Origin of the sequence: Enterococcus sp. ZJ1622, assembly GCF_011038845.1 — a bacterium.
In the GTDB taxonomy this organism is placed as follows: Bacteria; Bacillota; Bacilli; order Lactobacillales; family Enterococcaceae; genus Enterococcus_B.
In genome coordinates this window covers 115,344-173,014 of record NZ_JAAKDW010000008.1, presented here as the reverse complement: position 1 = coordinate 173,014, position 57,671 = coordinate 115,344, and the positions used below count along the sequence as shown (strand labels likewise).

At 41.8% G+C, this 57,671-nt stretch carries 54 protein-coding genes, 1 other RNA gene, 1 pseudogene and 1 riboswitch (2 of these 57 cut by a window edge); of the genes and pseudogenes, 15 read left to right on the top strand and 41 right to left on the bottom strand.

Annotated elements, in window-relative coordinates; all coding sequences use genetic code 11:
* On the top strand, nt 1-982 hold the 3' portion of the coding sequence (locus G7Y42_RS09540; RefSeq protein ID WP_165005618.1) for an NAD(P)/FAD-dependent oxidoreductase. Its footprint begins 17 nt before the window's first position; 982 of the gene's 999 nt are visible here — the last part of the coding sequence; the start codon falls outside the window, past its left edge; the stop codon is at nt 980-982.
* A gap of 140 nt (nt 983-1,122) precedes the next feature.
* Nucleotides 1,123-1,632: a phosphatidylglycerophosphatase A gene (locus G7Y42_RS09535; protein WP_165005617.1), complete on the top strand. Its 510-nt coding sequence runs from the start codon at nt 1,123-1,125 to the stop codon at nt 1,630-1,632.
* A gap of 63 nt (nt 1,633-1,695) precedes the next feature.
* Here G7Y42_RS09535 and G7Y42_RS09530 read toward each other — a convergent pair whose 3' ends face one another.
* The 6 genes from G7Y42_RS09530 to tadA all read right to left on the bottom strand — a co-directional run bounded on the left by G7Y42_RS09530 (nt 1,696) and on the right by tadA (nt 6,060).
* Nucleotides 1,696-2,346: a TIGR01906 family membrane protein gene (locus tag G7Y42_RS09530; RefSeq protein ID WP_165005616.1), complete on the bottom strand. Its 651-nt coding sequence runs from the start codon at nt 2,344-2,346 to the stop codon at nt 1,696-1,698.
* Nucleotide 2,347: 1 nt separating this feature from the next.
* Nucleotides 2,348-3,112: a TIGR01457 family HAD-type hydrolase gene (locus G7Y42_RS09525; protein ID WP_165005615.1), complete on the bottom strand. Its 765-nt coding sequence runs from the start codon at nt 3,110-3,112 to the stop codon at nt 2,348-2,350.
* 7 nt (nt 3,113-3,119) lie between these two features.
* Nucleotides 3,120-3,794, bottom strand: coding sequence for a YutD family protein (locus G7Y42_RS09520; protein ID WP_165005614.1), 675 nt, complete (start codon nt 3,792-3,794; stop codon nt 3,120-3,122).
* A gap of 36 nt (nt 3,795-3,830) precedes the next feature.
* Nucleotides 3,831-5,216, bottom strand: coding sequence for a bifunctional metallophosphatase/5'-nucleotidase (locus tag G7Y42_RS09515; RefSeq protein WP_165005613.1), 1,386 nt, complete (start codon nt 5,214-5,216; stop codon nt 3,831-3,833).
* A 221-nt stretch (nt 5,217-5,437) separates the two neighbouring features.
* Nucleotides 5,438-5,522, bottom strand: an RNA gene (ffs, locus tag G7Y42_RS09510) — signal recognition particle sRNA small type.
* A gap of 40 nt (nt 5,523-5,562) precedes the next feature.
* The gene (tadA, locus tag G7Y42_RS09505) at nt 5,563-6,060 is read right to left on the bottom strand and encodes a tRNA adenosine(34) deaminase TadA (protein WP_277424429.1); all 498 of its coding nucleotides are present in this window, start codon (nt 6,058-6,060) and stop codon (nt 5,563-5,565) included.
* Nucleotides 6,061-6,163: 103 nt separating this feature from the next.
* Between tadA and G7Y42_RS09500 the strand changes: the two genes are divergently transcribed.
* Nucleotides 6,164-7,015: a helix-turn-helix domain-containing protein gene (locus G7Y42_RS09500; RefSeq protein ID WP_165005611.1), complete on the top strand. Its 852-nt coding sequence runs from the start codon at nt 6,164-6,166 to the stop codon at nt 7,013-7,015.
* 101 nt (nt 7,016-7,116) lie between these two features.
* Here the strand turns inward: G7Y42_RS09500 and G7Y42_RS09495 are convergent, their stop codons facing one another.
* From G7Y42_RS09495 to G7Y42_RS09485, 3 genes are all read right to left on the bottom strand, one after another.
* Nucleotides 7,117-7,452 (bottom strand): hypothetical protein, encoded by a 336-nt coding sequence (locus G7Y42_RS09495; RefSeq protein WP_165005610.1) that lies wholly within the window; start codon nt 7,450-7,452, stop codon nt 7,117-7,119.
* A 75-nt stretch (nt 7,453-7,527) separates the two neighbouring features.
* On the bottom strand, nt 7,528-8,913 hold the full coding sequence (locus G7Y42_RS09490; protein WP_165005609.1) for an RsmB/NOP family class I SAM-dependent RNA methyltransferase: 1,386 nt from the start codon (nt 8,911-8,913) through the stop codon (nt 7,528-7,530).
* Between the two features lie 64 nt (nt 8,914-8,977).
* Nucleotides 8,978-9,523, bottom strand: coding sequence for a TetR/AcrR family transcriptional regulator (locus G7Y42_RS09485; RefSeq protein ID WP_165005608.1), 546 nt, complete (start codon nt 9,521-9,523; stop codon nt 8,978-8,980).
* A gap of 461 nt (nt 9,524-9,984) precedes the next feature.
* Here G7Y42_RS09485 and G7Y42_RS09480 point away from each other — a divergent pair, with 461 nt between their 5' ends.
* Complete coding sequence (locus G7Y42_RS09480; protein ID WP_165005607.1) at nt 9,985-10,803, top strand: helix-turn-helix domain-containing protein; 819 nt, start codon at nt 9,985-9,987, stop codon at nt 10,801-10,803.
* Between the two features lie 158 nt (nt 10,804-10,961).
* Nucleotides 10,962-11,453 (top strand): hypothetical protein, encoded by a 492-nt coding sequence (locus tag G7Y42_RS09475; protein ID WP_165005606.1) that lies wholly within the window; start codon nt 10,962-10,964, stop codon nt 11,451-11,453.
* A gap of 380 nt (nt 11,454-11,833) precedes the next feature.
* Here the strand turns inward: G7Y42_RS09475 and G7Y42_RS09470 are convergent, their stop codons facing one another.
* The 7 genes from G7Y42_RS09470 to G7Y42_RS09440 all read right to left on the bottom strand — a co-directional run bounded on the left by G7Y42_RS09470 (nt 11,834) and on the right by G7Y42_RS09440 (nt 18,660).
* Nucleotides 11,834-12,541, bottom strand: coding sequence for a zinc metallopeptidase (locus tag G7Y42_RS09470; RefSeq protein WP_165038180.1), 708 nt, complete (start codon nt 12,539-12,541; stop codon nt 11,834-11,836).
* Between the two features lie 80 nt (nt 12,542-12,621).
* Nucleotides 12,622-12,957: a zinc ribbon domain-containing protein YjdM gene (locus G7Y42_RS09465; protein ID WP_165005604.1), complete on the bottom strand. Its 336-nt coding sequence runs from the start codon at nt 12,955-12,957 to the stop codon at nt 12,622-12,624.
* Between the two features lie 134 nt (nt 12,958-13,091).
* Nucleotides 13,092-14,042, bottom strand: a complete 951-nt coding sequence (locus G7Y42_RS09460) for a bifunctional oligoribonuclease/PAP phosphatase NrnA (RefSeq protein WP_165005603.1) — start codon at nt 14,040-14,042, stop codon at nt 13,092-13,094.
* Nucleotides 14,043-14,075: 33 nt separating this feature from the next.
* Complete coding sequence (locus tag G7Y42_RS09455) at nt 14,076-15,407, bottom strand: DRTGG domain-containing protein (protein ID WP_165005602.1); 1,332 nt, start codon at nt 15,405-15,407, stop codon at nt 14,076-14,078.
* A 7-nt stretch (nt 15,408-15,414) separates the two neighbouring features.
* Nucleotides 15,415-16,095 (bottom strand): metal-dependent hydrolase, encoded by a 681-nt coding sequence (locus tag G7Y42_RS09450; protein ID WP_165005601.1) that lies wholly within the window; start codon nt 16,093-16,095, stop codon nt 15,415-15,417.
* Between the two features lie 215 nt (nt 16,096-16,310).
* Nucleotides 16,311-16,796, bottom strand: a complete 486-nt coding sequence (locus G7Y42_RS09445) for a YbaK/EbsC family protein (protein WP_165005600.1) — start codon at nt 16,794-16,796, stop codon at nt 16,311-16,313.
* A gap of 184 nt (nt 16,797-16,980) precedes the next feature.
* Nucleotides 16,981-18,660: a ribonuclease J gene (locus G7Y42_RS09440; RefSeq protein ID WP_165005599.1), complete on the bottom strand. Its 1,680-nt coding sequence runs from the start codon at nt 18,658-18,660 to the stop codon at nt 16,981-16,983.
* Nucleotides 18,661-19,169: 509 nt separating this feature from the next.
* Here G7Y42_RS09440 and G7Y42_RS09435 point away from each other — a divergent pair.
* On the top strand, nt 19,170-20,681 hold the full coding sequence (locus G7Y42_RS09435) for an ABC transporter permease (RefSeq protein ID WP_165005598.1): 1,512 nt from the start codon (nt 19,170-19,172) through the stop codon (nt 20,679-20,681).
* Between the two features lie 12 nt (nt 20,682-20,693).
* Nucleotides 20,694-21,356: an ABC transporter ATP-binding protein gene (locus G7Y42_RS09430; RefSeq protein ID WP_165005597.1), complete on the top strand. Its 663-nt coding sequence runs from the start codon at nt 20,694-20,696 to the stop codon at nt 21,354-21,356.
* Nucleotides 21,357-21,398: 42 nt separating this feature from the next.
* Here G7Y42_RS09430 and G7Y42_RS09425 read toward each other — a convergent pair whose 3' ends face one another.
* The 8 genes from G7Y42_RS09425 to G7Y42_RS09390 form a co-directional block, all read right to left on the bottom strand.
* Nucleotides 21,399-21,623, bottom strand: coding sequence for a CsbD family protein (locus tag G7Y42_RS09425; RefSeq protein WP_165005596.1), 225 nt, complete (start codon nt 21,621-21,623; stop codon nt 21,399-21,401).
* 97 nt (nt 21,624-21,720) lie between these two features.
* Complete coding sequence (gene iadA / locus G7Y42_RS09420) at nt 21,721-22,905, bottom strand: beta-aspartyl-peptidase (RefSeq protein ID WP_165005594.1); 1,185 nt, start codon at nt 22,903-22,905, stop codon at nt 21,721-21,723.
* 92 nt (nt 22,906-22,997) lie between these two features.
* Nucleotides 22,998-24,737, bottom strand: a complete 1,740-nt coding sequence (gene yfcC, locus G7Y42_RS09415; protein ID WP_165005592.1) for a putative basic amino acid antiporter YfcC — start codon at nt 24,735-24,737, stop codon at nt 22,998-23,000.
* A gap of 791 nt (nt 24,738-25,528) precedes the next feature.
* Nucleotides 25,529-26,128 (bottom strand): SIS domain-containing protein, encoded by a 600-nt coding sequence (locus tag G7Y42_RS09410; protein WP_165005590.1) that lies wholly within the window; start codon nt 26,126-26,128, stop codon nt 25,529-25,531.
* Nucleotides 26,129-26,810: 682 nt separating this feature from the next.
* Nucleotides 26,811-27,182 (bottom strand): hypothetical protein, encoded by a 372-nt coding sequence (locus tag G7Y42_RS09405; RefSeq protein ID WP_165005589.1) that lies wholly within the window; start codon nt 27,180-27,182, stop codon nt 26,811-26,813.
* 496 nt (nt 27,183-27,678) lie between these two features.
* Complete coding sequence (gene galU / locus G7Y42_RS09400) at nt 27,679-28,572, bottom strand: UTP--glucose-1-phosphate uridylyltransferase GalU (protein ID WP_165005587.1); 894 nt, start codon at nt 28,570-28,572, stop codon at nt 27,679-27,681.
* Nucleotides 28,573-28,607: 35 nt separating this feature from the next.
* Entirely contained in the window at nt 28,608-29,627 is a 1,020-nt protein-coding gene (locus tag G7Y42_RS09395) for an NAD(P)H-dependent glycerol-3-phosphate dehydrogenase (RefSeq protein WP_165005585.1), read from the bottom strand.
* A gap of 516 nt (nt 29,628-30,143) precedes the next feature.
* Nucleotides 30,144-31,877, bottom strand: a complete 1,734-nt coding sequence (locus G7Y42_RS09390; RefSeq protein ID WP_165005583.1) for a glycosyl hydrolase family 18 protein — start codon at nt 31,875-31,877, stop codon at nt 30,144-30,146.
* Between the two features lie 205 nt (nt 31,878-32,082).
* Between G7Y42_RS09390 and G7Y42_RS09385 the strand changes: the two genes are divergently transcribed.
* Nucleotides 32,083-32,961 carry a helix-turn-helix domain-containing protein gene (locus G7Y42_RS09385; RefSeq protein ID WP_165005582.1) on the top strand — a complete coding sequence of 293 codons (879 nt, stop codon included), beginning with the start codon at nt 32,083-32,085 and terminating at the stop codon, nt 32,959-32,961.
* A gap of 128 nt (nt 32,962-33,089) precedes the next feature.
* Complete coding sequence (locus G7Y42_RS09380) at nt 33,090-33,734, top strand: lytic polysaccharide monooxygenase (RefSeq protein WP_165005581.1); 645 nt, start codon at nt 33,090-33,092, stop codon at nt 33,732-33,734.
* A 197-nt stretch (nt 33,735-33,931) separates the two neighbouring features.
* On the opposite strand, the gene G7Y42_RS09375 is transcribed toward G7Y42_RS09380, so the two are convergent.
* The 7 genes from G7Y42_RS09375 to G7Y42_RS09345 all read right to left on the bottom strand — a co-directional run bounded on the left by G7Y42_RS09375 (nt 33,932) and on the right by G7Y42_RS09345 (nt 41,379).
* A complete protein-coding gene (locus tag G7Y42_RS09375; protein ID WP_165005580.1) occupies nt 33,932-34,936 on the bottom strand; it encodes an SIS domain-containing protein in 1,005 nt (334 codons plus the stop codon).
* 12 nt (nt 34,937-34,948) lie between these two features.
* Complete coding sequence (locus G7Y42_RS09370) at nt 34,949-36,010, bottom strand: SIS domain-containing protein (protein WP_165005579.1); 1,062 nt, start codon at nt 36,008-36,010, stop codon at nt 34,949-34,951.
* An 18-nt stretch (nt 36,011-36,028) separates the two neighbouring features.
* Nucleotides 36,029-36,850 carry a PTS system mannose/fructose/sorbose family transporter subunit IID gene (locus tag G7Y42_RS09365; RefSeq protein ID WP_165005578.1) on the bottom strand — a complete coding sequence of 274 codons (822 nt, stop codon included), beginning with the start codon at nt 36,848-36,850 and terminating at the stop codon, nt 36,029-36,031.
* Nucleotides 36,837-37,616, bottom strand: a complete 780-nt coding sequence (locus G7Y42_RS09360; protein ID WP_165005577.1) for a PTS mannose/fructose/sorbose/N-acetylgalactosamine transporter subunit IIC — start codon at nt 37,614-37,616, stop codon at nt 36,837-36,839. Before G7Y42_RS09360 ends, G7Y42_RS09365 begins: the two co-directional genes overlap by 14 nt.
* A gap of 16 nt (nt 37,617-37,632) precedes the next feature.
* The gene (locus G7Y42_RS09355; protein WP_165005576.1) at nt 37,633-38,103 is read right to left on the bottom strand and encodes a PTS sugar transporter subunit IIB; all 471 of its coding nucleotides are present in this window, start codon (nt 38,101-38,103) and stop codon (nt 37,633-37,635) included.
* 11 nt (nt 38,104-38,114) lie between these two features.
* The gene (locus G7Y42_RS09350) at nt 38,115-38,534 is read right to left on the bottom strand and encodes a PTS sugar transporter subunit IIA (protein WP_165005575.1); all 420 of its coding nucleotides are present in this window, start codon (nt 38,532-38,534) and stop codon (nt 38,115-38,117) included.
* 76 nt (nt 38,535-38,610) lie between these two features.
* Nucleotides 38,611-41,379, bottom strand: coding sequence for a sigma-54-dependent transcriptional regulator (locus tag G7Y42_RS09345; protein ID WP_165005574.1), 2,769 nt, complete (start codon nt 41,377-41,379; stop codon nt 38,611-38,613).
* 194 nt (nt 41,380-41,573) lie between these two features.
* Here G7Y42_RS09345 and G7Y42_RS09340 point away from each other — a divergent pair, with 194 nt between their 5' ends.
* Complete coding sequence (locus G7Y42_RS09340) at nt 41,574-41,792, top strand: hypothetical protein (RefSeq protein WP_165005573.1); 219 nt, start codon at nt 41,574-41,576, stop codon at nt 41,790-41,792.
* Between the two features lie 715 nt (nt 41,793-42,507).
* On the opposite strand, the pseudogene G7Y42_RS09335 reads toward G7Y42_RS09340, so the two are convergent.
* A pseudogene (locus G7Y42_RS09335) lies at nt 42,508-42,798 on the bottom strand (hypothetical protein); the annotation flags it as partial.
* A gap of 576 nt (nt 42,799-43,374) precedes the next feature.
* Between G7Y42_RS09335 and G7Y42_RS09330 the strand changes: the two are divergent.
* Both G7Y42_RS09330 and G7Y42_RS09325 read left to right on the top strand, forming a co-directional pair.
* The gene (locus tag G7Y42_RS09330; protein WP_165005572.1) at nt 43,375-45,093 is read left to right on the top strand and encodes an ABC transporter ATP-binding protein; all 1,719 of its coding nucleotides are present in this window, start codon (nt 43,375-43,377) and stop codon (nt 45,091-45,093) included.
* Nucleotides 45,090-46,853: an ABC transporter ATP-binding protein gene (locus G7Y42_RS09325; protein WP_165005571.1), complete on the top strand. Its 1,764-nt coding sequence runs from the start codon at nt 45,090-45,092 to the stop codon at nt 46,851-46,853. Before G7Y42_RS09330 ends, G7Y42_RS09325 begins: the two co-directional genes overlap by 4 nt.
* A gap of 39 nt (nt 46,854-46,892) precedes the next feature.
* Here the strand turns inward: G7Y42_RS09325 and G7Y42_RS09320 are convergent, their stop codons facing one another.
* Both G7Y42_RS09320 and mgsA read right to left on the bottom strand, forming a co-directional pair.
* The gene (locus G7Y42_RS09320; protein ID WP_165005570.1) at nt 46,893-47,429 is read right to left on the bottom strand and encodes a folate family ECF transporter S component; all 537 of its coding nucleotides are present in this window, start codon (nt 47,427-47,429) and stop codon (nt 46,893-46,895) included.
* Nucleotides 47,430-47,465: 36 nt separating this feature from the next.
* Nucleotides 47,466-47,564: riboswitch (THF riboswitch) on the bottom strand.
* Between the two features lie 178 nt (nt 47,565-47,742).
* The gene (gene mgsA / locus G7Y42_RS09315; protein ID WP_165005569.1) at nt 47,743-48,165 is read right to left on the bottom strand and encodes a methylglyoxal synthase; all 423 of its coding nucleotides are present in this window, start codon (nt 48,163-48,165) and stop codon (nt 47,743-47,745) included.
* Nucleotides 48,166-48,372: 207 nt separating this feature from the next.
* Between mgsA and ugpC the strand changes: the two genes are divergently transcribed.
* Nucleotides 48,373-49,482, top strand: coding sequence for a sn-glycerol-3-phosphate ABC transporter ATP-binding protein UgpC (gene ugpC, locus G7Y42_RS09310; protein ID WP_165005568.1), 1,110 nt, complete (start codon nt 48,373-48,375; stop codon nt 49,480-49,482).
* Nucleotides 49,483-49,920: 438 nt separating this feature from the next.
* Here ugpC and G7Y42_RS09305 read toward each other — a convergent pair whose 3' ends face one another.
* The 5 genes from G7Y42_RS09305 to G7Y42_RS09285 all read right to left on the bottom strand — a co-directional run bounded on the left by G7Y42_RS09305 (nt 49,921) and on the right by G7Y42_RS09285 (nt 54,390).
* A complete protein-coding gene (locus G7Y42_RS09305) occupies nt 49,921-50,550 on the bottom strand; it encodes a hypothetical protein (RefSeq protein WP_165005567.1) in 630 nt (209 codons plus the stop codon).
* 146 nt (nt 50,551-50,696) lie between these two features.
* Entirely contained in the window at nt 50,697-51,581 is an 885-nt protein-coding gene (gene rsmA / locus G7Y42_RS09300) for a 16S rRNA (adenine(1518)-N(6)/adenine(1519)-N(6))-dimethyltransferase RsmA (protein WP_165005566.1), read from the bottom strand.
* A complete protein-coding gene (gene rnmV / locus G7Y42_RS09295; RefSeq protein ID WP_165005565.1) occupies nt 51,574-52,143 on the bottom strand; it encodes a ribonuclease M5 in 570 nt (189 codons plus the stop codon). Before rnmV ends, rsmA begins: the two co-directional genes overlap by 8 nt.
* On the bottom strand, nt 52,136-52,912 hold the full coding sequence (locus G7Y42_RS09290; RefSeq protein WP_165005564.1) for a TatD family hydrolase: 777 nt from the start codon (nt 52,910-52,912) through the stop codon (nt 52,136-52,138). Before G7Y42_RS09290 ends, rnmV begins: the two co-directional genes overlap by 8 nt.
* Before the next feature lie 152 nt (nt 52,913-53,064).
* Nucleotides 53,065-54,390, bottom strand: coding sequence for an amino acid permease (locus tag G7Y42_RS09285; protein ID WP_165005563.1), 1,326 nt, complete (start codon nt 54,388-54,390; stop codon nt 53,065-53,067).
* Nucleotides 54,391-54,565: 175 nt separating this feature from the next.
* Between G7Y42_RS09285 and G7Y42_RS09280 the strand changes: the two genes are divergently transcribed.
* Nucleotides 54,566-55,153 (top strand): hypothetical protein, encoded by a 588-nt coding sequence (locus G7Y42_RS09280; protein ID WP_165005562.1) that lies wholly within the window; start codon nt 54,566-54,568, stop codon nt 55,151-55,153.
* A 64-nt stretch (nt 55,154-55,217) separates the two neighbouring features.
* Here G7Y42_RS09280 and G7Y42_RS09275 read toward each other — a convergent pair whose 3' ends face one another.
* Nucleotides 55,218-55,715 (bottom strand): helix-turn-helix transcriptional regulator, encoded by a 498-nt coding sequence (locus tag G7Y42_RS09275; protein WP_165005561.1) that lies wholly within the window; start codon nt 55,713-55,715, stop codon nt 55,218-55,220.
* A 252-nt stretch (nt 55,716-55,967) separates the two neighbouring features.
* Between G7Y42_RS09275 and G7Y42_RS09270 the strand changes: the two genes are divergently transcribed.
* Complete coding sequence (locus tag G7Y42_RS09270) at nt 55,968-56,573, top strand: glycine zipper family protein (RefSeq protein WP_165005560.1); 606 nt, start codon at nt 55,968-55,970, stop codon at nt 56,571-56,573.
* Between the two features lie 486 nt (nt 56,574-57,059).
* Here G7Y42_RS09270 and metG read toward each other — a convergent pair whose 3' ends face one another.
* On the bottom strand, nt 57,060-57,671 hold the 3' end of the coding sequence (gene metG, locus G7Y42_RS09265) for a methionine--tRNA ligase (RefSeq protein ID WP_165038178.1). 1,398 nt of this gene lie beyond the right edge of the window; the window shows 612 of its 2,010 coding nt (coding positions 1,399-2,010); its start codon lies off the right edge, out of view — the gene reads right to left on this strand; it ends in the stop codon at nt 57,060-57,062.

The following is a 57,671-nucleotide window of genomic DNA, read 5'->3' as shown; positions in this document are numbered from 1 at the left end:
TACCATTATCGGAGCAGGACCAGTTGGCATGTTTTCCGCATTTTATGCAGGAATGCGTCAAGCAAAAACAAAGATCATCGACAGTTTGCCTCAGCTTGGCGGCCAGTTGACCACCTTGTATCCTGAAAAATATATTTATGATATTCCCGGCTATCCAGCAATCAAAGCAGGCGAGTTAGTCGATAATCTAGAAAAACAACTGACCACTTTCAATCATACCTTCCATTTAGAAGAAGAGGTTCTTTCTATCTCTAGAGAAGACGAAATGATCGAAATCACTACTACTAAAGGGATCCATTATTCAAAAGCCGTGATCTTGGCTTTAGGGAATGGCTCCTTCCAGCCTAGAAAACTGAAACTGGAAAATGCTGAGATGTTTGAAAATCGAGGGTTGGACTATTTTGTCAACGACCTGATGAAATATGCCGGCAAAAAAGTAGCAATTGCTGGTGGAGGCGATTCAGCTATCGACTGGGCTCTGATGCTCGAACCGATTGCCAGCGAAGTCTATCTGATCCACCGCCGTTCAGAGTTTCGTGCACATGAACACAGCGTGAGCCAATTGAAGGAATCCTCTGTCAATCTATTGACTCCTTACCTCATTGATGGTTTATCAGGAGAACATGGCGAATTGACGGATATCCGGCTGAAAAAAGTGAAAAGCGAGGAAACGATCGATCTGATGATTGACCAGTTGATCGTCAATTATGGCTTCACCTCAAATTTGGAACACCTGTCTTCTTGGGGACTGGAAAGTTCTCGGAATGCGATCATCGTAAATTCGGACATGTCAACCTCGATCCCTGGTGTTTATGCAGCTGGAGATATCTGTTCTTATGATGGTAAGGTCAAACTGATCGCAACAGGCTTTGGCGAAGCGCCGACAGCCGTGAACAATGCGTTACATTACATCAACCCTAAAGAACGTACGCAGCCGGGGCATAGTACAAGTTTGCATGACAAAAACATACGCTCAAATTGAGCACTCTGAAATATCGTCTGTCTGCGGTTGCTTCTTTCGCCGATACAGATGATATTTTTTGTTCGTAAGAGCTGTTTCTTGCTTTTTCTCCAGGTTCCGTTAACATAAAAGACAAATGAATGATTTCAAGGAGGAAAAGAATGGTTATCAAAAATGAAACTTTAGAAGAAAAAGCCCGTGAACTACTGAAAGAACGTGGTGTGACAGTCAAAGACATCGCCGAATTAGTCATGTTTTTACAACAAGATTACATCTCTGACTTGACCCTTGCTGACTGTACAGAAAGTGTCAACAGCGTGTTGACGAAGCGAGAAGTACATAACGCGATCATTACCGGCATCCAGTTAGATATGTTAGCAGAAGAAAAAAAATTGATGGATCCCTTACAGCATATTATTGAAGATGACGAAGGGCTATACGGAATTGATGAGATTCTGGCATTGTCGATCGTCAATGTTTACGGAACGATTGGTTTCACAAACTACGGTTATATCGATAAGCTGAAACCAGGTATCCTGAAAAAACTAAATAGCCATGATGGAACAAACGTACACACCTTTTTGGATGATATCGTAGGGGCTATCGCGGCATCTGCTGCTAGTCGCTTAGCACACAAAGAACCAGAAAAAAGAAGTCGGTTGACACAGTAGAGAAGTGATGTAAAGCGTTGCTACGTCTCGAATAGAAAACAAGAGCTAGGACTCAATGTGGCCCTAGCTCTTGTTTGTTTTTTTGAAGCCTTTTTTCCCCAAAAAAAGAAAAAAGGCAAAAAATAATTCGATGATGACAAAGAAAAAGATAAAACTGTGCATAAAAAACTCTTCTGGCAGTACGTTGATGATCGGATCAGTCACAGGATCGAACAACCAATCATCATTGTTGAAAAACGTTTCATGGAAAAGGATGAAAAAACGGTCGAACCCCATCAGCATAAAGAAACCAAAAACGACAGGGATCAGCATTCCCCATTGAAAAGGTCGGATCAGCCGCCAGAAACGATTGTTTTTCCATAAATGGCGAATGAATAGAATGCTAGGTAACACTGTAAGGATAAAAACCGCATAATTTACTAGAAACAGAATCTTCACTTCATAGAAATGATGTGCGCCGCTTGCGGATACTGGAAAATCAGGCAAACTAAGGACTGTCTGAAAAGGATTGTTCAAATAACCCATCAATTGACTGAAGTTCTCCAATAATGTTTTCTGATCCAGATCGGTATAATCCAAAATCCCTAAATGACCGATATCAAATACATACAACGGCCGAAAGTTGATCGTGATCCCGATTGCCAAACTGATCAATGTCAAAAACAGACTGAGAAACCCCGCATATTCCAGCCACTGCCACGTTTTTTTATGCATATCAGAATCCCCATTCATCAAGTGAATGACTCACAAATGTTGGAGCTGTCGGCAAATGAGGAACATCCTCTTCTTTTGTGAAACCGGACAACACCAACAACGTATCGATGCCATTACGGATCCCTGCTTGGATATCCGTTTCATAATTATCACCGACCATGATCACTTCTTCTTTATCTAAGCCTAGTAGCTCGACTGCTTTGTCCATAATGATCGCTTCAGGCTTGCCGATATAGATCGGAGGTGTCTGTGTCGCTGTTTCGACAAATGAAATAACGGAGCCCGCACCTGGAAGCAAACCACGTTCTGTCGGGATATTCTTGTCAGGGTTCGTACCGATGAATGTTGCTCCTTTTTGGATCGCTAATGTTGCTTTGACCACTTTTTCGTAAGTCAGATAATTGTCTAAGCCTACCACTACATAGTCAGGATTTTCTTCTTCCCATTCGAATCCGGCTTCTAAAATCAGGTCGATCAGCCCGCCTTCACCTATGACGAACACTTTGTTCCCCTTTGCATCCGACTTCATGAAGTCGATCGTGGCAAGCGTTGCTGTATAAACAGTTTCAGGGCCTACATGAATATCGAACTCATTGGCCAGACGTGCGGCTACAGTTTCCGGACTTTTTGTCGTATTGTTCGTAACGAACAGGAATGGAAGGTTTCTTTTCTGCAGTTCTTCAACAAATCGTTTTCCTGCAGGTATAGGCGCTGTGCCGAGATAAATCGTTCCATCTAAATCAATCAGGTATCCTTTATAACTCATATATCCACTACTCTTCCCTTTGTCTTATCGTAAAATTCGTTTTTGATTTTTGCGTTTTCTTGTCTGCATGCTTTTCTGTTGGTTTTTCTGCTTTTTGCTGAGCAGGTTTGCGGTTTTTGATTATTGGTTTTTTACGATTCGAAGAGACTGGTGCTTTTTTCTCTTCGATGTACGCACGATTCTGATTTTTCTTCTTTCGTCTACGCTGGGCTGTTTTTTCTTTTTTCCCGCCAATGCGCTCGATCACAAAATATGCACAACCAAAATTACAATATTCGTAAAGATAATCTTCTAAAGAATCAATTCGCTGATCCGGATGGGCACGTCTATTCTCTGCACTGAAAAATCCTTTCAGGCGAAGCTGCTCATATCCCCAGTCGCCAACGATGTAATCATATCGAGCTAATACGTCGCTGTATCTTTCACCGAGCTTCTCTGCATCAAAGCCTTCCCGGTGATCAGCTACTAACCGATACTGTCGTTCGCCGATCAAAAAATTACTGTCATCCAACGGCGTTACCAATTCTCCCTTGACCTTCTCTGCTTTCGGTTCATCGATGATCTCTTCCAATGCAGCCGTCAATTCTTCTGTAACTGTTGGCTGGGCTGTTTTTTCCGGCTGTTTTTTTACGATGTCTTTCTCTTTGTCGACACCATGCTTCTCTTTTTGTTTCGTAGACATGCTTTCACCACCTATCTTTTTCATTATACCTTGTTTTTATTTGATTGGGTAGTGAGCTTTTAAGTAATCTCCTACCACGCTTCGAATAAATTCGGGAAACAAGAATTCATTTGTTCCGGCAATTTCAATGGTCGGGAAAAACGGTACGAACATGAAATGGTCGACCGTTGTCAATGTGTACACTCGTTCAGGATCGACGGGCTTGTTCTGCCAAAGGACATGATGGTTGACTGGGTCATAAACGATCCCGCTGTAAATGATCTGTCCGAATATTTTCCCCCGAAATCCCATCCCCTTCATAGGGTAATTACGCAAAAAATTCTTGTTTTTTTCTATTTCCAAAACCAAACGGACAAGATCAGTCCCTTTTAATGATACATTCAGTAAATGCATCGGGTGCGGCAAAGCTGTGTGCAGCTGATCCTGATTGACAATCCCTTCAGGAATCCCTGACAAAAACAAGCCGCTGTTCAAGATCGCCGCTTCAGTCTTCCCACGTTCTTTGACCGCTTCGAGCGCTTCTCGAATAAATGAATGTTCATCAAAGACATCGAGAGTCAGCTCATAAGGAAGTTTCGCTACTCGTTTTTCCTGCAGAAGCTGATGCCCTTTTTCCAGATAGCCGTTGACTTCCTGCTCGTCTTCTGAGAATGCAGTCATGTTTTCTGTAGGGATCGCTTTGGCTGAGTGTTTGATGATGTTCTTCTTGTCATCTAATGTCAAATGGACTTCACCGACATACCGCCCATATTTGCCAGCTGCAGCAAGCTGTACCTGATTCACCACACGCCCTTCCTCAAACAGATGATGAGTATGTGAGCCTAAAATCACATCGATTGCCGGAAGCTCTTTGGCGATCTGTATGTCATCTTGGATACCTAAATGACTCATCAAAACTAGAACATCTACTTTTTGGCGAAGTTCTTCGACCAGTTCCGGCAAGATGTCATAAGGATTTCGGATATCCCAGCCATTCGGACTGTAGGTAAGCGGAAAAGGTGCTGTGAATGCGATCAGTCCGATCTTTGTCTGCTGAGCGGTCTCTATGATTTTATAAGGCTTGGTCCAAGTAGGCGGCTGCAAGGTGTTCTTGTCAAAAAGATTGTCAAGAAGCACATCAAAAGACGCATGGTCATACAGATGATTCAGGTCATCTTTGGAGTTCCCTACTCCCTCATTGTTTCCGATGGTTGCAGCATCATAGCCGACTTCATTCATCAGTTCGATGTTCGCCTGTCCGTTCGTTGCTTCTGATAGAGGGTGCCATCGGTCGACGAAATCCCCGAGATCTACTGTGATCGTCGTAGTATTGGCTTTCTTTTCGTTTTCTCGTTTTCGCTGATCCAAAAACCGTCTGATCCTTGGCCAGTTTTCTAAATGTGAATGCAGATCATTCGTATGTAATAAAACAATTTTTTCCATAGGTTCTCGCCTCTCTTTTTTCCTATCATACCATAGCCTGCGTCATCTTCCAGAAAACAGGCTTTTTTATCGGTCAGTGATCAAAAAAAAGAAACTAGGCTGAATCTTTTCTTATATTTTAAGGTCTGAGAAACTGCTGCAGCTTGCGGCGTTTCTTTGTTTGTTCCTAGAAAAAAATAAAAAAAGCAGGCTCGAGAGCCTGCTGACGGTCATTTTTATTCTTTTAATCAGACACATGACGGATCCTGCTTAGTGCTGCTTCCTTCCGGATCTGACACGCTTCACAAGCCCGCCATTGTCCTAGCCTTTCGGCAAAGAATAGTATACCGCATTTTTTGTTTTTTGACTAGCCTTTTTTTAATTTCTTTTTTCTTTCACGTAATTGCCGGAAAAAAGCGGATAATATCTCTCCACACTCTGCTTCCAGTATGCCGCCTTCAACAAATGCCTGATGATTGAAGCGCTCATCTTCCAGTAGATTCATCAAAGTGCCTGCTGTTCCTCCTTTTGGATCGTAAGCGCCGAAATAGACTTCTTTTACACGAGATAAAATCATCGCACCACTACACATCGGACATGGTTCTAAAGTCACAAAGAGCTGAGCCTCTTCCAATCGCCAACTGCCAACTGCTTCGCACGCTTGCTGGATGGCGATCATTTCTGCATGGGTCGTAGCATCTTGAGAGGTCTCACGTAGATTGAATCCTCTCCCAATGATTTCATCATTCAAGACGACGATCGCACCGATTGGGACTTCTTCCAATGCTTCTGCTTTTTTTGCTTCCGCGATGGCGACTCGCATCCATTTTTCTTTTTCATCCAGCGATTGTGTTTTATTTTCCAATTGATCTCCCTGCCTTTGAATTTTCTGGTTTAACTTTAGCATAAGCAAAAAAGGTTGTAACTAACTTTTTTATCTATGGTAAAATAATCAAGAGGTGAATCAAATGAGAATGAATCAATTGCTCGAGCTCTATCCAACAGCAGAAAAAAAAGAGTTCCCATCTTCAGATGACGATATTTTATCATTAGCCGTAGAAGATCATTTTTTATGGATACATAAATCTGTCTTGTCTTCGCAAGAATCGGCGCTTTTGAAAGCGTTATTCTCCGAAACGAACAATCAGCAGCAGCATCCATGGTACGGTCACTTATTCGATCATTCTTCCTGTATAATGGATGAAAGTTATCGCATGATCCAGCTGCACATCGAGTCAAAAGGCGAGTTTTTGAAAAACGAGTGGCAAAAAACGATGCTGGAAATCTTTCCAGATGCTGCCGATTTTTTCTTTTACACGAAAAATGATGCCCTTTTAGTCGAACAGCAAAGCAGCAGTTTCCTCGATTCAAAAGAATTGAGTGGTATTTTCTTGTCTTTGGATGCAGATTTCGATACGACTACTCAGGCATTTGTCGGTTCGTTTCATTCACCAGGTCAAGACCTCACTACCTTATTCGCAGAAGAACGGAAAATTTTTCTAGCAGAGCAACAAAATATGTATACCCATGGACGGACTTTCTCCATGACAGAGATCGCATTACACTACTATACAAAAGAAAGCATAAAAGAAAATGCATTGATTTCCAGTTACCAGGAACGATTGGCAGACGCAGAAATGGATGAAATCATTCTTGAGCTATGGAAAAATCTGGGGAATATCAGCTCCACAGCAAAAACATTGTTTCTCCACCGGAACACGTTGAAATATCGCATCGAGAAATTCCAGGAACAAACAGGACTCAATTTAAAACAAGCAGATGATCTGTTGTTCTGCTATCTTCTCCTACTCCATCGTTGACTAAAAAAAGCGAAAAAGCTCTCTCACTAAGAGCCTTCTCGCTTTTTTTTGCATATATACGATCGACTACGCGCTTAAACGCTTCTGGTTGCTTCGTGTGCTTACACCATTTTTTCCACTAAGTGCATCAAGCGTTCCCGTACATCTTCGGTCGATCCTTTCAAGGAATCGCCATAAACGGAAATCTTCTTTTTGCCAGATTTGATTTTTGCCAAGATACCCATCAATGAATCCAAATCGCTATCAGATAAATGATCGACCACATCCAGTAATTTTTCGTTCCCGTCAAATTTATCGTTCACGAATTTTTTTACTTTTGTACGATTCGTCATGTGATGGATCTTTTCGATCACTTTTCCAGAAACAACCACTGCAGTAGCGACACTGGCTGCTGCTGCTACACTTAATCCGATTGTCACTTTTGTTGATGTTTTCATAAGTATCAGCTCCTTTTCATCTATCTCAATCATAGCATAGACAAAAAAATAAACGAACTATTACACTCTCAAGGTTCAATGGAACCGCAAACCTTTGGGGAAGAAATTCTTCACGACTCCCTGCACCTGTTTGCCGAACCCTACTGGTATCTGGTCTCTCATAAGCAATACCCATCCGGCATTGCCTTTTGCCTGAAAGGTTTCGCCTGCGACATACGCCCGCCACTCTGCCTCGCTGATCTGCAAAGAAGGGATATTCTCAGTGTTTTTCATCGCAAGTGCTAAAGCATAGCTGGGTTCGAATCGATTCTTCTTAAATACACCTAGATGCAGTCCTTCCCGCAATATTTTCAAACCGGATAAAGAAGGTGCATTTGCTGGCAACTCCCAGAGATGATCGTGGAACACCCGCAACTCGCCAGATGTTTCGTACTGAAAATCAGCAGCGAATGCTTGCCAGATCGACTGCTGCTCTTTCGTCAATCGTGTCTTATCCTGCTGCTTTCGTTGTTTTTTTGCCGGTTTCTTTTCACTTGGAGATTCTGTTTCTCCGTGAAACACTAACTTAGCCACAAAATGTCCTTCTCCCTGCCCTTTATGAGGCCATAAACGGACCGTTTTTTCCAATCCATCCACGCTTCCCCATTCTGGACGTCCGTGACTGACACGCGCCATGTCGATTCCTTCGATAGACACTGGATAGTTTTCCACGAGCCAACTGATGATCTGTTCATTTTCTTCCGGTGCAAATGTACAAGTCGAATAAATCAATGTGCCATTTGTCTTGATCATCTTCATCGCTGATTGAAGGATATCTTTTTGGCGTTCTTGGCATTGCAGAGGTGTTTCTTCTGTCCATTCTGCGATGGCTTTAGGATCTTTCCGGAACATCCCTTCCCCGGAACAAGGTGCATCAACAACGATCTTATCAAAGAACCCATTGAAATGAGGCACTAACTCAACAGGTGCCTGGTTGGTTACGACTGCATTCGTTATTCCCCAACGTTCAACATTTTCAGATAAGATTTTTGCCCGCTTTGGGAAAATCTCATTAGATACTAATAGACCTTTTCCTTGCATCTGTGCAGCTAGTTGCGTCGTTTTCCCACCAGGCGCTGCGCATAGATCCAAGATCCTTTCTCCTGGTCTCGGATCTGCGACAGCTGCTGGGAGCATGGCACTAGGTTCTTGGCTATACACGTACCCAGCTTGATGCAACGGTGTTTTTCCATCTACAGGACTCAAAAAACCTTCTTTGCTGTATGGTGCTGGCTGACTCTTTTCTTCATGATATTTGCGGACCATTTCCAATCCGGCAGGCTTCAATGGATTCCAGCGAAATCCTTTTTGGCTTATTCCATGTTCAATGGCTGAAAAAAACTCACTTGCTTCCTCGCCTAGAAGAAGCTGGTATTTATCGATAAACTGCTGTGGTAACGTTGTTGATCTCTCCTTCTCCATTTCTTTCGATAGCTATTTTACAATTTTTTTTCAGAAAAGAAAAGAAGAGAAACAGCCAGCAGATTCATCTGAAAGAAGAGTACTCGATCCTTTTCAAGATTTCTGGTAATTCCTTTTCCAAATCAGCGATTTTACTCCAGATAGAAGACATCATCTCAAAAAAATCACCGGAATTCTGATCTGAATTCAAGCTTCCTAAGGCATTCAGCCAAAGCAGGTCCAACAGATATTTCTCGTTTATTTCGGTGTTTTCTTTGATATATTCGGTAAATGTCCGTTTGAATAAAGAGGCCATATCTAATTCAGATTTCATGATGATACCGTAGATACTTTCATGGATCGCAAAAAATTCATTGAATAAATAAACTATGCTGTAGAAATCATCAACTTTGTATTCTGCCAAGTAGCGATCAAAACACTCACTGATCTCTTCAACTATTTTTTCTTTCAATACACTGATCGATTTGAAATGCGAATAAAAAGGGTAAGTGGAACAACCGCAAAAATTAGCAAGTCTTCTTGCTGTGATCGAGGCCATTCCATATTCACTCGCATATACCATGCTTTTGTACAGCAAATATTCTTTGCTGAAATTTGTTACTCTACCCATAGATGCAGCCACCTCTCTATCAATCCTTTTCTTCCATCTTTTTTGAATGATTACAGATCATTTCGTTTCCTTTGCGTATCTTTTATGAGGGGAAAGCAGATAAGTGACAGCACTGCCGATGATCATCATTATAAATAACATCAATAACTTATAGGGAACACTAAATCTATCGATACGTATCAGACTTGTCATCCGGATCTATTTTCATGATGAAAACAATCCAGAATAAATAACATCGTTGTTTTATTAACATTTTTTATAAAATGAGTGTCATTTTTGGGATAACTTGACAAAATCCAATCGGCAAGAAACAATAGAATTAATAATCTGATAATCTGTTTTAAATAACAAGTTATATAAACAAGATCTGTTACATTTTGAGAATAACATACACCAAACCCAGTTTCCACTCACATTTTATGTCATCCCTTGTACATCAATTGAACAAAAAGGAGTGTGCCATGTTAATCGATGCAAAAAAGAAAGAACTTCTTGTCCTCTACGCTATCACTCAGAAAAATGACTGTTCACTGCAAAAATTATCTGATGAGCTAGCAATCCCTAAACGAACGATCAAAGAACTGATTCGAAAGCTGAACCTTTCGATCACGCATCTGTTTGGCATCGAATCGTTTATTTATTCTACGCCAAAAGGAGAAATCAAACTCAATGATCTTTACCACGAAAACAGAAGGATGATCTTCTGCCAATTAAAGCTGCATTATCTAAAAGAATCGAATCGCTTCAATTACTTGTTGCTGCTGATTGATTCGCCTCATGCAGGTGTCTCGAAAGATTATTTAGCAAAACAATTGTATCTCTCTACTTCTTATTTGGAGAAATTGACACAACAGATCAATAAAATCCTTAAAAAATACCAGTTACAAATCACTTCTTCTCAGAATCGTTATTTTCTAGAAGGAAACGAGCTATCTATCCGTATCTATCTGTACTTGTTTCTGACCGATGCCTTTCAAGGCCTCGAATGGCCGTTTACAACGATCTGCATCTCTCAGCTAAAAAAGCAGTATCAGCTTTCTTCTGCGTTCCTTTTGACAGATCAATCTGAAAAACAGCTGGAGAGCATCTATCTGCTACTTGCATTGTTCACGATCCGACTCGATCAGCATTCGCTTATTCCTCCAGCATCGACTGAGATCATGGAAGTGCTCTGCCTACTCCAAAAGGTCCAGGATTTTTCTGGAACGTTCAAGCAACGAATTTCAACATTCCTGTCAGAGCTTGACGGATCAATGAAGCAGCCTACGCCAATTTTTTGATTTGCTGCTTCTTGCCTCATTCAATCGCTTCGCAGCAAAAAATCGATTTTGGTATAGCGGTTGAAAAAAGCAGCAATCCGATTTGTCAAAGGGCCAGAAAACTGGTAAAGAGATTAACAGATGCCTATCCTGTCATCGCCTCAGAAGAGAAAAAATATATGTATCATTATTTTATTGCATTAGCAACGATCCTTGTCACGGTTTCAGAAGATATGATGCTTGGATTTTATACGCTTCTTTTTCCGAATCTCCTTATAGATACAGATATAGCAGATAAAAAAATGACTGAGATCCAGCAGATCGTCGGTAGTGTTTTCCCTGCTGAAAACGAACGGTTCAATCAATATCTTTGCGGTCTGATTTATACTTTGTTGCAGTCTGAAGCAAAAGAGCAGCTTCTGGTCTATTTACAGATGAACCAGACACTAACCGGGAATTATCATTTAAAAAGCAAATTACATCAAACATTCAGCCACGAAACCCTACAGATCACAGAGAAACCGGAAAAAGCTGATCTGATCATCACCGACTGGTTCGAAGCGCTCCATCCGTCTGTCCCGACTCTTTATTTTGATCCGAACCAAGAAAACGAATCGTGGATAGAACTGGTAAAATCAATCCAAGAACTGGCCATGAAAAAGAAACTGTGACAAAAATATCGTCCAGTCCTTTTTTCCGAATAATGGTGTTCCAGAAGTAGCTTCTTCGAGAATAAGCCAGAATTTCACAAAAATTTGAGAAGCTATTTTTCAAAATCGCTTCTTATCGCTCAAGGCTGAACGTCTCTTTCACGACCTCTCCACTAAACGGTGTTCCAACTGCTGCTTCTCGGCAATAAGTTCACTGAACAAGAAAATATGAGGAGCTATTTTCTGTTCAGTGTCCTTATTCCTTAAAGCAGAGCGCAGTTGTCACAACCTCAAATGAAAAAGCAAACTTGCCATCATGAAGAAAATAGGCAGACTGCATGATGCAAAGAAAGGAGCTGTGACAATTTTTGTCACAGCTCCTTTCTCCAAAAATTAAGCTTCTAATCTCTACGATTACCGCCAAATATCAGTATCAGACGTAATAATTGTAAAAATGTGGATAACGCAGCTGCTACATAAGTCAGTGCTGCGGCAAACAATACGTGTCTTGCCATCGGTACTTCTTCTTTTGCTAACAGACCGCCTTCACTTAAAATCTGTATTGCCCTTCTCGAAGCATTGAACTCTACTGGAAGAGTGACCAGCTGGAAAAGAAGCGCTAATGAAAAAGCAAAGATACCAATGTTGATCAATGTAGAGTTCCAACTGAACAAGACCCCTATCATGATCAATGGGAAAGAGATCATCGAGCCAAAATTAGCTACTGGTACAAGTGCTGCTCTGATCTTCAACGGTGCATACCCTGAAGCATCCTGCACCGCATGTCCACATTCATGGGCAGCAACGCCAATGGCAGCTACCGAAGTCGACTGAGCAGTCGCTTGTGACAAGCTCAGCATCTTATTCCCTGAATTGTAATTATCTGTCAGATCACCAGCGATCTGTTGCACACCGACGTTATCGATCTGCTGGCTTTGGAGGATATATTGTACTGCCTGTGTCCCTGTCACGTTATTTTTGCTTTTTACTTTATCATATTTGCGAAATGTGCTGTTGACGTACGCAGAAGCAATACCGGATATCACAAGTCCGGCGATCACTAAAATGAATGTCGGATCAAAAAAGCCATACATCCCATATCCATACATTGTCGTTTCACTCCTTCTTCTTTTACTTTCATTTTAACACGAGCGGTCAGAAAAGAATGTGAAGAGACCTTGAATGTTTTTTAATTCTTTTTGACAAACTCTGATTTCAATTTCATCGGGCCAAACCCTTCGACTTTACAGTCAATATTATGATCCCCTTCAACCAATCGGATATTTTTCACTTTGGTCCCCTGTTTGATCGCACCTGAGGCTCCTTTTACTTTCAGATCTTTGATCACTGTCACACTATCACCGTCTGCTAAGCGATTGCCATTTGCATCAAGTACGATGAGGCCTTCCGTTGTTTCTTCCTGTTCATCGGCTGTCCATTCATTTGCACATTCTGGGCAGACAAGCAATCCCCGATCTTCGTAAGTATATTCGCAGCCACATTGCGGGCAATTAGGTAGTGTCATCTTCTTTCTCCTTTAAATGTTTGATTGAGCATCATTGTAACGGAAAAAAACGAGTTTGAAAAGAGATCTTTGTGATTTTTAATACAAAAAGAGGCCGGAGTTTCATTTTCTCCAGTCTCTACTTGCTTTGTAATTTATTGTTTGTATTGTTGGCAAAGCAGTTGGATTTCTTCATAGATTTCGTTGATTTCGTCCATATCTTTTGCGTTTGCTCCACTTGCTAAGGGGTGCCCGCCACCATGATGTTTTTTGGCTAATTCATTGATGACAGGTCCTTTTGAACGCAAGCGCACGCGATAATATCCTTCTGGCTGCTGCACGAATATCCCCCATGCCATCACTTCATCAATCACTCCAGGCAATGAAACGATCGACGCTGTCTCAGAATCATCTATTTGATAATGATCCAATACTTCTTGAGACAAAATGACTCGGCCAGCACCATTTTCATCGACTTCGATGTTCTGGTAGAGATAGCCTGAAAGCTTCGCCACTTTCATAGGCATTTGTTCGATTTCCCGATTCAAAGCACTTGCATCAAATGGATAAGTCATCAAAACAGCTGCGATCTGTAATGTCCTTGGCGTTGTAGCAGGATATAAAAATCGGCCAGTATCCCCTACTATCCCTGCGTAAAGCAGACGCGCGGCATGCGCATTGATCGTCAATTCTTCTGGGAACATCAAGGCGAATTCTGCGATCATTTCACTGCAGCTGCTTGCGGTCGTATCTACCCATACAAGATTACCGTAAGGCTCATCATTCGGGTGATGGTCGATTTTGATCAGCTTGTCGCCAAGGTCATAGCGCTTGTCACTGATTCTTGGAGAATTTGCTGTATCGGTAACGATCACTAGTGCACCTTGATAAAATGCATCTTCTACTTTTTCCATTTCAGCTAGAAAACGAAGTCCTTCGACTGTTTCCCCCACTTGATGGATCTCTTTTTCCGGAAAGCTCGCTCTCAATATCTCTGCTAGACCGACTTGAGATCCGAGCGCATCAGGATCAGGACGCTGATGTCTGTGGATGATGATTCGGTCATATTTTTTGATTTCGGTGATTATTTCTTGCTGTACTGTCATTTTTTTCCTGCTTTCTTGAGCTCTTCTTGTTCTTTAGGAGCGTTCCATTACTTGGCACACAACGATTGCCTTTGTCACAATCGTATTTTCGATAAATACTTCGATATCCAGTTTAGCAGATCTGCGACCGATCTCTAAAACACGCGGACGAATATCTAGCTCGCTTTCTAACTGGATCAGTCGAAGATAATGTAAGTTGATCTGTTCAATCAAGATATTCCTCTTCTGATTCATGATCATTGTTTTTTGGGCGACATCAGAGAGGATCTCACTCAACACACCGAAAGAGATGGTTCCGACACCATTGACCATCTGCGGCGTCACCATGAATTTGAATTTTGGATCAGCTAGCCGATTTCCTTCGCGATCTGTCTCGATCGTCTGGATACCGCCAGAAATCTGATCCGAAATGGTATCCGCGATCTGCGGCTGCCTTTGAACAAGCTGCATGGCTTTCATCACATCTTGCCGCGTGATCAACCCCTCCAAAGTCAAGTCGTCAGATACTACCGGCATTACTTCCAATCCATCCCAGATCATCTGATGACTGACAGATGCGATGCTCATCGTTTTTTTCACACTGATCGGTTCTTTGGTCATGATGCGTTCGATGATTTGCGTAGGCGATTTCCCCAAGATGTCTTTTGCTGTAACGATCCCCATCAGTCGCTGGTGTCTGTTGACTACAGGAAAACGTGAATGCTGTGTTTTTTCGGATAAGCGCTGATAATCAGCGACTGTATCTGTCTGCAGCAGATAATGTGTTTTTTCCGCGGACATATAGATATCGCTGACAAGCATGATGTCTTTTTTGATCAGATGATCGCTCAGGGCCCGATTGATCATTGTGGCTACCGTAAATGTATCATAGCTTGTCCGTAAGATCGGCATTTCCAGCTCATCAGCCAGCTGCGATATCTCCGGAGTTGTATCAAATCCTCCAGTGATCAATACCGCAGCGCCGTCTTCCAAAGCCAGTTTTTGTACATCTGCGCGGTTTCCGACGATCATCAGGGAACCGGGTGTGATATAGCGTTCCATCGCATGCTTTGTCATCGCACCGATGACAAATTTGTTCAGTACTTTGTCTAATCCAGAAGCACCGCCCAATACGTCTCCTTCAATGATCCGCACAACTTCACCGAATGTCAGGCGTTCGATGTGTTTTTTCAGTTTCCGTTCGATACGAATCGTTCCTACTCGCTGGATCGTAGAGACTAGCCCGGCATTTTCTGCATCTTTGATCGCACGATAAGCAGTTCCTTCACTGACATTCAATTCTTTGGCAATGCTGCGAACAGAAATACGATTCCCGACTGGAAGACTTTCGATATATTCTAAAATCAAGTCATGTTTCGTTGCCATTTTTCCCCTACACTTCCAGCGTTTCAGAAACGCTCATTATTTTTCCTTCACTGCCACTCAATCGTTCAATGAATGTTTGCGGATCCTGCTCGATCACAGGGAACGTATTGTAATGGATCGGTACGACTTTTTTTGCCTTGATCCGTTTGGCTGCTCTAGCTGCGTCTTTTGGCCCCATGGTATAGTTGTCTCCAATCGGTAAGAAGGCTACATCGATAGAAAACTGTTCTGCCAATAAAGACAGATCACTAAAATCTGCTGTATCTCCGGCATGATAAATCGTCTTCCCATCTGCTTGCAGGACGATCCCGCTTGGTTCTCCCATGTACTGAACGATTCCATCTACTTCATAACTTGAACTATGCTGTGCATGGACAAACTTCACTGTGCCGAAAGGAAATTCGTGCTTTCCGCCGATATTCATCCCAAAAGCTTTCACTCCGCGGCTTTGCGCATAATCTGCAATTTCCACGATACTGATGATCGTTGCATCGTTGTTTTTTGCGATAGGGATCATATCACCTATATGATCGCTGTGTCCATGAGTCACCAATATCCAGTCTGCTTCGACTTCTTCAGCGTCCAAGTCCGTCATTGGATTTCCTGTGATAAACGGATCGATGATGACACGCTGCCCGTTTTCCATCTCAAGGGCTAGACAAGAATGTCCGTGATAAGTTATTTTCATTTTTTCACTCCTCACACTTTCTTCATGCTGTATCTTTACTAAAATAAACCGATTCCAACTTGATTAATTTAAGAAAAAAATAGCCGACACTATTTTATTTTCTCCAAATAATAGTACAGTATATACGAGATAATTGTAACAGATAATACAGCTTGCACCAAGTACTAAGCAGATATATTTTTATTCACGGACGAATCATTTAAAAGGATTTGCTTCTAGGCGTTCTCTATTAAGATATCCGCATATCGCATCTGGACGACTGCTTCCAGATCTTTGACTGAAATCTTGATGCTCCGTCCGATTTCTCCACTAGAAACGACGATTTCTTTCATTTCTTCCAACGACTGATCCGCTAAAAAAATATAGTTGGGATGCTGCATCTTGATCCCTATCGGTGTATTTGCTCCATGAGGATATCCTGTATGTTCCATCACAAAATCCATTCCAGGAAAGCCGACTTTACGGTCTTTGGTGATCTTTCTGGTTTTTTTGTAATCTAAATGCTTCATTAAAGGAAGCAACGCCACGATCACGCCCGATTTGTTGCCTTTAAGGACTAATGTCTTACAGACGATTTCTGGATCGATGTTTCGTTTTCTCAACTCTGATTCAAAGGCTTCTTCGACGATGTCCCCAAAGTTTATTGGATCATATGCGATGTTTTGCTGATCCAGATATTTTTCTACTGCTGTTTTTTCCATTTTCTTCTCTCCTATCAATCATGTTCTGCTCATTATATGCCTACATGCGTATGGACAGAAAATGATTTGTTTTGGTGAAATTCCAACAAGCAAAAAGAGACTAGGGTACTGTCCTAGTCTCTTAGATATTCTTGGATGATGACTTTGTTGCTCCTTGCAGAACAGTTTTTCTTAACCTTCGTGATTACCTTTTCCCACGTCTTTGTGTTGCTTCCATGATAACTGGTAAGATCACTGGTCGGCGTTTCGTTTGTTCAAACAAATAACGGCCTAATTGATCTCGAATATCTTGTTTCAGCTTACTCCATTCGAAGTCGCTGCTTTCAAGATGTTTTTCGACGATTGCTTCGATCATATTACTGCTTTCTTTCATCAGGTCACGACTTGCTTTGACATAGACAAATCCTCTTGAAGTGATTTGAGGTTTCGAAACGATTTTCTTCTCACGTCGGCTGATGGTCACTACTGCAACGAAAATCCCGTCTTCTGATAAGACTTTACGATCTCTCAAAACGATATTACCGATATCTCCTACACCAAGTCCGTCGATCATGATGTTTTCTGCACTGATCGATCCAGCGACACTCATTCGTTGGTTCTTATACTCTAAAACATCTCCTCGCCCGGTGATATAGATGTTTTTGTAAGGAATCCCGACGGCATGCGCCAAATCCGCATGTGCCGCTAGCTCACGGTATTCTCCTTGGACAGGAATAAAGTAAGTAGGTTTCATCAAATTAAGCATCAGTTGGAGATCGTGTGGATTAGCATGACCGGAGACACGCATGTTCTCAGAGATCAGTTTTACGGACCCACCTGCCCGATAGATCATGTCTTCTGTCTTAGCGACCATTGTTTCCATCGCGATACTTGGTGTCGTAGTGATATACACTAGGTCCCCTTCTTCGATCTTGATCGTCCGATGCGTGCCGTTTGCCATTTTTTGTAAAGACTTGATTGGCTCACCCATCCGTCCAGTCTCTAAAATGATCAGTTCTTCTGGATCATAATTTTTCATGTCTTTCAACGTGACTAACAGATCCTCACTAGGCAGCTGCAGTTTTTCCAAACGCATCGCTGTTCGGATGATCCGTTCAAAATCTTGTCCTGTCAGCACGACTTTTCTTTGCGCTTTTGCCGCAGCGTCCAATACTTGCTGAACACGTTGCAGATTACTTGCCACACAGGCGACGATGATCCGTCCTTCCCAGTATTTGATCGTATCGAAGACTTCATCGGCGATCTGTAATTCTGAAGCAACCGGCACCGCATTTTCTGCGTTTGCTGATTCACTTAATAATGCCAGAACACCTTCTTTTCCGATTTCTGCTAGACGCGCATAGTCCGTATGGTACATCGGGATCGCTGTCTGATCAAATTTGAAATCACCTGTGTAGACGATATTGCCTTCTTTGGTTTTCAAATTGATCCCGACAGAATCGGGGATCGTATGCGTCGTGCGGAAGAAGCTGACGATCGTTTCACCAAAATCGATCTCCGTATGTTCATCTACTACATGGAAATCTTTGAACCCTTTTGCTGCCTCATTTCGGCTCACACTTAATTTTGCCAGTTCGATCGTCAATTCCGTACCGAATACCGGCACAGTGATTTTCGATAACAGATAAGGCAATGCGCCGATCGCATCCGCGTGTCCATGGGTCAAAAAGACACCGGCTACACGATCAATGTTTTCTTCAAGATACGTAAAGTCAGGAATGACGACATCAATTCCTAAAAGCTCGTTTTCCGGATATTTCAGACCACAATCTAAGATAAAAATATCCTCTCCCACTTCTGCGATATACATGTTTTTTCCATTTTCACGTACGCCGCCTAATGGGATAATTTTAATGGTACTCACAAATTTCACCTCTTCTTATGACGTTTAAGTTTAAAAACGTCGATTCTCTTCTTTCACTAACTATATGATTCGAGCCAATAAACAGTTGTCCTATTTTTATCTATCACAGCAAAAAATGAGGAACACGGTTCAAATGCTGCCCTTGTCTTTACTTTTTTCCTTCGAACAAGGCATGCAGGCCGAATCTTTTTGCCAACACTAGAGCCGGATCGGATAAAATTCCCAATTGGCTGTTCTTCATTATTATACAACAAAATAAACAAATCGCTAGTATCAGCGCTTTTTTGAGCGATACGACAGCAGCTCCTTGTTGAAACTGTGCGTATTTGATTCTTCATCACCGATCAGAAACATACTTCTTCCATTCTACCACATTTTCCACAATAACTATAGCTCGATTTTATACAAGATAGATCGGACGCCTAAGTGACTTAGAAAGTAATATTTTTAAGTTAGCTTTAAGTTATAGGCCTTATCCTTTGTTTCATTGACTAGGAGGGATGCAACAGATGAATTTTATAAAGCGTGCGTTGAAAAGCACGAAAGCGAAATGGGGACGTTCGTTCTTGCTGTTTGCCGTTTTTACAGCAATCCTCATTTTTGTGCTTGCTGGGCTCACTATACGAAGTGCTGCTGAACAGGCAGCAGCTCAGGCAAAAAAAGAGGCTGGTGCCACAGTGACTTTAAGTGCCAATCGGGAAGCTTCTTTTAAAAAACAGGAAGGAGATGCTTCAGAGGGCACGACATCTACCGAACGGCCGGATCCGGGGAGCTTTTCACTGACACCAGTCTCAATAAGCGATGCAGAAAAAATTGCTTCCTTAGCAAATGTCAAAAGCTATTCTTTTGAAAGTTCTGCATCAGCTATGGCTAAAAGCGGGATCACTCCGATTTCCAGTTCCGAAACATCAGATTCTTCAGACAGCACTGGAACCGAAGAAAGCGATCAGCCAGCTGGCACTATGGATAGCAGGAAACCGATGACTCAAGCCGATTTTCAGATCAGCGGTGTTTCGGCTACTGCACAAACCAGCAGCTTTACGGACGGCACAGCAAAAATCACTGAGGGCAAAGGAATCGATGCTAGTGATAAAACAACGAACAATGTCGTGATCGATGCTACATTGGCAAAAGCAAACGACTTAGCTGTTGGCGATACCTTCACGATCACAAGTTCTGAAGATGAGGATACGACTTATGAAATGACCATAAAAGGGATTTACGAATCAAGTGAATCAAGTAGCAGTATGGGCATGCGATTCAATTTCATGAATCCCTCGAATACCTTATACACTTCTTATACCTTTGCTAATGAATTGAATGGCACTTCTGATGACGAGACCATTGACTCAGCAGTTTATACGTTAGCTGATCCAGACAAGATGTCTTCATTTACTGCAGAGGCAGAAAAGCTGATCGATACAGATACTTTCAGTCTGCAGTCGAATGATGCCATGTATCAATCCATGCTGGAACCTTTGAACAATGTTGCTAGTTTTTCTAAAAATGTCGTCTTGCTCGTAGCAGTAGCCGGTATCATCATTTTGACCTTGATCATCATGATCACGATCCGAGAACGCCGGCATGAATTGGGTGTTTTACTTTCATTAGGCGAGTCAAGGAGTAAAATCATCCTGCAATTGTTTACAGAAGTCGCTCTTTGTATGATCTTCGCATTGGGTATCGCTTCTTTCAGCGGGAATGTCGTGGCTAATGCGGTGGGGCAACAACTGCTGGATCAGCAAACAGAAACAGCGGCTCAAAATCAAGAAACGCCCAGCCAGGGACAAATACCTGGCGGAAAACAGATGGCTGGCGGCAACCAATCACCTAGCGGACAAAAAGGCGAAAACATCAATCCGTTCACTATTTCTGACAAAGTCAGCGAATTGAAAATCAATGTACAGCCTGCTCAGCTTGGATTATTAGCCGGGATGGCATTTGGTATCAGCTTGCTTTCAGTCTTCTTAGCATCTATTGGCATTTTGAGATTGAATCCAAGAAAAATTTTATTGAATTAAAGGAGGCATTCGATGCTACGAACAGAAAATTTAGGATTTTGGTATCAGGAACCGCAAGATGCGCTTTATCAGGAGGTGGACCTGAATTTTGAAGCTGGAAAAATGTATGCTATTTTAGGAGCGAGTGGTTCGGGAAAAACAACATTTTTGTCGCTAATCGCTGGCCTTGACACCCCAAAAGAAGGAACGATTTATTATGAAGAACAGCCACTTTCTAAAATAGGTTTGAGAAATTATCGAAAAAATGATGTCTCGATCATCTTCCAAGCCTATAATCTATTACCTTATTTGTCCGCTCTCGATAATGTCTTGACAGCAATGGAGATCACAAAAACGAAACAGTCAAATTACCGGCAGGTCGCCTTGGATCGACTGGCACGTGTCGGAATCGATGAGGCCTTGGTCAAAAAACCAGTGACGAAACTTTCAGGCGGACAGCAGCAGCGTGTCGCGATCGTACGAGCCATCTGCTGTGAGCATCAATTGATCGTTGCAGATGAACCAACAGGAAATCTCGATGAAGCGACTTCACAAGATATCGTTCATTTTTTCCAAGAGATCGCACATGAACAAAATCGCTGTATCATTATCGTTACCCATGAAATGGACGTAGCCAGACGTTGTGATGAAATCTTTGAACTGAAAAATAAAAAGTTTGAAAGACTCGATGGTTAAAAAAAAGCAGAAACACCAGATAAACGGTGTTTCTGCCATTTTTTATTTTTTATCGTCTTTTCGAGAGAATTTTTCTTTGACATCTTCAAAGCCTTTTTTCATGTCATCACCAAGATCACGCGCTTTTTCTTTGACGTCTGCACCTAGTGATTGTGCTTTTCCTTCTGTTTCTTTGCTCTTGTCATCTGTTGCTTTCCCGTAAGCTTTTTTGCCTTCGCCTACTACTTTGTCTTTCATGTCTTCGGAACGTCCTTTTAAATCTGCCATCATACTTCCTCCCTTATTTTGTTTGTCTAACTATTATCAGGTTAACATCATCTCAATAAACAGACAAATAGAACGCTCCTTTCAAGAAAACGTTTGATCAAATTGTGCGTTCGAAGGTTCCCCAAGTCTTTATTTCTTTTTCTTGAACCATTATCTGACCCTTAGCAATCACTGTATCGATAGCCAATGTGTCTTTGTCAAGGATGCACAGATCCGCGTCATTTCCGACTTTGACTGTTCCTTTTTGTTCCAGTTTCAATATGCGTGCCGGATTGCAAGTGACAGCCCGAAGCGCGATCTCTAAAGGAATGTTTTCTTTTTGGACCGCTTCCTTGATTCCCACAAGCAATGCTTTGGCGCTGCCTACGCCTAATCCGATAAACTGATTGTTCTCGTCAAAATAGGGCAAGCTTCCTTGGCCATCAGAAGTCATAGTGAAATTATCAAGAGAGATTCCTTCTTCGATCAATCGCTTCAGTGCTTTGCTGAAACGAACTTCGCCATCTGTCTTTTCCCAGAAATCCGGATCTTCGCTTGCTGTGAAGTCGATCGTACCACCTTTTTTAGCAAATTCAATACAAGCTTCGAACAATTCAGCTGTTCGATTGGCGTGAGTCGGCAAGAACTGTGTGATCGGTATTTCTGTTTCTTCGATGATCCGCATCAGTAATTCCAGTTTTCTCTTTCCTCCGCCCAGATGGACATTCACGATCCCTGCTTTTCCTGATAACATTCCGCCTACGCGAGCATCAGCTACTGCCCGTGCGAATTCTTCAAAGCTTGGCTGAGAAGACCGATGATCCGAGATCGCGATTTCACCGATTCCGATGATTTTATCGATCGTCAAGAAATCTTTGATGATCGAATCTGTTACAGTCTTTACAGGCAGTCGATAAGAACCTTCATAAATGTAAGTAGAGATCCCTTCTGCTTCAAGCCCTTTTGCTTTGCTGATCAAAGCGGTCATGTCTCGTCCTTCTCCGTCTGTGCCTAGGCACCCCACGACTGTCGTTACGCCAGCTGTCGTCAACTGACTCAGCGTGACTTCCGGCGTACGGTTCTGATAGCCGCCTTCTCCGCCACCGCCTAAGATATGGAAATGGCAGTCGATGAAACCTGGAGTCAAGATTTTGCCTTCACCTGACAGCTCCTCTACTTCAACTTCTCCATATCCTCCTGACAGCTGCTCTTCTAAAGCGATGATTTTCCCTCCAGCAAGCAATACGTCCATTTTTCCTAAATAATCTGGTGCATATACTTCGATTTGACGAATGATTTTCATCTTTTTCCCTCTTTCTTTTGAAAAAAGCTGTGCCATTGTTCCGGCACAGCTGCTTTTTTTCAAACTGTCCAAGCAGTTTTTTTATGATCAATTTATTGTAAGCCGATCGCAATGGCAATCATGATAAAGATCGTTCCTAAGATAAAAAAGAATCCCTGCATTTTTATTTGGAAACGAGCCCATTTCGCCCACTCGATACGAGCCACGCCAAGTACACCGATCAGACTTGCAGAAACAGGGGTGAATGCGTCCATGAATCCTGAACCAAGCTGATAAGCTAATACAGCCACCTGTCTTGAAACACCAACTAAATCTGCCAATGGTGCCATGATCGGCATCGTCAATGCAGCTTGTCCGGAATTTGATGTAACGACCAGATTGAACAAGCTTTGGAATACATACATCGCCCAGGCACCAATAACCGCCGGAACTCCTGTCAAAGCAGTACCGATTCCATGAAGGATCGTATTCAATGCGGATGGTACCGACGCATCTGAACCACCTAAAACAAGCAAGATCCCTTTTGCCATCCCGACAACGATTGCCGTTCCAGCCAAATCTGCTGCTCCCGACTGGAAGGAAGAAGCGATATCGTTGATTTTCATGCCATCAAGTTTGAAGATGACTGCGATAATTCCGGCAGCAAGCCCCATGACGAAGAACTGAGAAGCGATTTCTGGAATATAATATCCTTTTTGCGTCACTCCCCAAACGATCCAGATCAGTACGATCAGCATTTCAGCCAAAATCAGCTTGTGCCCTAAAGTGAATGCCTTTTGCTCATCGCTCGTCTTCTTCAGATGATTACGGAAATAATCATCCGACTTGTAGGTCAAAGAGCTTTCCGGATTTTTCCGCACTTTCTCGCCGTAAAACATCAAATAGCCGGCAGAAAGCGCGGTGACAACCACCCACATGATCAAACGGAAAGTAGCCCCTGACAAGACGGGGATGCCGGCGATCCCTTGAGCCACTGCCACACTGAACGGGCTCATCCAGGATGTCGCATTCCCGACTTGTGAAGCCACATAGGTCACAGTGACTGCGACAATGGAATCATAACCCAAAGCGATAACGAACGGCACCATGACCATCGAAAATGGAATGACTTCTTCTGCCATTCCGAATGTGGCACCACCAAATGAAAAAGCAAAGAATAATAAGGGCAAAGCTAAACGTTCAAGTCCGCGAGTCTTACTGATGAATGCATAGATCCCTGCATCTATTGCTCCGGTACGCATAATGATACCAAATGCACCACCTACCACTAAAATAAGTGCGGCAATCCCTACAGCCGATCCGTATTTGTCACCAGAAACCAATCCCTCGAACACGAAATTCAAGAACCCGAATCCACCAAAATCATCTGTTCCCCAAACTTTGGCTGTTTTATGCAATTTCTTCGATGTATCATAAATATTCTCACCGTAATGGTCGTAAAGGACATCATCCGTCAAAGAAATCTCATCTAATTTCTCCTGCGTCAGATTTTTTTCCCCATCGGCGATAACTTCTTCCAATCCTTTTTCCGGTACATCTAATTTTTCTCTTTCCGTTGGATTGTCTTGAAGCTCTTCTAATTGATCGAATACATAAGATTTATCTAACTCATATGCATAACGAAAAGAATCTTGCCGCAATACCGTACGCGTGCTCGTCTCTCCATTCGCATCCTTATATTCGATATCTTGCGTGCTGAATTTCCCAGCTGGGACGATGAACGTCAACAGCCATGCTAAAACCACGACTCCAAAAATAATGACGTACGTATGAGGGGTCGTCATTTTTGTGAGGTCGCGTTTAGGTTTTCCCGAAGAATTTTTTTTCTTCAAAAGCATTTCTTCCTTTCTGTCCACAAAAAATGTGATGAATAAAAAATGGATAATCATGTCGAATTATACAGGAAAAATTCCATCCACACATGAATTTTTTATTAGAAAATAACTTTTTGTATTTTTTTGCTAGTATTTCAGAAATTCTTTTGAAGTTGTTTTTTCTTCAATAAATAATCTGTTTTTTATTGGAATTTTACATTAAAATTCTTTTTTTATTTTTAGATTCGCAAAAAAGTTGATCTGTTTTTTTCATTTTTAGCTGCCATCAAGATTGAATTTTTTTCTATTTTTTTGAAAAAAGGTAATAAATATCCAATGATCCTCGTTGTCGAAACAGGTGATTTTTTTGTTTTATGTATAAAAAACATAAAAAGTACAGGGATAGATGGAGACTTTTTTTATCTGATAGGTAATCTTCATTGCAATAATGATAACAAATGTACTATAATTGCTCTGTAAAGAGTTTTGGGGAAGACTCTTTCATCAACGTGTATGAAGGGACAAGAAAGAATCTGCCTTGATTCTTTCTTGTCTCTTTTTCCGCTGTTTTTTTTGTCTTCCACAGAAAAAGATCTTTTGTGAAACAAACTAAAAATAATACATTCTATCTCATACAAAACCCTTATATGCAAAGTTATCCACACTTATTAAATAACGACTATACAAAAACCAAGAGAAACGATCAGTCAAAGAAAATCGTTTTCTTCCTTCAAAAACATCATTTTTTATGTGAAACACCTCTAATTGACCTGACGCATTGATTTCATTTGTGGAAAACTGCTCGTTGTTTACCGAATCAGTTGTGCCGCAGTAAAATACAAAACCTGCTGAAGCAAAAACATCGTGGCAACAGAAGCTGTTCCGCAAATCGCCGGATCAAGTTCAGGCAGTGTTAGCACTGCATCATGCAGTTTTGCGTGGTTATCCAATACAAGATCGGCAAATTCAAACAGACGCAGACCGCTGCTATGCTGGGATTTTATGCTTCTGGATAAGTCAAATCCTGTCACGATGATCAAGGTATGCCCTTGTTCCTTGATCCATTGAGCAAGTTCGATGATTGCTGGATTTCTCCCTTCATTGGAAAGCAGTAAAAATATATCTTCCGGTTTTGATGAGATTTGGTTGATGATTGCTTGTCCAGCTCCTTCAAGGGTCTCATAAATACCTGATGCCGGATTTTCGATCAAGATGCCAGGTACTAGTTCCGGCAACTGCTCCCAAAATTCAAAGGCCACACCACTCAATGTACGACTGGCAAAAATCTGTAGCCTGCCGCCTAGAACGATTTGCTGGGCGATCCAGTTCCCTGCTTGCGCCATCAAAGGTTCTTCTATCCTTAATTTTTCTTCAAGCTGATAATAGTAATCAAAATAACGTAAACTCATTTTTCTCTCCTACGTCTTTCTACTTGCAATGAATAGAAACAGCTGCCTAACCTAAGGGATATACAAAAAACAGAAGATGGATAGTAAGCGATTGGTCAGTCGCTGCTGCACGCAAAAAAGGTATTGGACAATCTGTCCAATACCTTGACATAGCAAATAAACGAGCGCGCAACCTTAGAAAATATCTACACAGGGGTAGAATTCTCCCCTTAGATTAGGTACAATAAATAAGGTCGATGCACAGCATTGACTATGGCAAAATGATCGGTCAGGGTGTACTAGGTGACTGGTCATTCCCTGATACTTAGCGCCAACTAAGTATCGGGGAGCCTTTTTTTATTCAGCTGTTTCTATCTGAACCCATTGTAAGGAATCTCCCTCCTAAGCGCAAGTGCGAAACGGATAAAAAACATTAGTATGTTTTCTTTACATAACAATAACACCATTACCTACTTACAATACATTTATTTACTCGCCATTTTTTTCTAACCACATAACACTTTAGTATCGATTTTTACCTAAACTAGCAAATTAAATAATCTTATATCTCAAAAATGATTTCACTTTTTTTGGTTTTTTTTGCGTACAAAAAAGGCGGCAGAACATCCCTATGTCTGACCGCCGATGAGTAATATTACTTGATCTTTTTACTGTTCGAAGCTACACAAACTAGCTCGTGAACTCATGATCTGGTTTTTCTCTCTTTGATTTGGTTTCTTGTTGGACGTAACGGCGCAGCATGCTTTCCTTTTTTTACTACATGCAACCTTCTTAAGAAATGAGGGATGCAGACGAAGAGATACAGCACAATGAATATAGCTGCAAAGATAAGTGCTTCCCATCCGCCCCAAGCAAGTTCGATCATCAAACTTGCGATCGCGATTGTAGCTAAATACCAGATGAAGATCAAGAAGGTCTCCCGTTTCTTGGCCATCTGCACCATGATATATCCGCTGATAAGGAGTACTGGTGTCAAAAAGAGCCAGTTACTGCCTTCCATCAGCCACTTCAATCCATCAAGAAGCGATTGAGCTATTGTAATTATATTTCCCATAAATGATACACACCTTTATTATTTTCTGTCATTGAAATAGGTATTCCGTTTTGCATAAGTCGTTCCTTTTCTTATGTATTCAGATTCCTTTATATACCTTAAGCAAAACTTAAATGGTCCTACCGACCGGCAGAGTGCCTTTTTAACCATAATCTGAATGAAAAAAACTGTCAATAAAAAAGAAAAAATGCAGTCTGCGACAATCATCCAAGGAGCTGTGACAAAAGTCTTGTCGCAATCTCTTTTACCAAGTAAACAGTGTTCAAGAGACAGCCTACCTATCGGCAATAAGGCACGATTTTGTAAAATATGGGAAGCTATTTTCTGTTCAGTGTCCTTATTCCTTAAAGCAGAACGCAGTTGTCACAACCTCACACACGGTGTTCTCCTACCAACTCCTCGGGCACAAGTCACAATATTCGCAAAACATGAGAAGCTGTTTTTTGAAATTGTTCCTTGTGCCTCAGAGTTAAACGGCAGGCTCACAACCTCTACATCAGTCGTTTTTCCGATTTTCTTCACTTAGTTCTTTGCTCAATCGGATAAGGTAATCTCTCAATGCTTCTCCGATTTCAGGATGATGTAAGCCATATTCGATACTTGTTTGCATATAGCCGAATTTATCCCCGACATCATAACGTTTCCCTTTGAATTCCCGCGCATATACGTTTTGTGTCTTGTTCAATTCATCGATCGCATCTGTCAGCTGGATCTCATTTCCGGCACCAGGCTTTTGCGTCTCTAAAAGATCGAATATCTCTGGTGTCAAAAGATAACGACCGATAATCGCCAGATCACTGGGGGCCTTGTCAGGTTCAGGCTTTTCGGTAAAGCTTTTCACCTCGTACAATCCATTCTGTCCGCCATCTTTCGGATCAATGATCCCATACTTCGACGTCTCTTCGTGAGGGACTTTCATGACAGCAATGGTCGAAGCCAAGGTTTGTTCGTAATCGTTCATCAATCGCTTCGTCAATGGGACTTCATCCACCATCAGGTCATCCCCTAACATCACGACAAAAGGTTCATCACCTACAAACGTTTTCGCTTGGAGAACGGCATGTCCCAGTCCATTTGGATGAGTCTGACGGATAAAATGAAGCTTGACTGCTGTTGTTTCTTCCACTAGTTTCAGCAGTTCTGTCTTTCCTTTTTCACGAAGATTGGTTTCTAGCTCGATATTGGCATCAAAATGATCTTCGATGGGCCGTTTTGCTTTTCCTGTCACGATCAAGATATCCTCGATTCCTGCTTCCAGTGCTTCTTCTACGATGAATTGAATCGTTGGCTTATCAATGATCGGGAGCATCTCTTTTGCCATCGCTTTTGTTGCTGGCAAGAAACGTGTACCTAAACCTGCTGCTGGAATCACTGCTTTTCTGACCTTCATCTCATTCGTCCTTTCACCTGTTCGTTCACTTTATCTTAACGTAAAGAAAACTCATTTTCCATTTTCCCGTCGCGCAGCATGATTTCTTTTGCTGCTTGACGAATGTCTTCTCCATTATACAAAACATTGTAAATCGTTTCAGTGATCGGCATTTCCACGCCTAGCTGTTTCGCTAATTCGACAGCAGCCTTCGTAGTTGCGACTCCTTCGACGACCATCCCCATGTTTTCTAGGACTTCCTCTAGGTTATGTCCTTGTCCTAGGAGATTTCCTGCACGCCAATTACGTGAATGGACACTTGTACAAGTCACGATCAGATCGCCGACGCCACTCAGTCCAATAAACGTCAGTGGATTGGCGCCCATCGCCACACCTAGACGGCTGATCTCAGCTAATCCTCGAGTCATGATCGCCGCTTTTGCATCATCTCCGAAGCCTAGTCCGTGAATTGCCCCAGCGCCGATCGCGATAATGTTTTTCAATGCTGCTCCGGTCTCGACTCCGATCACATCATTGTTCGTATAGATTCTAAAGTAATCGTTCATGAACAAATCCTGCACATACGCAGCAGCTTTTTGGTCGATACTTGCTGCAGTGATCGTTGTGATATCATGTACAGCTACTTCTTCTGCATGGCTTGGGCCAGATAATACAGCAATTGCTTGTCTTTTCTCTTCTGGGATCTCTTCTGCAAGGACTTCTGAGATGCGTTTATGCGTATCCTGTTCCAAGCCTTTGCTCGCATGGATGATCACAGGTTTCGTGTTCAATTTTACAATCAATTCTTGTGCAACTGAGCGGATCGCTTTTGTTGGCACTACAAACAAAACCGCATCGACACCATCGACTGCTTCTGCTAGTTCCTTGTATCCAACGATCGATTCAGGAATTTTCAACTCAGGCAAAAAGTGTTTGTTGGTATGGTACGTATTGATTTCATCGATTTGTTCAGGAACATTCCCCCAGATGCGTACCTCATGTCCATTTTCTGCTAATGTTTGTGCTAAAGCAGTGCCCCAGGAACCTGGGCCAAGAACTGCAATTTTTTGTCTCATGGAAATTCCTCCAAATAAATAATTGATATTTCCCATTATAGTACACTTTGCTTGAAGATTGTCTGTATTTTCTGCGTTTTAAGTGTTTGTTTAAACTTCAATAACAAGAAGCAGCCATTTTACTATAAAATGACATTCTTTTCATAGAAAAACGTTAGTTATCGCTTGACAAAATATAATATTTTGTTGTAATACTATACATTTTGTTTCAACTAACTATTTTTATTTTATACTTCATTTGTAACATATAAAGAAGGGAGGGCACACATATGCTACCATTACCTCTTTCTGGCGGTACTTGGGATGTTACACCCCCAAGCCCAATGAAATAATGCAAGTTTGACATAACTTACATAGAACGATCTTGATAAAAAGAGCCGATGCAAACTGCCGGCTCTTTTTATTATGGAACAAGCGGACAAACTGTCTTTACTGCTAAAAAAGCGGCTGGGAAAACTGAATCCCAGCTGCTTTTTTATTCCTTCATTCATTTATCTAAACTACGTGTTTCTCTTTTCACTGGATCAGCTGCCATAACGCTTGAGCTAAATCAGGAGCCCATGTAGGAATAGCTGTATGAGTTTGCAGACAACGATATTGATTGCCTCTATAAGTAACGATATCACCTACTTTGTAAGTTGTCCCTGCTACCCAAGCATTTTCTTGGCTGCTGTCGTCTTTTGTCGTTGCTACTACTTGCTGGCTTAAGCCAGAGATACCTGCTGCATTCACAGCTCTGACTTGATAAGTGTAGGTCGTGACTGCCATGAGATGCGTATCGACAAACGATGGCATCTCAGAAGTAGCGATTCTCTGATTGTTTCGATAGATTTCATAGTGGCTGACTTCTTCTTGCCAATCATTCGCTCTCCATGATAACTGGATCGTCGTTTGTGTCACATTTCTGACGACCAGATCAGCTGGGATCGAAGGTGCAGGCAATTGTGACCCTTCTTTTGTCTTGATACGGTATACTGCTGAGCGATCCGATCGGTTTCCTGATGGATCCACCGCTTCAACTGTATAAGAATAAGTCGTATCTGGTCTCAATCCCTGATGTGTGTAACTTGCGGTATTACTTGTCCCGATAAGCCGATTATTTTCATAAATGTTATAATGATCTACTCGTACATTGTCAGTCGATGGCGTCCATGATAAAGTAACCGATGAAGTAGTGGCTGTTCCTCTCAGGTTTGTCGGACGTGAAGGTTTTTCATTGTCAGGGACTTGTTCTTTAAACAGACCTTGGTAAGCTTTCGCAAAGGATTCATTATAAGAAACACCCGCTGAATTTTTCCCTTCATCCCAATTGACACTCCAAGTCATCAGCCCTTTTAATGGGGTTTTTTCTTTTTCCATTTGTTCAAATACTTGGTACACGACAGAAGGATCTTGGACGTATCCATTAGCCGCTGCATCATTGTTGGCTGGGATGCCTAATGCTAGTCTGTTTGCTGGGATTCTTACATATCCGCTCCCGCCAGTTTCGAAGGCTTGTGACATCCCGTATAAGAACTCATATTTTCTACTATCATTATTTTGCGCAATCCATTCGTGGCCGATACTTAAACCGTCACCAGCCTGATTATATAATTGCGGTGCGATGAAATCATATTCATTTTCTAATGCTTGCAGATAAGGAACATAACTTCCGCCAGTTCTAAGATATGGGAATTCCGGTGCCATAGAAATAATAAAATGTTTCCCTTGTTTAGCGTAGTGACTACGGACAATCTTCAATGCTTTCGGTATGACAGTCTGATTGTCTCCTGCTGTGATCGCACTTTGCTCTAAGTCGATGTCCAACCCATCAAATCCGTAACGTTCGACTAGCCGGATGATCTCATCTGCAAAGGCTTGTTCCTGCCCGTTATGTAATTGAATATGTGAATCTGCACCTCCGAGAGAAATCAATACTGCCCGACCTTCTTCATTCAAAGAAGCTACTTTTTTCCTGAATTCTGTGTCACTGATGTCATAAGGTTCAAAGGTAGGTATCCCATCACCCTTCATAAAAGCGACAGAGATCACATTATAAAACGAATTGATTTTTTCCAAATCAGTCGCTGCCGGTATTCCTCCTCTATATCCCGCTCCCTGTTCTGGCACCCAATTGTGATAATATCCTACAGCAATCTGTTTGTTTGAGATATCAGGCATCTTATCGGCGGCATCGGCGGCAAAAACTGTACCACCTCCCAACAAGCTTCCTAAAATACCAGCAGACAATAATAATCTTTTTGTGCGCATCTTGTTTCCTCCATTTCATATTTGGTCTTACAAGACTTAGTAAACCATATCAAAAGTGAAGGAGCGCTTTTTGTCTATCAATACAACAATCGAAAAACACACTTTTTCATCAAAATCACACAAAAATGATCTTACCGGTTGTCAATAGGTTATTATGCTATGTTTAATGTAAATCATAATTTGTTTTTTTGGAGGTAACCTACTTATGACAAAACATGCTTCATTAATCCGCAGGTTGAGAAAAGAACGGGGACTGACACAAGAGCAGCTCACCGATGGTATTTCTCAACGTGGTACTTTGGCTGCATTCGAATCGAGAGGTACAAAAATCAGTTTTGAACTATTAGTTAGCTACCTCGAACGAATGAACGTCACATTAGAAGAATACCAATTTCTTTTAAATAATAATTCCCTTTCTAACAAACAAAAGCTGACGAGTTATCTTGTCACCTCGAAAACTCTCACGAAAGCGCAAGAACAAGAATTACTCAATGAATTCGAAAAAACTGGAAACATCTACTATCGTCTGCTCTACGCCCAAAGAAAGCTGATCAACAGCTATTTATACAGCACTTCTTTTACTGCATCCATGAACGAAGAAATCACCGTTGTCAAGCATTATCTTGAAGGAATCGATACTTGGGGGCATTTTGAATTAACGGTTTTTTCTAATTGTCTATTTATCTTTGAGGATGACTATATCATCCATTCATTCAGGAACAGCATAACAAAAATGAAAACATACATAGATGCGACACATTATCCAGAATTGTTATCTAATTTCATTCTGAATGGAATCCGTCTTTCTTTTAATAGAGAATCTGTGTTCCTTAGAAAACTCTTTCTATCTGAATTGCACAAACTGACGCAAGCACATAAGATTGCCTTAGATATTGCTCATTATAAAGTTTTTACCGCTTTGGACAAATTAGCAGACGGCGATAAATCTGAGCTTTGTGAAATCGATGAGGGAATCGATTTTTTTGGATGGCTTGGATTAACTTCTACAAAGGAATATATTCTAGAGTTGAAAGAGTCGCTTCTGGAGATTTACCAAGAAAAAAAGCTGAATAAAACGGTGTGATTTTTTCACTTTGAAATATTTTGTTGCAATAACATACAAAATATTTTTTTCTCAATAAATCACGTTATGATAATCAACGAAAAGAAAACCTTTTCAATTCTATATTTATCAACTGGAGGGATTTTATCATGAAAAAAAGCACATTATTAGGATTGGGACTCATTTTTGCTACAACTGGTTTTACTGCATTATCATCAGTTGACGCATTCGCACATGGATATGTCGAACAGCCTGCAAGTCGCGGCTACAAAGGATCGCTAGAAAAAGACAGCAACTGGAATGCCGCATTTGAAAAATATGGGCTAGTCATCAATGAACCTCAATCCTTGGAAGCACCAAAAGGATTTCCTTCAGCAGGGCCCGCAGATGGACGTATTGCATCAGCGAATGGCGCAGTAGGCGATTTCGTTTTAGATAAACAAACTGATTCTATGTGGAAAAAAAGTACGATCTCAACTGGTTCAAACACATTCAAATGGACATTTACTGCGGCACACTCTACGGCAAAATGGCACTATTATATGACTAAAAACGGCTGGAATCCAAATAAGCCGATTTCTCGTAACGAGCTTCAATTGATCGGCGAAGTGAATTATGGTGGAAAAACACCTCCTACAAGCATCACGAATACCGTCAATGTACCAAGCGACCGTCTAGGCTATCATGTGATCTTAGCAGTATGGGACGTTGCGGATACGAACAATGCTTTTTACAACGTGATCGATGTCAATGTACAAAATAGAAACGTGCTTACTGATTTGGAAATTAAATAAATGAAAAAGCAACGGCGTACGACAATGAAGTCGCACGCCGTTGCTTTTTTCTTTGGATGACTGGTGATGAAAGTGTGTAGTATTGTTACAACCACACCCATAAAATTTTTCCTATTGCGTTAAGTCACGGAAAACGTCAGTGATACGATGATGCAACGTACCTGCTTGATGCAGGACAGCTTTTTCACGGCCTCTTCTTAATATTCAAACTGCCGATAATAACGTCGGATTTCCAGCGGATGGCAATTCAGCTGCTCCACGTGCGCATCGATTCGCTGTGTCACTGCATGCATCAGCAAGAAGGAAAGAACACGTCCGCGATATTTCTCACTGATTCCTTTTACTGGGTAATCCTTTGTGTCGATCAATGTGTAATTGCTGCAGATCCTCGGTAAAAGTGCCGCTACCCGTTCCGATAATCCGCGTTGTTCGTCTTCTCCTAAGAATAGAGTAACCGGGGTTGTTTCTTCGACGATTTCAAGTGTTCCATGCAGGAATTCTGCTGCATGGATCGATTTTGAAGGAAGCCAGCTTTGTTCTTCCCAGTAACACATCGCATAAGAGTACACAGCGCCCCATTGATTCCCCGCACCAATGAAATAGTGCATAGGATCATGCCGATGCTTTTCAGCAAAAGTAAAACCAAATGCATCTGCTTGTTTCTCTGCTTCTGTCAATCCTTTTGCTAAATGATTCTCTAATTCCTCATAATAATCCTCGTAATCATCAAACTCTCCATGCAGATGCATGAGGCGATCGGCTACCATAAAGAATTTGATCTGCTCGGTTCCTGGAGCCGGATAAGTGATCACTTCATCACATAAATGTGCCAGCGGGCTATCTGCTGTATCGATAAAACCAACAAGCGTTGCGCCGATCTTTTTGATTTCTTCGACAGCTTGAACGACTTCTTGCGTGGTGCCCGTGACGGAGGAGAGAACAACGATCGAACGTTCTGTCAATCGTTTGTTGCCCGATGTATAATACTCTGCTGCATGTTGCACATAGACTGGCAGTTTGCTTTTTCCCGTCATATAAGTGACTGCTTGCATCGCTGAGGCATAGGTCCCGCCAATCCCCAGGTAATAGATACTATCAAATTTTTCTCCATACAACTTGTCTATGATCTTCTCTACTTGCGGACGTAAGGCCAATGCCCCATTGATTTCATCGATCTGTTTTTGTTCATTGAATTTCAACATGTTTTCCACCTCTTAAATTTTACTTTTCAATACTTCATCAAAGTCTTCAAAAATCTTTGTATTCAAATCAATCCCTTTAGCTGTAGCGATCCGATAAGCCAGCAATTGAAATGGAACGATCAATGCTAGAACTGATACTGTTTCTTCGCACGAGATGTCTAGACTGAGATCTTTTTCATTCGAGCTTTTTTTCGTCGTGACCATGAATGTCTCTCCTGTGAATCGACTCATATAACGATTCAATTTCTCCAAGCGTTCACTGTTTTCACTATTCGTATCGATGAAAAACAGAAGGTGTGAAGTATCTGCTTCTAAATATGGTCCATGCATATACGCTTCTAGCTCAAAGCCTTGGGACGGTTCGCGGATCGTTTCAGTGAATTTTGTCTCTACTTCTTTTGCGGTTCCCCAGTTCGGACCGTAGCCGATTGCGATAAAACGCTTAGCTAAGCGGAACAAAGACTGATTTGCTTCGAAAAAACGTTCTGTCTGTTCGATGATCCTAGGTAAATCATCAATGATTCGCTGCAGTTCGGTCAGATAAGCAGCTTCACGTTCTTCATCCAACTGATGTTTGCTTTTACCGATGTCTATTCCTAATAGGATCAGCTGCAAGACTGTTGCCGAATAGCCTTTCGTGACAAAACCGACTGTTTCGATCCCGATCCCCAGATCAATGATCTGATCAGTTTCTAAAGCAAGCGGGCTCGTCGGATCACTTGTCAGTGCAATCGTGGAAACTTCCTGTTTTTTCATTTTTCTCACGGCTTCGATCGTCGATGCGCTTTTCCCGCTTTGTGAAACCGCTAAGACTAGATCGACAGCTGGAGATAAGCGACCATAATGCTCGAAATGAGCAGGTTCTTGGATATCCACAAACACATCACCTAAAGATTCAAGTGCTGTTTTTGCAGACAGACAGGCGTTATAAGAAGAGCCAGTTGCCAAAATCAGAAGATGAGAGACTTTCTCGAATCGTTTTTGCGGTAAAAGATCATTCTTTTCTACTCTCGAAGCTAAAATCGAAGACAGAGATTCCTTCTCCTCGTATATATAATCCAGCATCGTCATCATTTTTTCTTTCCCCTTTTTCTAAAAAATACCGATCCATGACCCAGCGATACCGAACAAAGCCAGTCCAATCAAGATCATCAATGGTTTCACTTCTTTTTTCAGTAAATAGAAGACTGCGCCAAATGCGCCTAAACTTAAAATATTAGGAACGATATCATCAAAGATGCTTTGGACAGTCACTGCATTTTCTCCCGTACCGATTTTCAAAGGGATATTGATACTGATCATCGTTGCCGTCATTGCCCCTACCACCATCAATCCGATGATCGAAGCACCTAGCGTCAGGCTTTCCATCATGCCATTTTCCTGGATTTTCCTCAAAAATCCAGTCCCTAACCGATAGCCCCAGCCTGTTGCCAGATAACGGAACAAGATGTGCGGGATGTTGAAAATCAGAATAAACAGAATCGGTCCTAGGATATCCCCCTGCATGGCCAAAGAGGTTCCTACCCCTGTTGCGATCAAGCGAAGTGTCCCCCAGAAAAAAGAATCACCAAGCCCAGCTAATGGCCCCATCAATGACGTCTTGATACTATCGATTGCCGTGACATCAAAAGCCGGATCATGTTTGTTTTCTTCCTCCATCGCTGCATTGATCCCTAAAATCAGCGTGACGATATGCGGTGTGGTATTGAAAAACTCCAGATGTCTTTTCAGTGCTTGGGCCATCTCTTCTTTTGTGTGATACAGTTTCTTCAATATCGGAATCATGGCATACACATAGGCCATATTCATTTGACGTTCATAATTCCACGAAAACTCCATTTGGAACGAGCGCCAGAACACCCGATTCAGTTCTCTCTTGGTTATCTTGTTTTCTTCCTGTTCAGAAATCTTCATCTTCGTCTACCTCCCCTGCAGTCGTCTGCACTGCGCCTTGGCGAACATTCATGATATTGACAACGACAACCGCTAAAATCGCCCCAAAAATAGCGATACCAGTTACTGGTATATCCAGATAAGAAGCTAAAGCAAAACCTAAGAAGAAATAAGGTGCTACTTTTTTATTGATCAATAACCGCGCCAACATAGCAAATCCAAGTGCAGGGATCAGACCAGTGGCTACAGTCAGCCCGTTTTGGACAAAATCTGGAATCTTATCTAATAAGTTGCCGATCGTCTTGCTCCCTACCATATAAGAGATCATCACAACAAGCCCCAGCATCAGTGAAAGTCCAAATCCGGCAATGAGGTGCATGTGTTCTACCCCTTTATAGTTCCCTTCTTCTGCATAACTATCTGCTTTGTGGTTCATCATCGGGATCAAAAGTCCTAAATAAATATTTTTCAGGATGAGAGTCAGTGTAGCGATCGGCAAACCAAGCAAAAGTGCGGTCTCTGTTCCGGCACCTGCTGTGATGGCAAAGGCTGTTCCTAAAATCCCGCCTGTCACCACATCAGGAGGGATCGATGCACCAACTGAAAACGAACCGATAAATGCTAATTCTAATGTGGCGCCCATGATGATCCCCGTCTTCACATCGCCTAAAACGATACCTGTGAATAACCCTGTGACGATCGGCCGGGACAGCAGCGATGTTCCTAGCGCATACTCCGACTGTGCAACAAATGCAACGACCCCTAATAAGACTGCTTGTACAATCATCGTCTTTCTTCCTTTCTTACAAAACTTCCCTTACATCCACCTTTTTGTCTGCCGGCACTTGACGAATCTCTACTTCGATATCTTTTTCGACTAATGCTTTCAGCAGTTCTTCTTCCTCCGGTAAAACATTTACAGCTTTGCCGATACTTCGTGCCCCTTCTTTTGATTTGATCCCTCCCAGATTGATTTTGTTTATTTCAGGACAGGCTTCAGCCAGCTTGTAAGCATCTTGGATCGATTCTACGACGATGAACAGCTTGTATTTCTCTGTGACGCCGCTTTTCAGTGCTGCGATCGAATCCTCGATCGATTTGATCACAAGCTTGACGCCTTGCGGTTTTGCCAGCTTGATCGTCGTTTTACGGATCTCATTGACCGGTACATCGTCATTTGCGATCAATATACAGTCTGCACCAATCGTCTGCGTCCAGGAAAATGCAACTTGTCCATGCAATAGCCGGTGATCTACTCTTGTTAATACGATCATGTTTCTTCCTCCTAAAATTCCTCTTCTTCGATTTCTTTATTGATACTGTCATTGCAGAATTGGATCGTTTCCTTCGAAGATCTCAAGGTATCTGCGATCAGTTGAGGGATCGATTCTGCTTGTTCGATCTGTGCGGTCAATTCGATCAGTAATGGCAGGTTCAGTCCTGCGATCAGATAAAGCTTCGCCTGGTCGATATATTGTAAAAATTCATTGTTGACGCTGCCGCCAAACAGATCGGTGATCACAATGATTTCTTTTCCCTGATTTTCGTCAAGCAGCCGTTTGACTGATTCTGTCAGATCGAACGATTCGCTAAGATAGCAGTCTAAAGCTGTGATCGGATGTTTGTTCCCAAAAATGATTTCCAGGGAATCCAGGATGCCCGACGCAAATCGTCCATGGGATGCTAAAATGATTTTTCTTTCCACTTTTCCACCTCTCCTTTACTTACACTAAATAAAAAGCAAGATACGTGCCAAAAATAGTGGCAGTATCCTGCTTCTTTCAAAATTCTTCTTCTTTTTCTGCCGTATCAGCTGTTTTTACCAAAATATCATAAATATATAGGATCTCTGATTCAGGCATGACGACACTATAATGTTCTTCTATGACACTAAATGCTTCTTTAATGAGCTCGATGGTATCTTTTTGACACTGCTGTCCATGATCCTGATACGTCTCGATCGGCATCTGCCGGATCAACCGTTCGATCAGACAGCTGACGTGTACATAGAGTGCTAGTTTTTTTGAGTTGCTGATCGGTCGATTCATTCGGATCTCCAATTCCCGCATAAATAATTCGATCTCTGACATCACTTTTTCTGTATCAAGTATCGTCACAGATTCCAGTACTTTCTCAAGAGAAAAATTCCGGATGACCTTTTGATTGAAAATCTCCTTTTCCGTATCTGTCATGATCGGCTCGAACCATCGGGACAATACTTGCATCTGCTCTCCTGAGATCAGTGATTCTAAAGAAAGATAATCCATGGTCGCGATTCCAGGATCTGCTGTGCCGATGATCCCGACTACCTCGTACATCGAAAAGACCGATTCAGACAATTTTTTATTTTTCAATACATGGTATTCATATGGAATGATCTTGAGGGTGCAGCCAGGCGGCAGACTTTTCTCCAGAAGTTCACTCACATGTACCGCTGTTCCGATACCAGTAAAACAGGTAGTGATCAATGCTTTCGGTTTGTTCTCTTCTGGATAGATGATTTTCCATTCTGATTCGATGGAAGAAACTGCCTTATGGATAAGTGATTCTAAATCAGTGCCTTTTTGAAGTAATTCTCCTACCGCAATCGCTAGTGGAGTAGTGACATTGTTCAAGATGACGATCGGTGCAGACAGCTGGTTGTTGAAGAACTGATAGATCTCTTTCAATGAGCCCATGTCGACTAAAATGACTAGTCCGTTCGACAGGTCATTATGCTTACTGTATGCTAAGATTTCTTCTGCGATTTGCTGAGGCGTGACATCTAACGGCATATCGAATGATTCAAACAGATCATTTCCAAGTAAACGGTTGGCTACATTGGCCATACTGCTTGCCGTTGCATAGCCGTGGGCAGCAATAATCGCTTTGGGCATTCTTTTTTCTTTCGTCCATTTCGTACGTCTCAAATAGATCGTCAATAAAATATGGTCGATGGGAGTGATTTCCAAATCTAATTTCGATTGACTAAGTTCAAGGATCCGCTGGGCATAATGATCGTTCGCCGGGTAGGCTTCTCCGATCTGCTGATCTAGCAATTTGATCAGCTGGCTGATCTCTTCATCTTCTGGTACCCATTTGACTGTACTTCTCTGATAAAGATAATAACTTAGTGCGTATACACTATTCCCGTCAAATTTGATTTGGTACGCTGTTTCCATTTGTTTCAACGTCTCTCGGATATAATGCGTCCAGTAAACCAAGAGTTCATGCGTTTCTTCCCGACTTGTTTCGAATAATAAAAAGTCAAAGAGCCGCACGACTTCTTGTTTCAGTCTTTCTTCACAATTGGCTAATTGAGTACCGCTTTTCTTGAATTCAAGCAAGATCTGTTCGAAGCTCTGGATGATTCGCTGCTGCTCCGGTTTGTTTTTTTGTGCCAGTTGTTCCAGCGAATGCGTATCCGTTATCCGAATCGTTTGCTGGGACGTGTTTTTGCTATTCGTCAGCGATTGACGAAGGATCGATTTATGCAAGTGCTGGATACGGATCTTCACCTCTTCCTGGTCTTTTTGTTCAGAAAAAGCTTTTGCAGCCGTGACTTTCACATTGTTTTTCAATTCACCGATATTCCCCGAAAAATGCTGGTTTGCCAGTAAAGACAATACCTGTCCGCTGATTTCTATCGGACGTTTTATTTTTCTTTGCTCTTCAAGAAAAAAGGAATAGATCAATTCTAATCGTTCATCCCGGCTTCTCTCACTTAAAGGCGGAAGCTCGACTCGTATAGGGATCCGTCGAATGAACGTCGTGAGGAAATGACTACTGATCTCCTCGGTCGTAGCAAAAAACAATCTGGCCCTGATCTTTCTCGGACGATCCGGTTCGCCCATGCGATAGATGACTCCTTGATCCAGATACGTAAAAAGTTTTTCTTGGCCTTCCGGACTGAGGCGATGTACCTCATCCAAAAACAAAATCCCGCCATCTGCTGCTTCCAAGGCTCCTGTTTTATCATGGACAGCTCCAGTATAAGCACCACTGATATGTCCAAACAAATTACTCGTCAAAAGTTCAGGGTTATCTGCGTATTGTGCACAATTCAAGGTGACGAATGGCGCCGACTCTTCCAGAAGATCATGCTCGATACAATAATTGTAGATTAGTCGGACCAGATAACTTTTCCCTGTGCCACTTTCTCCTGTGACTAGCAAAGGCAGCCCGCCTTCCGGGTAATAAAGCGCGGTCTTGATCTGCTCGATACTTTCTTTCAAGCTAGCACTGTGTCCGATCATCAGAGAAAACAGATCATTTTGCCGACCAAAAAATGGCTGTTCTTTTTTTATTTCGTCCACAGAGAGATAAAAAGTCGTGTCCAGCGGAAAATACTGCTGTTCAAAAGCGGCTTTATGAAAGTAAATGACTGGACGTGAATTGATCTTGACTAAAAGCTGTTCATCATTCAATTGGCTGAGATAATGACTGACCGTGTTTCTTTTGACTTCAAAATGAGCTGCCATTTTAGTTGCTGTGAACACTTCACTGATGTTTTCTAGATCCATGAAAGCGGTTTGATTCTCCAAATAATCCAAAAGTTCCTTTTTTAACATCTTACTCACCTCCATTCAATCATAGAAAACGGATTCATTTTGTCAATAAGATTTTTTAAATAGTTTTTTATGTTTTTTTCTATTCATAGACACTTATACTTCTTTCGATTATAATTCTTACTCGAAAAATAAATGTTTCATTCACAAGCAATGTACATATCGAAAAAATACATCTGATGAGAGGACTGAGAGAAATGAGCAAAAAGAAGGCGAAAAAACAACAGGCTTGGAGAACCTTCAGAGAAATCGTCGGCTCTTATCTTGCCGTTGTCTTTTTCTTACCGCTGCTATACATGGCGATCACTGAACAGACACGTGTCCAGCTGATCGATGTACACTATCTGGTGCAGATCACTGTATTATTTTTCTTTGTATTGATCTACGCTTTTTACAAAGCATTTCATTCAAAATGAACATAATGATGCCATTACAAAACATTATAGAGGATATAAATATTCATTATTGGAAAAAATAACGAAACAGCAGTATGATTGCTATAGAGATGAAAGAGGATGTTGTCCCCGTTCTTCTATTGATTACAACCATCATTTGTTTTTTCCCATTTAGAAAGAGGTTGTGACAGAGATGTTCAGCCTTGAGCGATAAGAAGCGATTTTGAAAAATAGCTTTCCATATTTTACAAAATCGTGCCTTATTGCCGATAGGCTGTCTCTGGAACACCGTGAATCAGAGGTTGTGAGCCCGCCGTTTCACTCTGAGGCACAAGGAACAATTTCAAAAAACAGCTTCTCATGTTTGATGAATATTGTGATTTGTGCCCGAGGAGTTGGCAAGAGAACACCGTGTGTGAGGTTGTGACAACTGCGTTCTGCTTTAAGGAATAAGGATACTGAACAGAAAATAGCTTCTCATATTTTCTTGTTCAGTGAGCTTATTACCGAAAAGCAGCAGATGGAACACCGTATATTTGGAAAAAGGAGTTGGACAAGATGTTTGTCACAGCTCCTTTCGTTTTTTCTTGGGTTCAGCTTGGTGCTTCTACATACTATCAGCGTACCTGTTTGCCAGCTTGGAAATCCAAATCTCAATCGTTAAAAACCATAAGATACTGTGTTTCTGAATTTGTTCTTTGTTGTTCAAATGAAGCAACAGCCTCCGTAACCTCTCTTAAAATCTCAACCGACTTTCGACATAACGATATTGATAATGGGAGGTTGTATTCGTTACGCCAAACCTGATAGACGAGTTTTTCCCTACCCCGATATTCACACCCGCATTCCAAGTCGTCGTTCCGTTATTGAAAAAGTCACCGTTCACAATGTAAAAAATGCGGTTAGCATCCTCTAAATGAACGTAAACAGTTCCTCCAAATTGTTTAGACAATCCGTTGTATCCTCGAATCATTTCTACACGTAAAATTCTTCTGATTGCTCGAAAATTTCCGCTTTCACTTGTTTCAAAATTTATTAGAATTCCCGTAAACAATTTGTTACAATAACCTTATAAAATAAATATAAAAATAATTCAATAACATCCAAAAAAAGGATAATTCTTTATGAAGAAAAAGATATTATTAGATTTAATAACGTCAATAATTTTAATTTATTCACCAAAAAATAACACTAGTTCTTATGGAGAATGAAGCTTCACCTTCACCGTTTTATGAGATCCTATTTATTACAAATACCATTTGTTTGATCCTTGCGATCTTCTACTTGAACCGTAGCATCACCACTTTTTTATTCTCAAGAGATAAATAGCTGTCATCGTCAGTTAATTTTCATCTAGGCAAACTTATCCATCATAAGCAGATAGAAAACAGGACATTCTTGTTTAGGAAGAGGCTGGGGCTGATTTTGCCCTACTCTCTTCTTTTTTTGAAAACAGAATCACTTTTCCCCCAAACTGTCTACTATTAATAAAACTTTCATTTATGAAAAGGCTTGTTCTCTTTTCATTCTAAATTTCATCCGCTACAATGGAAGAGGATTTGCTTATTTTGTGAGTATACAAATAAATAATAGGAGGAATCATATGATTCAATTGTTACGTTATGCAAAAGACTATCGTAAGCAGATCATTTTAGGACCGTTTTTCAAATTCCTTGAAGCGGTCTTCGAGCTGATCCTGCCGCTTTTGATGGCTTCTTTGATCGACAATGGTCTAAAGATGAATGACCTCGGCGTGATCATCAAAATGGGGTTATGGATGGTCGCGATGTCAGTCATCGGTTTGATTTGTGCGATTATCTGTCAATATTATGCATCAGTTGCATCTCAAGGATTCGGAACAGAACTAAGAAACCAGCTAATCAAAAAGATCAACTCGTTCTCGCACAATGAGTTGAACTATTTCGGGACAGATACTCTGATCACCCGGATGACTAATGATATCAACCAGCTGCAGCTTGCTCTTGCTATGGTCATCCGTTTGCTGATCCGTGCTCCTTTCCTAAGTATCGGGTCTGTCGTGATGGCTTTTGTGATCGATTGGGAGATCGGATTGTTTTTCCTGGCACTATTGCCTGTTTTCTCGGTCATTTTGTTTTTCATCATCAAAAAGACCGTTCCCCTTTATCAAAAAGTACAGGAAAAGCTGGACCGCTTGAATGAAACGGTCAGTCAGAATCTAAGTGGCGTACGGGTGATCCGCGCATTTGCCCGTACTAAAACAGAAGTTCATGCTTTTGATGGAGAGACCGATGAATTAGCTAAAAATTATCTTCGGGTCTCTAATATCTCTGCATTGCTGTCACCAGCAACTACTTTGATCATGAACATCGGGATCATCTGCTTGCTGACGGTCGGCGGCATCAAAGTCAACATTGGCGGGCTGCAGCAAGGACAAGTGCTGGCTTTGATCAATTACATGAATCAAATGCTATTAGCATTGATCGTCGTTTCGAATCTCGTGGTGATCTTCACGAGAGCAGAAGCTTCAGGAAATCGTGTCAAGGAAGTTTTAGACACAGAAAACACGATCACTGATTCAAAAGAATCTAGAAAACCTGTGATGGATTCTGAAACGATCGTCCAGTTCGATCACGTTGATTTTCGTTATACACCAGAATCTGGTCTGGCTTTGCAAGATATCACTTTCCAGTTGAAGAGAAAGTCCGTTCTAGGGATCATCGGACCAACTGGGAGCGGGAAAACGACCTTGACCCAGCTGATCCCGCGTTTCTATGATGTGAGTGAGGGATCGGTGTCATTAGACGATCTGGATGTCCGTTCATGGAAGCTTGACCGGTTGAGAAACCAGATTGCCCTTGTTCCGCAAACAGCCGTGTTGTTTACCGGCACGATCCGAGAAAATCTGCAGTGGGGAAAACAAGACGCTACAGATGAAGAATGCTGGGAAGCTTTGAGAATTGCCCAGGCAGAAGAATTCGTCCGAAAACTTCCTGAAGGTTTGGATACCCAAGTGATGGAAAACGGGAAAAACTTCTCCGGCGGTCAAAAACAGCGATTGACGATCGCACGCGCGCTGATTGCTAAACCTGAACTGCTGATTTTGGACGACTCGCTCAGCGCATTGGACTACCAGACAGATCTCGACTTGCGAAAAGCATTGCAGACTTCTTTGGATACTACTGTTATCATCATCTCGCAAAGAGTCCGTTCGATCCAAGAAGCCCAAACGATCCTAGTGATGGATCAGGGGCGTATCGCCGCACAGGGAACGCATGAAGTACTGCTCCGCCAGTCATCTGAATACCGCGAAATCGTCTCGTCACAGGAGGAAGAAGAATGAAACAAAAAAAATTATCCTGGCAGATACTCAAACGATTCGTCCCTTATCTGACTGCTTATTCCAAAAATATCTGGCTAGCTGTAGTTTTAGGAATCATCAACGGCGTGGCTACGGTCGTTATGACACTGCAGATCGGTCAAAGCATCGACCAAATGATCGGCGAAGGGCAAGTCCATTTCGATCGTCTGTTTCATTTGCTCGTCTTATTCGGCGGGATCGTACTGATCAACGTCGTCAGTCAATGGCTGATCCAAGTATTGAGCAATCGCCTAGCTTACCTTTCCGTCGCAAAGTTGAGAAAAGATGCGTTCGCCCATCTGAACCGTTTACCACTCAGATACTATGATCAAAACTCACATGGGAACATCGTCAGCCGTTTCACGAATGATATGGACAACATCTCCATTGCAATCTCTGCGGCGTTCAATCAGATTTTCTCTGGTGTAGCGATCATTGTTCTCTCGTTTGTTTTCATGCTGCGTTTAAGTCCGCTGCTCACACTTGTCGTCTTGTGTTCTACTCCGATCATATTTCTTGTCAGCTGGATCGTTGCACGTGCTTCACAAGCAAACTTCGACAGACAGCAAAAGATTATCGGTCACATTTCCGGCTTCGTCACAGAACGTATCGGGAACCAGAAAATCGTCAAAGCATTCCAGCAAGAGGAAATGAACCAGCAGCAATTCGAAGATTTGAACTGGGATCTTTATGAAAAAGGACAACGGGCGCAATTCTCTTCTTCATTGACGAACCCTTCTTCTCGATTTGTGGATCACATGGCCTATCTTTCCATCGGACTGGTTGGCGGATTGCTAGCCTTGAGATCAGGCTCTGACATCACTGTAGGTGTGATCTCCAGCTTCACGATCTATTCCAGTCAATTCTCGAAACCTTTCATTGAATTGTCAGGGATCACGACCCAGCTGCAAACGGCTCTTGCCGGTTTGGATCGTGCATTCGAACTGATCGATCAGCCAGAAGAAAAACCAGACGCACCAGATGCGTATGCATTGGAGCCGGCAACGATCCATGGAGAAGTCGCTTTCGATCATGTGTCCTTTTCTTATGTCCCTCAGCAACAGTTGATCGAAGATTTCAATTTTGTGGCACATCCTGGTCAAACCATTGCGATCGTAGGAAAAACCGGTGCTGGTAAATCAACGCTTGTCAATTTACTGATGCGGTTTTATGATACGACTAGCGGGACTATCACGATCGATGGACATGATATCAGGACGATCAAACGTGATACACTGCGTAAAAGCTTCGGGATGGTCCTACAAGATACTTGGCTGTTCGACAGTACCCTGCGTGAAAACCTCCGTTACGGGAATCCTGAAGCAACTGACGAGGAAATCTATGAAGCACTGAAAGCTTCTTATATGTATGAATTCGTTCAGAGACTTCCGGAAAAGCTCTCGACAAAGATTGGCGGACAAGGATTGAAAATCTCAGATGGGCAACGTCAGCTTCTGACCATCGCACGTACGATGATCAGCAATCCACCGATGCTGATTCTAGATGAAGCGACCAGCTCTGTAGATACCTTGACAGAAAAAAAGATCCAAAAAGCCTTTCTTGCGATGATGGAAGGAAAAACCAGCTTCGTCATCGCCCATCGGCTATCTACTATCAAAAATGCGGATCAGATATTAGTCATGGATCAAGGAGCCATTGTCGAGATGGGTTCTCATGACGAACTATTGCAAAAAGACGGATATTACCGTCAGCTTTATCAAGCACAATTCACCGCACAATAAAAACAAGCAGTCTTCTGGGATGGGAAGACTGCTTGTTTTTTATTTTGCATGAATAGTTAAACTTCTTAATATCTTCTTATATGGGATACTTCTACCGACATAATAGGTAGCAATCGATTGCAGTGGCAGCCAGATCACTGTTTTTAACAGGCGAGGCGCCCAGACGACCCAGCTGAACAATGGCACGTTGTACAACATAGCCAGCCATAACGGTGTCAGAATCAGATTGATGATCAGTGTGACACTCAACGTTGCAAGGATCGCATTTTTCCAAGTAATCTCTTTTCGGTAAAAGAAGAACCCGTAAATCGCTCCTTCAATGAACGCATTCAGCGTAAATCCAAGAAAGAATGTGGATTTAGCGAACAATGCCATGCCTACCAAGTCAGCTAGTACAGCTCCTATTCCTGACCAGAACGGCCCAAAGAGGATCCCCATGATCACTTGTGGAATAAAAGTAACACTGATCTTGACAAAGGGTGTTTCGATCGATACCAGACGAGATAATGTGACCATCAAAGCGATCAATAGTCCCATGATAGCGATCATACGTGCATCTAATCGATTTTTCTTCATTTTTAGCATCTCCTTTAAGAGCTGCTACACAATACATGCAGCGAATGCGAAAATAAAACCGCGAACAATTTGTCCTTCGTCCGAGAGGCAACATCCCATCCTCTCAGCACTTAACGCTTTATTTCCTACTCTGATTTATTTTGGGAAACAATTCCCAGATGAACTATAGCACATTTTTCCATCTGCTGCAAACAAAGAAAACTAATGATAAACAAGTTATTCCGTTTTATGTTCGTGAATAACCGCATAGCAAAACACTATTACGTGAATCACTGAGATAAAAAACGAACAATAATTAAATTTTTTTATTTACTCAAAATGACAGCGGCCGCTTTTCCAGTTCATGGACAATCGTCCGAAAATCCAAAAAACCAGCTTCCAGCCCTCTTAACAGCACTTCTGCTGTTCCGATATTTGTTGCTAAAGGAATCTCGTAAACATCTGACAAACGGATCAGTGCGGTCACATCCGGTTCATGCGGCTGAGCAGCTAACGGATCGCGAAGAAAGATGACCAGATCCAGCTGATCCTCGGAAATCATCGCGCCGATCTGCTGATCCCCGCCTAAAGGACCTGATTTGAAACGATGGATCTTCAGCCCAGTCGCTTCAGTGATTTTTTGACCAGTCGTTCCAGTGGCAAATAATTCGTGTTTTTCCAGTATCGTCTGGTACGCTGTCGCTAATTTGACCATCATCGGTTTTTTTCTATCATGGGCAATCAATGCAATTTTCATAAATGACACTCCTCTTCCACACTTTTTGTGCAAATTGTTTCTTCCAGTGTACCAAATTTCATGGCTATTCACATGCTTCGTCCACCAAAACTGGCATATTGACAAAAAAAGGCTGAAATTCTTGTTCATTCTGCCATTGCCCACAGTTAACGCTTTCATTTATACTTAAAACAAGTAATAAAACTAATAGAAAGTGTGGTATCGCTCATGGTAGAAATGGCTCTGAAAAATGTATACAAAAAATATGACAACGCTGAGAACTATTCCGTAACGGATTTCAATCTGGCAATCAAAGATCGGGAATTTATCGTTTTTGTCGGTCCTTCCGGGTGTGGTAAATCGACGACTCTACGGATGATCGCCGGATTAGAAGATATTTCTGAGGGAGAATTGAACATCGGCGGCAAAGTCATGAATGACATTGCACCAAAAGATCGGGACATCGCAATGGTTTTCCAGAACTACGCATTGTATCCTCATATGACTGTTTTCGACAACATGGCTTTCGGGTTGAAACTGCGAAAATATGATAAAGCGGATATCAAAAAACGTGTGGACAATGCAGCAGAGATCTTAGGATTGACTGAATACTTGAAACGTAAACCTGCGGCTCTATCAGGTGGACAACGTCAGCGTGTCGCTTTAGGTCGGGCAATCGTTCGGGATGCAAAAGTCTTTTTGATGGATGAACCTTTGTCAAACTTGGATGCAAAATTGCGTGTAGCCATGCGTGCGGAGATTGCGAAGCTTCATCAACGCCTGGAAACCACCACGATCTATGTGACCCATGACCAGACAGAAGCAATGACGATGGCAGACCGGATCGTCATCATGAAGGATGGATTCATCCAGCAAATCGGTACGCCAAAGGAAGTCTATGACACACCAGTCAATATGTTCGTTGCCGGCTTCATCGGCTCTCCTGCAATGAACTTCTTCCATGTGACACTGAAAGACGGCGTCATTTCTGACGGTCACGGCTTGAAGCTCAAGATCCCAGAAGGCAAGAATAAAGTATTGGTCGAAAAAGGATACGAAGGAAAAGAAGTGGTCTTCGGTATCCGTCCAGAAGACATCCATAGCGAACAAGTAGCACTCGAAGCTTCTCCAGAGGCTGTAGTGAAGTCTGAAGTCGTTGTTTCCGAATTATTAGGTGCTGAAACGATGCTTTATACTAAAACTGGAACGACCGAATTCATCTCAAAAGTAGATGCACGTGACTTCCATAAGCCAGGCGAAATGGTCGATCTTGCATTCAATATCAACAAAGGCCATTTCTTTGATAAAGAAACAGAAGAAGTCATCACACTTCCATAAGCCCCCTTTTAGGAGCTGCGACAAAAGACTTGTCGTAGCTCTTTTTTTCGAATCAACGGAATTCATGAGATAGCCTATCGGCAATAAGACACGATTTTGTAAAAATATGGGAAGCTATTTTTCAAAATCACTTCTTATCACTCAAGGCTAAACGTCTCTTTCACAACCTCTCTATAAACGGTGTTCAAAAGCTTGCATCTGCGGTAATAAGTCCAGCCAAACGAAAAATATGAAGAGCTATTTTTGTTTGTCTGTTCTTATTACTAGATGCAGGGCAGCTTTTTCACAACCTCTCATACACGGTGTTCTCCTGCCAACTCCTCGGGCACAAGTCACAATATTCATCAAACATGAGAAGCTGTTTTTTGAAATTGTTCCTTGTGCCTCAGAGTTAAACGGCAGGATCACAACCTCTTTCTCTGGGATGACTCGTCGATTCTACTTAGCTGCTTTACTTGAAAATCCATGAAGTGTCTCTTTCCGGCTGCGTTTCTTTGCTTCCGTAAATACTGGAATATCAAAATATCTGCTCAATGTTCCTGCGACGAAATAAGCGATATTATAATCTACCAAGCTGTGGATCAAACCACCGATCCCCATCAAAATGAAAACTGTATAAAAGTAGCCTTCCGAATAATACGTATCCGGCATGTTCCCCATGAAATAAAAGGCACTCACGACTAGCATCTCAACAAGAGAGTGGATCACACCAATCAAGAAATTGAATCCTTGGAATCGCCAATTTGCCAAAGTAAATTGGCCGTTTTTCAGAACTAGACTCGGATTTTTCTGTAAATACCATGCACCGATCAACGCAAATACGATATGTGATAACGCTCGAAGCGCAATGATCACAGGCGTTGTCAAAAAGAAACCGAATGTTGTACCTAAAGCGACCGCCACTGCTACTCCCGGTGAAAAAAACATTGCAATAAATAATGGCACATGTGAAGCAAGTGTAAAGGAAGCTGGCGGGATCATGATCTTCGGCATGATCATCGGGATGATCACGCCCATACCGATCAATAATGCGGAGATGGTTAATTTTCGAACTGAGTTTTTCTTCATCATTTTTCACTCCTAAACTGTCTTGACATCTTAATGTCGCTTCATTCTATCGCTATTCATTTTATGTGTCAAGACACTTTGTCCGATAAAAAAGAATGAAGCGGACAGATCCTCTCTTCCACTCCATTCTTTTTTGCTTTTTATTCCTAAAATTGATTTTCTTTCATTGCATTGCTCAATGCCGCGAACTCTTCTAAGGATAAAGTTTCACCGCGACGTTTCGGATCGATTCCTGCAGTTTCTAAGCTTTTCATCAGACATTCTTTTGTCTGCTCATCTTTTCCGTAAGCATGCTGTAGGTTGTTCCGCAATGTTTTCCTACGTTGTTGAAAAGCAGCCTTTGTCAGTCGGAAAAATGCTTTTTCATCGGTGACCTCAACAGCGGGTGTTTCCCTTCTTGTCAATTTCAAGATGGCAGAATCGACATTCGGCTGCGGAACAAATACTGTTTTTGGTACGATAAAGGCCAGACTTGCTTCCATATAATACTGGACAGCAATCGACAGCGAACCGTATGCTTTTGTTCCTGGTGCAGCGGAGATCCTGTCAGCCACTTCTTTTTGCATCATCACGACCATCTCGTCCACGACCACGTCAGATTCCAGAAAATGCATCATGATCGGCGTGGTAATATAGTAAGGCAGATTAGCGACTACTTTCAACGGTAATTTTTCTGAGAAGTATTCAGCCGCTGCGGTGGACAAGTCCGTTTTCAGAATATCTTGGTTCACGACTGTCACATTAGGATAAGGCGACAAGGTGTCTGCCAACACCGGGATCAGTCGATCATCGATCTCAAAAGCGACGACCTGTTTGGCATGTTTGGCCAGCTGTTCAGTCAATGCGCCGATACCCGGTCCTACTTCGATGACATTTGTCTGTTCATTGATTTGTGCGGTCTCTACGATTTTTCTTAAAATATTCGGTTCAGTCAAAAAATTTTGTCCTAGGCTTTTTTTAAATGAAAAACCATGTTTCAATAAGATTTCCTTTGTTCGAGAGGGTGTCGCAATCTCACGATATTCACTCATGTTGTTCCTCCACTTTTTTCATTGCTTGTGCAAGCTCATCTGGGGCGATCCGAAACATTTTCAGACGTTTGGCCAACTGTTTGCCGTTCGTATAACCGATACGCAGTTCATCCCCCAGTTTTTCCCGTTTTTCTTTTGCTTGTGCTCCAGCTATTAAACCATAATCCAGAAGCTCTTGTCTAGAAATTTCAGGTGTATCTGTTTCTGCTGAATCAGGTGTGACCACTTTTTTCAAGGCTTCCAGAATCGCTGCATCATTTGCATGTTCGACGCCAAGACTGCCTTTTTTCTTTGGTCTGGCTTGACTGCGGGGCAAAAAGGCGTGTTTGGCTTGGGGAACAGCTTCCATGATCGTTTTTCTGATTTTTTCTCCGGAAAAATCAGGATCGGTAAAAACGATCACCCCTCTTGTTTCTTGTGCGTGCTCGATTTGCATCAGGATTTCTTCATTGATCGCCGAACCGATTGTTTCGATCGTATCGGCTTCAACTACTTCCTGCAATCTTCTTGTATCGTCTTTGCCCTCGACGACAATGATTTCTTGGATCTTCAGCTTACTCATCTTCATTTAGTCCGAATAACCGATGGGCGTTTTTCCATGTTTGAGCGGCAATTTCTTCCATTGGTGCCTGGCGTAACTCTGCGATTTTTTCGACGGTATACCGTGTGTAGCCCGGTTCATTCCTTTTGCCCCGGAAAGGTACTGGAGCAAGATAAGGCGCATCCGTTTCTACTAACATCCGTTCAATTGGAACTTTTGCTGCTGCATCTTGGACATCCAGTGCTTTTTTGAAGGTCACGACCCCGCTGAAAGAGATATGCATCCCAAGGTCCAGGAAGCGTTCTGCCCATTCAAAATCTCCACTGAAGCTGTGCATGATCCCGCCGATGTCCCGCACGTCTTCTTCTTTCAATACTTTGTACGTATCTTCAAGCGCTTCTCGTGTATGGATGCTGATTGGCAGGTTCATTTCTTTTGCGATCGCGATCTGTCTGCGAAATACTTTGTCCTGTACGTCTTTCGGGTCTTCCATCCAGTGATAATCCAAGCCGATTTCGCCTAAAGCGACCACTTTCGGTAAGGTCAGCTGTTCTTGGAGTTTCTGCTCGATCTCTTTCGTATAGCTGCCAGCCTCTGTGGGATGCCAGCCGATGATACTGTATATGTTTGGATACTCGCGACTTAGCAGCAACGATTTTTCGATGGTTGGTGTATCAAATCCGACAACTGCCATTTTAGTCACGCCCATCTCCTGCGCCCGTTTCACTGTTTCTGGGATATCTTCATTAAATTGTTCCGCATTTAAGTGGGTATGAGAATCAAATATCATTTTTATCGCTCCTTTTCATCATTTACTTTAGCACAGATGGACGGCTTTCAGAAGTAGCAAAAACCAAAAAGAAAAATAAGTCCCCTGCTTTTCTTACTGAAACAGAAAAAGTACGAAGAGACAAGAAATGTCCTCCGCACTTTTTTGTTATTCTAACCGTTTTTTCGACTATCATGCTTTTTTTTATAATATACAGGGATTCCTAACAAGGTGACGCCAATCCCGATCAAAGCTAGATTTGTCTGAGTCAGCAGGGTCATTCCCAAAATGAAGACTGCTCCAAGGATCGCGATCACAGGTATCACTGGATACAATGGTACTTTATAGGGTCTAGGCAATTCCGGCGCTTTTTTTCTAAGAACGAATACACCGACAAAAAGCAATAAGCTGAACAACCACATCACAAAGATCAGCATATCAGTCAGGAAATCGAAAGAACCAAGACTCATCATGATACAGGCGATGACTAGCTGAAAGAGGGCTGGCACATAAGGAACTGTGAATTTTTTGGATAGCTTTGTCAGATAATTACTAAACGGCAGTTCATTTTCCAGTGCCATCGCATAAGGAACACGTATCCCAGTCAAAGTATACCCGTTCAAGGCACCGTAAACGGAAATCAAAATCCCGATCGTAACGATCTTCCCGCCTAACTCTCCAAAAATCACGGATGAAGCATCTGATGCTGCGTTCAGATTTCCTGCGATCTGTTCAACAGGAAGTGTCTTCAGAAAAACAAAGTTGATCAGTAAATAGACCAAAGTCACGAAGCTCAATCCTAAGATAATCGCTTTAGGCAGATCTTTTTCAGGCCGCTTCATCTCTCCAGCCATCGCACCTACACCGAGCCATCCGTCGTAAGCAAATAAGGTCGCTAGCAATGCACTGCTCAACCCTTCGACAAATGTCGTATCTTTTCCTGCTTCAATCGGGAAAAGCTGAACAGCACCGCTACCTGGCGTCAATAACCCCCAAACTACGATGACCGCGATCGGTATCAGCTTGACGATCAGTGTGGCAGATTGCACATAGGCCCCGACCTTAGTTCCCAACAAGTTCAACCCGGTGATCGAAATCGCGGTGATCACTGCGATCAAAAGCAGATAATCGGCAGAAATCTGCAGTAAATTCGTGAGCTGGGTAGCAAAAATGATCGAAAGAGCTGCGATATTTGCCGGAAAATAAATCAGGCTTTGTGACCAGCCTAATAAAAAGCTAGGAAGCTTCCCGTATGCCGCTTCGATATACTTGACTGCGCCACCCGTTTCAGGTATCGCTGTCGCCAATTCTGCGACAGTCAGTCCTGCACAGATCGTCAATAAACCACCCAGTAGCCAAGCTAACAGTGTCAAACTCGTCGATTGAGTGCTTGCCGTCACAGAAGCTGTCTTGAAAAACACCCCTGCACCAATGACCGTTCCCATTACTGTAGCCAATGCACCAAATAAATTAATTTCACGTTTTAATTTACCGTTCATCTCTCTCCTCTTTTCCCATTGATTTTTGATATAAGATTCAGTATAACTGAGATTTTTTTGATTTACCATTATTTTCAGAAATTTTTAGCGAAAATATCCCTCTTAAGACGGATGTTTTCTTGTCTTTGATTGCGTAGAATAGGACTAAGCCTTTACAATAAGGAGGATTTTCTCTATGGATTTCAAACATAATTATCCAAAATTAGCCGATTTATTGACGAAACGAGTCGATATCTCCCGCAAAGAGCAGCAGCAATCCCGCTGGCACTGGCTGACGCTGATTTTATTTGGTTTACTCACTGTTGCGACTTTTTCTCAACAGCTGATCTTAGTCACACTTTTTATCGCAGTTGTCGCAGTGATCAAAGGTCCTGTCATGATTTTCTGGGGGATGCTCTATTCCTTTCTAGTAGGACTTTTCCCGCCGATTGGGATTTTGCTTTCTGCTATATTCTTTTTGCTGAATATCGGAACATTTACCAAGAATTGGCGGATGACGTTAGTTGGAATCTATTTTTACTTTTATCCGGTAGGCGTGATGATCCTTCGTCAGTTCGTTCATTGGGATAATGTCTGGTTTTCTGCTGGGGCATTGCTGTTAGGTTTGGTCTTGCTTCATGTGATGCTGACGAAACTGTATCAGCGTTATGGTATTGGACGAACGATTTTCTGGTACGTTTTTTCCATTCCGTTTGCTCTACTCACAGCACTTCTACCAAGTCGGTTGAAAACGAAACTAAAGGTATATCATAAAAACAATTGACCAGCTTTTATGTGTCAAAGAAGAGAACAATCGCCAATTCTACGGCGATTGTTTTTATTATTCTTTATAAGAGAATAAGATCTAAGAAAAAAGTAACGTGAAAATAAGCATAATATAAATTGACCAGTAAAGAACCAACACAAATCAACACAGTTAATCCATAGTACCGATCTATCCTTTCGATTTCATGTAAGACGTAAGGTACAACAATAAATCCAGTAGGAAATACGACGCAGCTTAGCACGGATAAAAATAGAAGAATCTGGCAATCTTCAATCAAGATTTTTTTTCCATTAGAAACTTCTATTGTCATCGTTCTTTCCTTGTCACATACTTCTGATATTAATTTTTTTGTTCGAGGAAGTGTTTCATTCTCCAATAATTCAGCAATCGAGACATTCAACAAACTACTGAGTTTTAATAAATTATCATAGTCAGGGAACCCACGATCGTTTTCCCATTTTGATATGGATTGCCTAGAGATGCCTAATTTTTCTGCGATTTCTCTTTGTGAATAATTTTCTCTTTCTCGGATGAACTTAAGTCGCTGTCCTAAACTCATTGGCACTTCTCCTTTTTATTTTAAATTATACATATAATGATTTGAAAAACCTATTTAATAACAATATTTTTAAAATAAATGATGGAGATCCAAGGTAGCGCAAGTAACGCTACGGCAGATGTAAACGCTATGTAAACAAATTGGTTCTTTTAAAATCTCTACTTTTAGTAGAACATGACAGTAGAAAGGAGGTTGACGAATTTTTATTGTTAAGATTTTAAGTTTTGTGAAAACGAAAGGATGGAGAGTTATTTGAAAAAAGCAGTCAACATTTGTACAATTATATTCTTTTTAACACTGAATTATTTTTTTACTCCTTTAACCTATGCTAGTGAAGTAGCCACACCGGTCAGTGAGTTAGAAATAACTAAAGTTGAAGTTAACGAAAAGATGTTAGCATTGGATAAAGAACTAAATAGTGCGAATTTTAGAATTGCTATGCAATCAAAAACGGTATCATCTGAAGAAATAATGACAAATATTATGTTGAAATATGATGGAGCTGAAGTTACTTATACAACTCGATCTGGTTCTGGTTGGTCCGAAAGACTTGTAAATGGTGGATACAATGTCTATGCAACTTCAAGGAATGGCTTAGCGAATGTTAGAAATTCTTTAGGATTGAATGCTATGGGGTTTAGATTAAACGGAATTTTATATGGAGCAATGATTGGTGGTGTTTTAGGTGCTGTAGTTGGATTTTTTGGATCTAGTTTATTGGCTTCTAGGTTAGACCAAGGAGCTGGAGATATAAAGCTATGGATCAATAGAGGACGATCTGCTGGTGGAGCGCGTATGACTGTTAGTGCACACTTTCCTATTAATAATATAAACAGCACGACTCAAGCAACAGTGTGATCTTTTGAATAAATAAAAAGGAGTACCAGATGAATCACTTAAAAACCGCTCGTCCACTTCTCATTATGCTGCTTCTTTCTGTCTTTACGATCCCTATCAGCCTTTTTCTTAATTGGCAGACAAGTGAAAGGGTCACAAATATTTTATTCAACTATTCACAGCCGCTTTTTCTTTTGTTTTTAGGAAGCTATAGATTTCCTCGTTGGATAAAGGTCGTACTCCTTTTTCTAGGATACATTTTATATAGTTATATGTGTCTTTATTATATGATTGGCTTCCATAATCCTCACTGGGGCAATTGACAGGAATCAAAAAGAGGTTGTGACAACTGCGTTCTGCTTTAAGGAATAAGGATACTGAACAGAAAATATCTCCTCATATTTTCTTGTTCAGTGAACTTATTGCCGAGAAGCAGCAGTTGGAACACCATTTATTCGAAAAAAGGGACTGTGACAAGACTTTTGTCACAATCCCTTTCTTTCGATTTTATGCGATCTCTGAGCCATTTGGCATGGATTTTGGTGCTTCGATGACTTGCAGAGAGCCGTCTGGTGCTTCGGCTGAAAGGATCATTCCCTGACTGATCTGTCCGCGCATTTTGCGTGGCTTCAGATTTGCGACGATCACTACTTTTTTCCCGATCAACTCACTTGGGTCAGGATAGAATTCAGCGATTCCAGACAAGATTTGACGATCTTGGCTGTCACCAGCATCTAAGCGGAACTGCAGCAGTTTGTCTGCACCTTCCACTTTTTGGCAATTGATGACTTCTGCGACTTTTAATTCCACTTTTTCAAAGACGTCGAACTTGATCTGTTTTTCTTTGGTAGAAACAAGTTCTGTTTCTTCTGGGTCCCATTTGACAGTGTCCTCATTGGTTTGTGTGCCTTCAGACATTTTCATTTGGATATAAGCCACTTCTTCTTCCATATCTAAACGCGGGAAGATCGGTGTCCCTTTTGCAGCGACTTTCGTTCCAGATGGAAACTCGCCAAAATGCAGTCCTTCAAGGTTCATGGTCTCTGGGTCCAAACCTAGTTGAGAGAAGATCTTCACTGGTGTTTCAGTCATGATCGGCTGAAGCAAGATGGCTGCAAT

What these genes read in the sequence shown, in the direction of transcription:
- G7Y42_RS09290 (WP_165005564.1), bottom strand. Translation starts at nt 52,912, where the DNA reads ATGATATTTGATTCTCATACCCACTTAAATGCGGAACAATTTAATGAA.
- G7Y42_RS09355 (WP_165005576.1), bottom strand. Translation starts at nt 38,103, where the DNA reads ATGATCGTATTAACAAGAGTAGATCACCGGCTATTGCATGGACAAGTT.
- G7Y42_RS09385 (WP_165005582.1), top strand. Translation starts at nt 32,083, where the DNA reads ATGACAAAACATGCTTCATTAATCCGCAGGTTGAGAAAAGAACGGGGA.
- G7Y42_RS09410 (WP_165005590.1), bottom strand. Translation starts at nt 26,128, where the DNA reads ATGAGTTTACGTTATTTTGATTACTATTATCAGCTTGAAGAAAAATTA.
- G7Y42_RS09530 (WP_165005616.1), bottom strand. Translation starts at nt 2,346, where the DNA reads ATGCATAAAAAAACGTGGCAGTGGCTGGAATATGCGGGGTTTCTCAGT.
- G7Y42_RS09485 (WP_165005608.1), bottom strand. Translation starts at nt 9,523, where the DNA reads ATGGGTAGAGTAACAAATTTCAGCAAAGAATATTTGCTGTACAAAAGC.
- G7Y42_RS09490 (WP_165005609.1), bottom strand. Translation starts at nt 8,913, where the DNA reads ATGGAGAAGGAGAGATCAACAACGTTACCACAGCAGTTTATCGATAAA.
- G7Y42_RS09275 (WP_165005561.1), bottom strand. Translation starts at nt 55,715, where the DNA reads ATGAGTTTAGGACAGCGACTTAAGTTCATCCGAGAAAGAGAAAATTAT.
- G7Y42_RS09480 (WP_165005607.1), top strand. Translation starts at nt 9,985, where the DNA reads ATGTTAATCGATGCAAAAAAGAAAGAACTTCTTGTCCTCTACGCTATC.
- G7Y42_RS09525 (WP_165005615.1), bottom strand. Translation starts at nt 3,112, where the DNA reads ATGAGTTATAAAGGATACCTGATTGATTTAGATGGAACGATTTATCTC.
- G7Y42_RS09305 (WP_165005567.1), bottom strand. Translation starts at nt 50,550, where the DNA reads ATGAAGAAAAACTCAGTTCGAAAATTAACCATCTCCGCATTATTGATC.
- G7Y42_RS09455 (WP_165005602.1), bottom strand. Translation starts at nt 15,407, where the DNA reads ATGGCAACGAAACATGACTTGATTTTAGAATATATCGAAAGTCTTCCA.
- G7Y42_RS09325 (WP_165005571.1), top strand. Translation starts at nt 45,090, where the DNA reads ATGAAACAAAAAAAATTATCCTGGCAGATACTCAAACGATTCGTCCCT.
- G7Y42_RS09280 (WP_165005562.1), top strand. Translation starts at nt 54,566, where the DNA reads ATGGATTTCAAACATAATTATCCAAAATTAGCCGATTTATTGACGAAA.
- G7Y42_RS09285 (WP_165005563.1), bottom strand. Translation starts at nt 54,390, where the DNA reads ATGAACGGTAAATTAAAACGTGAAATTAATTTATTTGGTGCATTGGCT.
- G7Y42_RS09465 (WP_165005604.1), bottom strand. Translation starts at nt 12,957, where the DNA reads ATGACACTACCTAATTGCCCGCAATGTGGCTGCGAATATACTTACGAA.
- G7Y42_RS09330 (WP_165005572.1), top strand. Translation starts at nt 43,375, where the DNA reads ATGATTCAATTGTTACGTTATGCAAAAGACTATCGTAAGCAGATCATT.
- G7Y42_RS09450 (WP_165005601.1), bottom strand. Translation starts at nt 16,095, where the DNA reads ATGAAAATAACTTATCACGGACATTCTTGTCTAGCCCTTGAGATGGAA.
- ugpC (WP_165005568.1), top strand. Translation starts at nt 48,373, where the DNA reads ATGGTAGAAATGGCTCTGAAAAATGTATACAAAAAATATGACAACGCT.
- G7Y42_RS09345 (WP_165005574.1), bottom strand. Translation starts at nt 41,379, where the DNA reads ATGTTAAAAAAGGAACTTTTGGATTATTTGGAGAATCAAACCGCTTTC.
- G7Y42_RS09500 (WP_165005611.1), top strand. Translation starts at nt 6,164, where the DNA reads ATGAGAATGAATCAATTGCTCGAGCTCTATCCAACAGCAGAAAAAAAA.
- iadA (WP_165005594.1), bottom strand. Translation starts at nt 22,905, where the DNA reads ATGAAAATCATTCGTCAAATCGAAGTATATGCACCAGATTATTTAGGA.
- G7Y42_RS09515 (WP_165005613.1), bottom strand. Translation starts at nt 5,216, where the DNA reads ATGGAAAAAATTGTTTTATTACATACGAATGATCTGCATTCACATTTA.
- G7Y42_RS09475 (WP_165005606.1), top strand. Translation starts at nt 10,962, where the DNA reads ATGTATCATTATTTTATTGCATTAGCAACGATCCTTGTCACGGTTTCA.
- G7Y42_RS09370 (WP_165005579.1), bottom strand. Translation starts at nt 36,010, where the DNA reads ATGATGACGATGCTGGATTATATATACGAGGAGAAGGAATCTCTGTCT.
- G7Y42_RS09470 (WP_165038180.1), bottom strand. Translation starts at nt 12,541, where the DNA reads ATGTATGGATATGGGATGTATGGCTTTTTTGATCCGACATTCATTTTA.
- G7Y42_RS09375 (WP_165005580.1), bottom strand. Translation starts at nt 34,936, where the DNA reads ATGTTGAAATTCAATGAACAAAAACAGATCGATGAAATCAATGGGGCA.
- G7Y42_RS09380 (WP_165005581.1), top strand. Translation starts at nt 33,090, where the DNA reads ATGAAAAAAAGCACATTATTAGGATTGGGACTCATTTTTGCTACAACT.
- G7Y42_RS09445 (WP_165005600.1), bottom strand. Translation starts at nt 16,796, where the DNA reads ATGGAAAAAACAGCAGTAGAAAAATATCTGGATCAGCAAAACATCGCA.
- G7Y42_RS09390 (WP_165005583.1), bottom strand. Translation starts at nt 31,877, where the DNA reads ATGCGCACAAAAAGATTATTATTGTCTGCTGGTATTTTAGGAAGCTTG.
- G7Y42_RS09460 (WP_165005603.1), bottom strand. Translation starts at nt 14,042, where the DNA reads ATGACAGTACAGCAAGAAATAATCACCGAAATCAAAAAATATGACCGA.
- rnmV (WP_165005565.1), bottom strand. Translation starts at nt 52,143, where the DNA reads ATGAGTAAGCTGAAGATCCAAGAAATCATTGTCGTCGAGGGCAAAGAC.
- G7Y42_RS09340 (WP_165005573.1), top strand. Translation starts at nt 41,574, where the DNA reads ATGAGCAAAAAGAAGGCGAAAAAACAACAGGCTTGGAGAACCTTCAGA.
- G7Y42_RS09360 (WP_165005577.1), bottom strand. Translation starts at nt 37,616, where the DNA reads ATGATTGTACAAGCAGTCTTATTAGGGGTCGTTGCATTTGTTGCACAG.
- galU (WP_165005587.1), bottom strand. Translation starts at nt 28,572, where the DNA reads ATGAAGGTCAGAAAAGCAGTGATTCCAGCAGCAGGTTTAGGTACACGT.
- rsmA (WP_165005566.1), bottom strand. Translation starts at nt 51,581, where the DNA reads ATGAGTGAATATCGTGAGATTGCGACACCCTCTCGAACAAAGGAAATC.
- G7Y42_RS09520 (WP_165005614.1), bottom strand. Translation starts at nt 3,794, where the DNA reads ATGTCTACGAAACAAAAAGAGAAGCATGGTGTCGACAAAGAGAAAGAC.
- G7Y42_RS09320 (WP_165005570.1), bottom strand. Translation starts at nt 47,429, where the DNA reads ATGAAGAAAAATCGATTAGATGCACGTATGATCGCTATCATGGGACTA.
- G7Y42_RS09365 (WP_165005578.1), bottom strand. Translation starts at nt 36,850, where the DNA reads ATGAAGATTTCTGAACAGGAAGAAAACAAGATAACCAAGAGAGAACTG.
- G7Y42_RS09435 (WP_165005598.1), top strand. Translation starts at nt 19,170, where the DNA reads ATGAATTTTATAAAGCGTGCGTTGAAAAGCACGAAAGCGAAATGGGGA.
- G7Y42_RS09395 (WP_165005585.1), bottom strand. Translation starts at nt 29,627, where the DNA reads ATGAGACAAAAAATTGCAGTTCTTGGCCCAGGTTCCTGGGGCACTGCT.
- G7Y42_RS09535 (WP_165005617.1), top strand. Translation starts at nt 1,123, where the DNA reads ATGGTTATCAAAAATGAAACTTTAGAAGAAAAAGCCCGTGAACTACTG.
- G7Y42_RS09495 (WP_165005610.1), bottom strand. Translation starts at nt 7,452, where the DNA reads ATGAAAACATCAACAAAAGTGACAATCGGATTAAGTGTAGCAGCAGCA.
- G7Y42_RS09405 (WP_165005589.1), bottom strand. Translation starts at nt 27,182, where the DNA reads ATGGGAAATATAATTACAATAGCTCAATCGCTTCTTGATGGATTGAAG.
- mgsA (WP_165005569.1), bottom strand. Translation starts at nt 48,165, where the DNA reads ATGAAAATTGCATTGATTGCCCATGATAGAAAAAAACCGATGATGGTC.
- G7Y42_RS09430 (WP_165005597.1), top strand. Translation starts at nt 20,694, where the DNA reads ATGCTACGAACAGAAAATTTAGGATTTTGGTATCAGGAACCGCAAGAT.
- G7Y42_RS09425 (WP_165005596.1), bottom strand. Translation starts at nt 21,623, where the DNA reads ATGGCAGATTTAAAAGGACGTTCCGAAGACATGAAAGACAAAGTAGTA.